General features: G+C 36.9%; 57 protein-coding genes and 1 tRNA gene (2 of these 58 cut by a window edge). 25 read left to right on the top strand and 33 right to left on the bottom strand.

What is annotated here, in order from left to right; all coding sequences use genetic code 11:
- Positions 1-312, bottom strand: the 5' portion of a protein-coding gene (locus tag HMPREF9071_RS08990) for a hypothetical protein (protein WP_253908272.1). 177 nt of this gene lie to the left of the window's left edge; only the first 312 of its 489 coding nucleotides appear in the window; its start codon is at positions 310-312; the stop codon falls past the left edge of the window.
- Between the two features lie 217 nt (positions 313-529).
- On the opposite strand from HMPREF9071_RS08990, the gene tyrS reads away from it, so the two are divergent.
- The 7 genes from tyrS (at position 530) to HMPREF9071_RS08955 (ending at position 6,178) form a co-directional block, all read left to right on the top strand.
- Positions 530-1,828, top strand: a complete 1,299-nt coding sequence (tyrS, locus tag HMPREF9071_RS08985) for a tyrosine--tRNA ligase (RefSeq protein ID WP_009746312.1) — start codon at positions 530-532, stop codon at positions 1,826-1,828.
- A gap of 34 nt (positions 1,829-1,862) precedes the next feature.
- Positions 1,863-2,636 carry a threonine/serine exporter ThrE family protein gene (locus HMPREF9071_RS08980; protein ID WP_009746311.1) on the top strand — a complete coding sequence of 258 codons (774 nt, stop codon included), beginning with the start codon at positions 1,863-1,865 and terminating at the stop codon, positions 2,634-2,636.
- Positions 2,623-3,189 (top strand): threonine/serine exporter family protein, encoded by a 567-nt coding sequence (locus HMPREF9071_RS08975; protein ID WP_009746310.1) that lies wholly within the window; start codon positions 2,623-2,625, stop codon positions 3,187-3,189. The genes HMPREF9071_RS08980 and HMPREF9071_RS08975 overlap by 14 nt, the downstream gene beginning before the upstream one ends.
- 127 nt (positions 3,190-3,316) lie before the next feature.
- Complete coding sequence (locus HMPREF9071_RS08970) at positions 3,317-3,721, top strand: DUF3127 domain-containing protein (protein ID WP_009746309.1); 405 nt, start codon at positions 3,317-3,319, stop codon at positions 3,719-3,721.
- 33 nt (positions 3,722-3,754) lie between these two features.
- The gene (locus HMPREF9071_RS08965) at positions 3,755-4,954 is read left to right on the top strand and encodes an acetate/propionate family kinase (RefSeq protein ID WP_009746308.1); all 1,200 of its coding nucleotides are present in this window, start codon (positions 3,755-3,757) and stop codon (positions 4,952-4,954) included.
- Between the two features lie 20 nt (positions 4,955-4,974).
- The gene (locus HMPREF9071_RS08960; protein WP_009746307.1) at positions 4,975-5,457 is read left to right on the top strand and encodes a DUF4878 domain-containing protein; all 483 of its coding nucleotides are present in this window, start codon (positions 4,975-4,977) and stop codon (positions 5,455-5,457) included.
- Positions 5,458-5,491: 34 nt separating this feature from the next.
- Positions 5,492-6,178, top strand: a complete 687-nt coding sequence (locus HMPREF9071_RS08955; RefSeq protein ID WP_009746306.1) for a YiiX/YebB-like N1pC/P60 family cysteine hydrolase — start codon at positions 5,492-5,494, stop codon at positions 6,176-6,178.
- A 43-nt stretch (positions 6,179-6,221) separates the two neighbouring features.
- Here HMPREF9071_RS08955 and HMPREF9071_RS08950 read toward each other — a convergent pair whose 3' ends face one another.
- Positions 6,222-6,851: a hypothetical protein gene (locus HMPREF9071_RS08950; protein ID WP_009746305.1), complete on the bottom strand. Its 630-nt coding sequence runs from the start codon at positions 6,849-6,851 to the stop codon at positions 6,222-6,224.
- A gap of 236 nt (positions 6,852-7,087) precedes the next feature.
- Between HMPREF9071_RS08950 and rseP the strand changes: the two genes are divergently transcribed.
- Positions 7,088-8,410 carry an RIP metalloprotease RseP gene (rseP, locus tag HMPREF9071_RS08945; protein ID WP_009746304.1) on the top strand — a complete coding sequence of 441 codons (1,323 nt, stop codon included), beginning with the start codon at positions 7,088-7,090 and terminating at the stop codon, positions 8,408-8,410.
- Here the strand turns inward: rseP and HMPREF9071_RS08940 are convergent.
- From HMPREF9071_RS08940 to HMPREF9071_RS08905, 8 genes are all read right to left on the bottom strand, one after another.
- Positions 8,407-9,324: a DUF6427 family protein gene (locus HMPREF9071_RS08940; RefSeq protein ID WP_009746303.1), complete on the bottom strand. Its 918-nt coding sequence runs from the start codon at positions 9,322-9,324 to the stop codon at positions 8,407-8,409. The two genes, rseP and HMPREF9071_RS08940, sit on opposite strands and share 4 nt — an antisense overlap.
- The gene (locus HMPREF9071_RS08935; protein ID WP_117601744.1) at positions 9,325-9,735 is read right to left on the bottom strand and encodes a hypothetical protein; all 411 of its coding nucleotides are present in this window, start codon (positions 9,733-9,735) and stop codon (positions 9,325-9,327) included.
- 23 nt (positions 9,736-9,758) lie between these two features.
- Positions 9,759-10,310, bottom strand: coding sequence for a gliding motility lipoprotein GldD (gldD, locus tag HMPREF9071_RS08930; protein WP_009746301.1), 552 nt, complete (start codon positions 10,308-10,310; stop codon positions 9,759-9,761).
- Entirely contained in the window at positions 10,307-11,605 is a 1,299-nt protein-coding gene (gene gldE / locus HMPREF9071_RS08925) for a gliding motility-associated protein GldE (RefSeq protein ID WP_009746300.1), read from the bottom strand. Before gldE ends, gldD begins: the two co-directional genes overlap by 4 nt.
- Before the next feature lie 111 nt (positions 11,606-11,716).
- The gene (locus HMPREF9071_RS08920) at positions 11,717-12,073 is read right to left on the bottom strand and encodes a single-stranded DNA-binding protein (RefSeq protein WP_162859676.1); all 357 of its coding nucleotides are present in this window, start codon (positions 12,071-12,073) and stop codon (positions 11,717-11,719) included.
- 25 nt (positions 12,074-12,098) lie between these two features.
- A complete protein-coding gene (gene mutY / locus HMPREF9071_RS08915) occupies positions 12,099-13,154 on the bottom strand; it encodes an A/G-specific adenine glycosylase (protein WP_009746298.1) in 1,056 nt (351 codons plus the stop codon).
- An 11-nt stretch (positions 13,155-13,165) separates the two neighbouring features.
- A complete protein-coding gene (locus tag HMPREF9071_RS08910; protein ID WP_009746297.1) occupies positions 13,166-13,813 on the bottom strand; it encodes a phosphatidylserine decarboxylase family protein in 648 nt (215 codons plus the stop codon).
- Between the two features lie 38 nt (positions 13,814-13,851).
- On the bottom strand, positions 13,852-14,208 hold the full coding sequence (locus tag HMPREF9071_RS08905) for an SPOR domain-containing protein (RefSeq protein ID WP_009746296.1): 357 nt from the start codon (positions 14,206-14,208) through the stop codon (positions 13,852-13,854).
- 186 nt (positions 14,209-14,394) lie between these two features.
- Between HMPREF9071_RS08905 and HMPREF9071_RS08900 the strand changes: the two genes are divergently transcribed.
- The 4 genes from HMPREF9071_RS08900 to bshB1 all read left to right on the top strand — a co-directional run bounded on the left by HMPREF9071_RS08900 (position 14,395) and on the right by bshB1 (position 20,224).
- Positions 14,395-16,011 carry a CTP synthase gene (locus HMPREF9071_RS08900; RefSeq protein WP_009746295.1) on the top strand — a complete coding sequence of 539 codons (1,617 nt, stop codon included), beginning with the start codon at positions 14,395-14,397 and terminating at the stop codon, positions 16,009-16,011.
- 87 nt (positions 16,012-16,098) lie between these two features.
- Positions 16,099-17,949: a membrane protein insertase YidC gene (yidC, locus tag HMPREF9071_RS08895; protein WP_009746294.1), complete on the top strand. Its 1,851-nt coding sequence runs from the start codon at positions 16,099-16,101 to the stop codon at positions 17,947-17,949.
- Positions 17,950-18,061: 112 nt separating this feature from the next.
- A complete protein-coding gene (gene eno, locus HMPREF9071_RS08890) occupies positions 18,062-19,354 on the top strand; it encodes a phosphopyruvate hydratase (RefSeq protein WP_009746293.1) in 1,293 nt (430 codons plus the stop codon).
- Between the two features lie 150 nt (positions 19,355-19,504).
- Positions 19,505-20,224: a bacillithiol biosynthesis deacetylase BshB1 gene (gene bshB1 / locus HMPREF9071_RS08885; RefSeq protein ID WP_009746292.1), complete on the top strand. Its 720-nt coding sequence runs from the start codon at positions 19,505-19,507 to the stop codon at positions 20,222-20,224.
- Between the two features lie 456 nt (positions 20,225-20,680).
- Here the strand turns inward: bshB1 and HMPREF9071_RS08880 are convergent, their stop codons facing one another.
- Entirely contained in the window at positions 20,681-22,147 is a 1,467-nt protein-coding gene (locus HMPREF9071_RS08880; protein ID WP_009746291.1) for an MFS transporter, read from the bottom strand.
- Positions 22,148-22,310: 163 nt separating this feature from the next.
- Here HMPREF9071_RS08880 and HMPREF9071_RS08875 point away from each other — a divergent pair, with 163 nt between their 5' ends.
- Complete coding sequence (locus tag HMPREF9071_RS08875) at positions 22,311-23,654, top strand: hypothetical protein (protein WP_009746290.1); 1,344 nt, start codon at positions 22,311-22,313, stop codon at positions 23,652-23,654.
- Between the two features lie 9 nt (positions 23,655-23,663).
- Here the strand turns inward: HMPREF9071_RS08875 and HMPREF9071_RS08870 are convergent, their stop codons facing one another.
- The 5 genes from HMPREF9071_RS08870 to HMPREF9071_RS08845 all read right to left on the bottom strand — a co-directional run bounded on the left by HMPREF9071_RS08870 (position 23,664) and on the right by HMPREF9071_RS08845 (position 31,146).
- Entirely contained in the window at positions 23,664-25,118 is a 1,455-nt protein-coding gene (locus tag HMPREF9071_RS08870; RefSeq protein ID WP_009746289.1) for an MFS transporter, read from the bottom strand.
- An 89-nt stretch (positions 25,119-25,207) separates the two neighbouring features.
- Entirely contained in the window at positions 25,208-26,119 is a 912-nt protein-coding gene (locus HMPREF9071_RS08865) for a hypothetical protein (protein ID WP_040358500.1), read from the bottom strand.
- A 7-nt stretch (positions 26,120-26,126) separates the two neighbouring features.
- Positions 26,127-29,798 carry a phosphoribosylformylglycinamidine synthase gene (gene purL, locus HMPREF9071_RS08860; RefSeq protein WP_009746287.1) on the bottom strand — a complete coding sequence of 1,224 codons (3,672 nt, stop codon included), beginning with the start codon at positions 29,796-29,798 and terminating at the stop codon, positions 26,127-26,129.
- Between the two features lie 82 nt (positions 29,799-29,880).
- A complete protein-coding gene (locus tag HMPREF9071_RS08855) occupies positions 29,881-30,348 on the bottom strand; it encodes a DUF192 domain-containing protein (RefSeq protein ID WP_009746286.1) in 468 nt (155 codons plus the stop codon).
- A gap of 342 nt (positions 30,349-30,690) precedes the next feature.
- The gene (locus tag HMPREF9071_RS08845; protein WP_009746284.1) at positions 30,691-31,146 is read right to left on the bottom strand and encodes a hypothetical protein; all 456 of its coding nucleotides are present in this window, start codon (positions 31,144-31,146) and stop codon (positions 30,691-30,693) included.
- A gap of 125 nt (positions 31,147-31,271) precedes the next feature.
- Here HMPREF9071_RS08845 and HMPREF9071_RS08840 point away from each other — a divergent pair, with 125 nt between their 5' ends.
- Positions 31,272-32,510, top strand: a complete 1,239-nt coding sequence (locus tag HMPREF9071_RS08840) for a 3-deoxy-D-manno-octulosonic acid transferase (protein WP_009746283.1) — start codon at positions 31,272-31,274, stop codon at positions 32,508-32,510.
- A gap of 268 nt (positions 32,511-32,778) precedes the next feature.
- Here the strand turns inward: HMPREF9071_RS08840 and HMPREF9071_RS12030 are convergent, their stop codons facing one another.
- The 11 genes from HMPREF9071_RS12030 to rpmH form a co-directional block, all read right to left on the bottom strand.
- On the bottom strand, positions 32,779-32,931 hold the full coding sequence (locus HMPREF9071_RS12030; protein ID WP_002670441.1) for a DUF4295 domain-containing protein: 153 nt from the start codon (positions 32,929-32,931) through the stop codon (positions 32,779-32,781).
- 8 nt (positions 32,932-32,939) lie between these two features.
- On the bottom strand, positions 32,940-33,122 hold the full coding sequence (rpmG, locus tag HMPREF9071_RS08835; RefSeq protein WP_009746282.1) for a 50S ribosomal protein L33: 183 nt from the start codon (positions 33,120-33,122) through the stop codon (positions 32,940-32,942).
- A gap of 19 nt (positions 33,123-33,141) precedes the next feature.
- Positions 33,142-33,378 (bottom strand): 50S ribosomal protein L28, encoded by a 237-nt coding sequence (gene rpmB / locus HMPREF9071_RS08830; protein WP_040358085.1) that lies wholly within the window; start codon positions 33,376-33,378, stop codon positions 33,142-33,144.
- Positions 33,379-33,473: 95 nt separating this feature from the next.
- Positions 33,474-34,136, bottom strand: a complete 663-nt coding sequence (locus HMPREF9071_RS08825) for an ABC transporter ATP-binding protein (RefSeq protein ID WP_009746280.1) — start codon at positions 34,134-34,136, stop codon at positions 33,474-33,476.
- 23 nt (positions 34,137-34,159) lie between these two features.
- Complete coding sequence (locus HMPREF9071_RS08820; RefSeq protein ID WP_040358497.1) at positions 34,160-35,119, bottom strand: lytic transglycosylase domain-containing protein; 960 nt, start codon at positions 35,117-35,119, stop codon at positions 34,160-34,162.
- 362 nt (positions 35,120-35,481) lie between these two features.
- Positions 35,482-36,345, bottom strand: a complete 864-nt coding sequence (locus HMPREF9071_RS08815; RefSeq protein WP_009746278.1) for an endonuclease I family protein — start codon at positions 36,343-36,345, stop codon at positions 35,482-35,484.
- Positions 36,346-36,460: 115 nt separating this feature from the next.
- Positions 36,461-37,321 (bottom strand): endonuclease I family protein, encoded by an 861-nt coding sequence (locus tag HMPREF9071_RS08810; protein WP_009746277.1) that lies wholly within the window; start codon positions 37,319-37,321, stop codon positions 36,461-36,463.
- Between the two features lie 23 nt (positions 37,322-37,344).
- The gene (gene tilS / locus HMPREF9071_RS08805) at positions 37,345-38,664 is read right to left on the bottom strand and encodes a tRNA lysidine(34) synthetase TilS (RefSeq protein WP_009746276.1); all 1,320 of its coding nucleotides are present in this window, start codon (positions 38,662-38,664) and stop codon (positions 37,345-37,347) included.
- A gap of 49 nt (positions 38,665-38,713) precedes the next feature.
- A tRNA-Leu gene (locus HMPREF9071_RS08800) sits at positions 38,714-38,795 on the bottom strand.
- Positions 38,796-38,905: 110 nt separating this feature from the next.
- Positions 38,906-40,126 (bottom strand): aminotransferase class V-fold PLP-dependent enzyme, encoded by a 1,221-nt coding sequence (locus tag HMPREF9071_RS08795; protein WP_009746275.1) that lies wholly within the window; start codon positions 40,124-40,126, stop codon positions 38,906-38,908.
- Between the two features lie 113 nt (positions 40,127-40,239).
- On the bottom strand, positions 40,240-40,398 hold the full coding sequence (gene rpmH, locus HMPREF9071_RS12025) for a 50S ribosomal protein L34 (RefSeq protein ID WP_002669412.1): 159 nt from the start codon (positions 40,396-40,398) through the stop codon (positions 40,240-40,242).
- Between the two features lie 187 nt (positions 40,399-40,585).
- Here rpmH and rsmG point away from each other — a divergent pair, with 187 nt between their 5' ends.
- Positions 40,586-41,197: a 16S rRNA (guanine(527)-N(7))-methyltransferase RsmG gene (gene rsmG, locus HMPREF9071_RS08790; protein ID WP_009746274.1), complete on the top strand. Its 612-nt coding sequence runs from the start codon at positions 40,586-40,588 to the stop codon at positions 41,195-41,197.
- Here rsmG and HMPREF9071_RS08785 read toward each other — a convergent pair.
- The 4 genes from HMPREF9071_RS08785 to der all read right to left on the bottom strand — a co-directional run bounded on the left by HMPREF9071_RS08785 (position 41,192) and on the right by der (position 44,836).
- A complete protein-coding gene (locus HMPREF9071_RS08785; protein ID WP_009746273.1) occupies positions 41,192-41,428 on the bottom strand; it encodes a hypothetical protein in 237 nt (78 codons plus the stop codon). The genes rsmG and HMPREF9071_RS08785 overlap by 6 nt on opposite strands.
- A 165-nt stretch (positions 41,429-41,593) precedes the next feature.
- Positions 41,594-42,670 (bottom strand): hypothetical protein, encoded by a 1,077-nt coding sequence (locus tag HMPREF9071_RS08780; RefSeq protein ID WP_009746272.1) that lies wholly within the window; start codon positions 42,668-42,670, stop codon positions 41,594-41,596.
- Positions 42,671-43,285: 615 nt separating this feature from the next.
- Positions 43,286-43,501 (bottom strand): hypothetical protein, encoded by a 216-nt coding sequence (locus HMPREF9071_RS08770; RefSeq protein WP_009746270.1) that lies wholly within the window; start codon positions 43,499-43,501, stop codon positions 43,286-43,288.
- Positions 43,502-43,531: 30 nt separating this feature from the next.
- Positions 43,532-44,836, bottom strand: a complete 1,305-nt coding sequence (gene der / locus HMPREF9071_RS08765; RefSeq protein WP_009746269.1) for a ribosome biogenesis GTPase Der — start codon at positions 44,834-44,836, stop codon at positions 43,532-43,534.
- Between the two features lie 131 nt (positions 44,837-44,967).
- On the opposite strand from der, the gene HMPREF9071_RS12605 reads away from it, so the two are divergent.
- The 6 genes from HMPREF9071_RS12605 (at position 44,968) to HMPREF9071_RS08740 (ending at position 50,382) form a co-directional block, all read left to right on the top strand.
- Positions 44,968-45,096, top strand: a complete 129-nt coding sequence (locus HMPREF9071_RS12605; protein WP_009746268.1) for a hypothetical protein — start codon at positions 44,968-44,970, stop codon at positions 45,094-45,096.
- A complete protein-coding gene (locus tag HMPREF9071_RS08760; RefSeq protein WP_009746267.1) occupies positions 45,093-46,061 on the top strand; it encodes a hypothetical protein in 969 nt (322 codons plus the stop codon). Before HMPREF9071_RS12605 ends, HMPREF9071_RS08760 begins: the two co-directional genes overlap by 4 nt.
- Before the next feature lie 14 nt (positions 46,062-46,075).
- Positions 46,076-47,026, top strand: a complete 951-nt coding sequence (locus HMPREF9071_RS08755; RefSeq protein WP_040358491.1) for a hypothetical protein — start codon at positions 46,076-46,078, stop codon at positions 47,024-47,026.
- 94 nt (positions 47,027-47,120) lie between these two features.
- A complete protein-coding gene (locus HMPREF9071_RS08750) occupies positions 47,121-48,137 on the top strand; it encodes a hypothetical protein (RefSeq protein ID WP_009746265.1) in 1,017 nt (338 codons plus the stop codon).
- A 9-nt stretch (positions 48,138-48,146) separates the two neighbouring features.
- A complete protein-coding gene (locus tag HMPREF9071_RS08745; RefSeq protein WP_009746264.1) occupies positions 48,147-48,974 on the top strand; it encodes an ethanolamine utilization protein EutH in 828 nt (275 codons plus the stop codon).
- Positions 48,975-49,206: 232 nt separating this feature from the next.
- A complete protein-coding gene (locus HMPREF9071_RS08740; RefSeq protein WP_009746263.1) occupies positions 49,207-50,382 on the top strand; it encodes an alpha-hydroxy acid oxidase in 1,176 nt (391 codons plus the stop codon).
- 67 nt (positions 50,383-50,449) lie between these two features.
- On the opposite strand, the gene HMPREF9071_RS08735 is transcribed toward HMPREF9071_RS08740, so the two are convergent.
- The gene (locus HMPREF9071_RS08735; protein WP_009641799.1) at positions 50,450-51,082 is read right to left on the bottom strand and encodes a DUF417 family protein; all 633 of its coding nucleotides are present in this window, start codon (positions 51,080-51,082) and stop codon (positions 50,450-50,452) included.
- An 80-nt stretch (positions 51,083-51,162) separates the two neighbouring features.
- Positions 51,163-51,987, bottom strand: coding sequence for a helix-turn-helix domain-containing protein (locus HMPREF9071_RS08730; protein ID WP_009746262.1), 825 nt, complete (start codon positions 51,985-51,987; stop codon positions 51,163-51,165).
- A gap of 115 nt (positions 51,988-52,102) precedes the next feature.
- Here HMPREF9071_RS08730 and HMPREF9071_RS08725 point away from each other — a divergent pair, with 115 nt between their 5' ends.
- From HMPREF9071_RS08725 to HMPREF9071_RS08710, 4 genes are all read left to right on the top strand, one after another.
- On the top strand, positions 52,103-53,272 hold the full coding sequence (locus tag HMPREF9071_RS08725; RefSeq protein ID WP_009746261.1) for a DKNYY domain-containing protein: 1,170 nt from the start codon (positions 52,103-52,105) through the stop codon (positions 53,270-53,272).
- A 68-nt stretch (positions 53,273-53,340) separates the two neighbouring features.
- Positions 53,341-55,059: a DKNYY domain-containing protein gene (locus HMPREF9071_RS08720; RefSeq protein WP_009746260.1), complete on the top strand. Its 1,719-nt coding sequence runs from the start codon at positions 53,341-53,343 to the stop codon at positions 55,057-55,059.
- 64 nt (positions 55,060-55,123) lie between these two features.
- On the top strand, positions 55,124-56,809 hold the full coding sequence (locus HMPREF9071_RS08715; protein WP_009746259.1) for a DKNYY domain-containing protein: 1,686 nt from the start codon (positions 55,124-55,126) through the stop codon (positions 56,807-56,809).
- Positions 56,810-56,834: 25 nt separating this feature from the next.
- A protein-coding gene (locus HMPREF9071_RS08710) for a DKNYY domain-containing protein (protein WP_009746258.1) crosses the window boundary here: on the top strand, positions 56,835-57,671 show its 5' portion. The gene runs 777 nt beyond the window's last position; 837 of the gene's 1,614 nt are visible here — the first part of the coding sequence; it begins with the start codon at positions 56,835-56,837; its stop codon lies off the right edge, out of view.

The following is a 57,671-nucleotide window of genomic DNA, read 5'->3' as shown; positions in this document are numbered from 1 at the left end:
ATTCTCTAAGGTTTCCTTAGGTTCAACCATGATAGAGACTCCACTTTTCCTCTTAGAAATTCTATTGATTCGCTTATTTGCTTTCTGCGTGATAGGCAAAATCAATACTATATCCACTATCTCATCTTCAGTAAGGAGTTTCTTAGGAGTGCTGGGAGCTTCTACAATGGGGTCGGATACCTCTTTTAGTGAATCCTGTTTCTCTTTGGAGGACTTGGATTGGTTCTGACAGGAAATCAGCAATAGCCCTGCAAATAATGACAAGCATAATGTCTGTTTAGAGTTGAGAAAAGTAATAAATTGTATTTTCACAATTTCATAAACAAGATTATTATTGCTTATCTCCTGCAAAAATACGAATTCCTCATATTAGTTACAAATAATTATAGCGTTTTTTCTTACTTTTTTATTGCTATTTTAGTTCTATCTCTTATTTTTGCCTTTAATCACTAACTACTGAAAAATTAATCATCAATCACTAGAAATTAATCATTATTTTTTGTACCTTTGCAATTTAATTTCAATAAAAATGAAGAACTTTGTAGAAGAATTACGATGGAGAGGTATGATTCAGGATATTATGCCTGAGACTGAAGAACACTTATTAGAAGGACTACGTGCTGCCTATGTAGGGATAGACCCTACTGCGGATTCATTACATATTGGACACTTAGTAGGAGTGATGATGCTCCGTCATTTTCAAGACTGCGGTCATAAGCCTTATGCCGTCATCGGGGGAGCTACGGGTATGATAGGCGACCCTTCAGGAAAATCAGCTGAAAGAAACTTACTTACAAAAGAAACCTTAGCTCATAATATAGAGGGAATCAAAAAACAATTGGCAAAATTTCTTGATTTTGAAAGCACTGCCCCTAATCGTGCCGAACTGGTTAATAACTACGACTGGACAAAAGATGTCTCATTTCTCTCCTTCATTCGTGATATTGGTAAGCATATTACTGTAAATTATATGATGGCAAAGGATTCTGTAAAAAAGCGCTTTGACCCTAATGAGAATACTGATGGAATGTCATTCACTGAATTCTCTTATCAACTCTTACAAGGATTTGATTATCTACACTTATTTCAAGAAAAAGGAGTTACCTTACAGATGGGAGGTTCTGATCAATGGGGAAATATTACTACTGGTACAGAACTTATTCGCCGTAAAGTGAGTGGAAAGGCTTATGCTCTTACTTGCCCGCTAATTACCAAAGCGGATGGTACCAAATTTGGTAAATCAGAAGGAGGTAACGTATGGCTTGATCCTGAAAAGACCTCTCCATATAAGTTCTATCAGTATTGGATTAATACCTCGGATGTAGATGCAGAGCGTTATATCAAAATATTTACCATGCTTCCTAAAGGAGAAATAGAAACTCTCATTATGGTACATAGAGAAGCTCCTCACCAAAGAATTCTACAAAGTAAATTAGCGGAAGAACTTACTATCTTGGTTCATGGAAAAGAAGAATTAGAGAATGCTATTCGGGCTTCCCAAATTCTTTTTGGTAATACCACTTCAGAGGATCTAAAAAAATTAGACTCACAAACACTGCTTGAAATATTTGACGGGGTCCCTCAAGCGGAAATTTCTCTAACTGATCTTAAAAAGGGATTGGACATGATCGGGGCTCTTTCTGCTAAAACAGGTTTTATTAAAAGTAATTCAGAGGCAAGACGTGCTCTTGGTGAGAATTCTATCTCAGTAAATAAAGAAAAAGTAACCGAAGATTATTCTCTCTCTGAGAAAGACTTACTAAACAATCAATTTATTCTGTTACAAAGAGGTAAGAAGAACTACTTCCTCATTAGAATAAATAATTGATTACAAAATATTTTAAATTTGTAAATAGGTAACCATGAAAGAGATAGAACGTGTAGCACAACTTTTAGCTGAAGTGAACTTTATCCTTATTACAGGAGGTGCCAATACACGCAGGGTACTTAGGAATGTCAATAGAATAGCAGGAGCTTTGAATTATCATTGTGATATATTCTACTCCTACTCTGCTATCATTCTTACAGTTTATAATAAAACTACAGAAGAAAAAGAAACTATTGTAAAAAGTATTCCTCATCATGGGGTAAATTTCAATGCTATATCAGATATTAGTATTCTTTCATGGCGTGTTCTAGAGAAAAAACTCCCTATTGAAGTGATAGAAAAGGAGCTCATCCATATTAAGCAAAAATCACATTACAATATGTATGTAATGTGGTTCTTTGTATCACTTGCTGGTGGGTCATTAGCTTACATTTTTGGAGGAGATAACCATAGTAATTATTTGGAATTTGGGATTTCCTTTTTAGCAACTTTGGTAGGGTTAGCTGGAAGAAGAATTCTTCAGTTAAAAAAGTTCAATGTATTTATCTGTTGGGCATGGGCTGCATTTGTATCTGTTTGTGTGGTCAATATTTTTCGCCTTATGGTGGGTGAGGAATACAAGAATGCATTAGCAGCGTGTGTATTATGGCTTATTCCTGGAGTTCCTCTAATTAATGGTTTTATTGACTTACTTACAGGATATATAGTAGCAGGAATAGCAAAACTTTCCTATGCAATGGTACTTATTTTTATGATTTCTATTGGCTTTTATCTATCTTTATTTATCTTTGGATATGAACTTCTTTGATGCTTTTTGTCTTTTATCAGAACGTATTTTCTGGTCTATGTGGGTGTCCATAGGTTTTGCGCTCCTTTTCAATACTCCTCATAGAGCTCTATGGGCTACTGCTCTATTAGGGGCTATAGGATGGAGTACTAAGTTCCTCCTTATCAAAACAATCATTCCTGAACAAGTAGTAATAGCTTCTTTCATAGGAGCTTGTGTAGTAGGATTCCTGGGTATGTATTTTGCTCATAGAGTACACACTCCGCCTATGGTTTTTACCATTCCTGCAGTAATCAATATGATTCCTGGTAAGTCCGGCTATGAATTTATGATGGGACTTGTTAAGATTGTTACTATTACTCACGAACATGATCAGACTTTAGAAACTATCTTTGAAACTATTAAGCTTGCTATACAAACAGGCTTTATTACTTTGGGGCTTTCTTTTGGAGTTATTGCTCCTGTTCTCCTGCTAAATACTTATACTGTAAAAGGCAAAGATTTAAATAAATTCATCGCTAAAAAACTTAAGCACATTTACAAACGTGAAAGAAAAGAAAAAGCTAACAAATAATCTCATAAAATATTTTCTAAAAGAACCATTAATATTCCGTATTTTTTTAGTACCTTTGTGGCAACTTTATTTTTTGAACACTTAAAACTGGACTATTAATTTAATCATATATAAAAAAATAAACCTCATGGAAATACAAGGACGTATTAAAGTTATTACTCCTATACAGACTTTTGGAGCAAATGGCTTTCAAAAGAGAGAGCTTATTATTGTTACTGAAGAACAATATCCACAGACTATTTCCCTTGATTTCACACAAGGAAATTGCGAATTACTTAATGGCTACCAACCTGGACAAGTTGTAAAAGTAACTTTTGATATTCGTGGACGTGAATGGACAAATCCTCAAGGAGAAGTGAAGTATTTTAATTCATTAGTTGCCTGGCGTATTGTAAATGTAGAAACTGCCTCTCAGTCTATACAGGCACAGCCTACCCCTCCTCCTATGGCACCAACTACCACTGAACAAACTTTTACCCCTAAGGCACAAACAACAGGAGATGACTTAGAGGATGATGGGCTTCCTTTTTAACAAATTAATACAAATATATAAATAATAGAAACGATGAAAATACTCATTATTAACGGAGGTAGTTCCTCTTTCAAATATCAACTTATTGAAATGGATACTGAATCTGTCCTTGCTAAAGGGCTTGCCGAACGAATTGGTCTTGAACAAGGTAAAATCACCCATGAATATTGGAAAAATGGAGAAAAGTACAAGGTAAGTAAGGAAATGCATTTTGATAATCATGAAGTAGCATTTAAAGAAATGGCTGCTTACCTTACCGACAATGAAGTTGGAGTTATCAAATCTATTAATGAGGTAAAATATATCGGACACAGAGGTGTTCATGGAGGTAAATATACTACTCCAAAGCGTGTAACTCCGGAGGTAATGGAAGAACTTCGTAAAGGAATTCCTTTAGCACCTTTGCATAATCCAGCTAATATCATAGGAATTGAAGCTGCTATGAAAACATTTCCTAAAGAAACTGAGAACTTTGTTGTTTTTGATACCGCCTTCCACCAGACCATGCCTGAGAGAGCCTATCGTTATGCTATCCCTAACCATTATTATACTGAGGATAGAATTCGTGTATATGGTTTTCATGGTATTAGCCATAAGTATGTAGATGCACGCACACGCCGCCATTTTAACAACCCTCACATGAAAAACATCACCCTTCACCTTGGCAATGGTGCTAGCATGGCTGCTGTGAATGAAGAAGGTCACTGTATAGATACCTCTATGGGATTTGGTCCTGGAGATGGACTTATTATGGGTACTCGAGCTGGTAATATTGATAGTACTGTAATCTTTTTCTTAGGAGAAAAAGGTCTCTCTACTCAAGAAATCTCTAAAATACTAAATAGTGAAAGTGGGATGAAGGGGCTTATTGGCAGTCCTGATGCACGTGATTTGGAAACACTTGTTAATCAAAATGACCCTAAAGGTAATCTCTGCTTGGACATGTATGCCTACCGTGTTAAGAAATTCATTGGGGCTTATATGATTGCTCTTGGTGGAGTAGATTCCCTTATCTTCACTGCAGGTATAGGAGAGAATTCTGCTATGATTCGTAAAGCTGTTTGTGAAGGATTGGAGACTTTCGGAATTAAGATTGACCCTGACAAGAATAAGCAACTCAATCATCCAAGTGACATCGTAGAAATTCAAGCCTCTGATAGCAAGGTAAAAATAGTTATCGTTGCTACCAATGAAGAACTTCAAATTGCCCGTGATGTGCTTTCCCTTGTTTAATTTTTAATAATTTTATACACATGAAAAAAATCCTTATTACATTCCTATTATTGGGAAGTTTAATGCTTGCTTCTTGTTCTGGAAATTCTCCTAAAGCAGTTGCTGAAAAGTTCTTAAAAGCTATTAATGCTGGTGATTTTAAAGAAGCTAAAAAATATTGTGATGAGAAAACAGGAGACCTTATAGGTATGCTGGAAAGTTTCTCTAAAGGAGAAAAACCAAAGGAAAAGGATATAAAATCTTTTACCATCACCAAAGTAGAAGAGAATGGAGATACTGCAAAAGTATTCTATAAAGCCGAAGGCTCTGATAAAGAAGAATCTCTTGACCTTAAGAAAATAAAAGGGAAATGGCTCGTTTCTATCAATAAGGAACAAGGAAAAGAAAATGGAATGCACCACGAAGACGGAGATGACCATTCATCTGATGATATGGAAATTGATACTCCTGAACATGAGAATGAAGCCTCTCAAGATTCAATTCCTTCTACAGAAGAAGACTAGTTAGCTATTACTCATTCAATATTAAAATCCCAAGATGAAAAAAAGAATTAAACAGTTCTTCCTCTTCTTTGGGATTTTTTCGTTATCTATATGGGGAGGATTTCATCTATTCTTTTGGATAGATACTCAAGAAGAAAAACGGTTGGTGATAAAAAATATTGAATTTCCCCGATTAAGCACTAAAGAGGTAGAAAAACTTCAAGAAGGAGATATCATCCTTCGCCGAGGATATGGTTTTTTTAGTGATATTATTGCCGATAAGCTTAATGGAGATTCCTATGATGTTACCCACTCAGGTATTCTTTATCGTAAAGATAACCAATGGTGGGTAATTCATTCCCTTTCCTCCAATGTTAGTCCAATAGAGGGGGTACAGACACAATCCTTACAAATGTTCTTAAAATACTCCATACCTGGAAAGATACTAATTGTCCGTCTTAATAAAATAACTCCTTCCCAAGGAAGAGAAATTATAAAGCGCGCCCAATATTATTTACAAAAAAAAGTTTCTTTCGATCATTTAGGTATTATTGATGATCCTTCTGAATTGTATTGCAGTGAACTTATTTATCAGATTATAGATAATGACCTCCACTTTGTAAACTTCCCTACAGAAAAAAAAGCTAGGAAAGAAACTTTCTACAGCATGAAGACATTATACAATCCTCAATATTTCAAAATTATTATCAATACCTATCCAAAGAAAAAGGAGAGACCTTAAAAAAATCCTCTCCTTATTTATAATATTATGACTAAAAATCCTTTTATCTTAATCTTTCTAGTTCTATTTCTAGATTTTTCAAATCAGATTGTGCATCTATAAGTTTTGATTCCTTTTTAAGTATTTTAGTTCGAAATTTAAGTTCTTTTTCTGCTGACAAATTTCCTCTTGATATTTCTCTTTCAAGATTAAGCTTTTCCTTGTCATAATTGGCTTTTGCTTTATTCAGCTTAATTTTTGACTTAGCTATTTTATCTTGTATTTTTAATCGTTTTTCTGCACGCTTTTGGGCTGCTATAGCCTCTTTCTGTGCTTTTCTCTGTGCCTTTTCTTGCTGTTTTAGTTGCTTTTCTTTTAGTTTTTGCTCCTTAGCGACTTGCTGTTGAGCTCTTTTCTGTAATCTCTCTGCCTCTCTCTGTTGCCTTTCAGCTTCTTTTTGCTGTCTTTCAGCTTCCTTTTGTTGCCGCTCTTTGAGTTTTAATTCCTTTTCAGCCAATTCCTGTTCTTCTTCCCCTCTTTTAATAATCTCTTGTTGTTTTTTCTCTTCTTCTATCTTTGACTTAACCTCTTCTATTTTCTGTTCATTATTCACAGCATTTAACTTTAGAGAATCAACCTGTGCTGAGGCAAAAGAAGTTACCAGTAAGGATAAAATAATTCCAATTTTCTTCATGATATTTATATTAATTGGGTGCAAAGGTATTTTTCTTTTTAAATACGACAAAACTTTATCAGCACTTATTAAGAAAAAAATATAATATTTAACCTTATTTGTGATTTACAACATAAATATAACTTTATTTTTAGGTAGGAATTATACCCTTTACTATTAACTAATACTACAATTAACATATTTTTTTAACTTTGATATAAAATAAAAGAGTATTTTTGCACATTAATTTTTTTACAATGGAGACATTTTTCATCAGAGTAGGACAATTGTTATTAAGCCTGTCTATCATAGTGATTCTGCATGAGTTAGGGCATTTTATTCCAGCCAAATTATTTAAAACAAGAGTAGAAAAATTTTTTCTATTTTTTGATGTAAAATTTGCACTGTTCAAAAAGAAAATTGGAGAGACTATCTATGGAATAGGGTGGCTTCCTCTGGGAGGGTATGTAAAAATAGCTGGAATGATAGATGAAAGTATGGATAAGGAACAACTGGCAAAACCTGCTGAACCCTGGGAATTCAGAAGCAAACCTGCTTGGCAACGACTTATTATCATGGTGGGAGGTGTTACTGTCAATCTTATATTGGGATTCTTTATCTATGCCATGATTTTTGGTGTTTGGGGGAGAGATGAACTTCGCCCCAGTGATGTACCTCACGGATATGAAGTAAGTGATACTATGAAATCTTATGGTTTCTCAAATGGAGATATTCCTCTGAAAGTCAATGGGACTGATTTGAATGATACTTTTTCTATCAATAGGATGATTTTAGTACGTAAAGTAGAGAATATTACTGTACAGAAAGCGGATGGTAGCATTCAGACTATTAGTGTTCCAGATAGTATCGGCATGCAAGTATTTCGTAATGATAAAACTCCTCTCTCTTTTATCAAGCGTAGGACTACTGAAATTGACTCTGTTTTAGTAGATTCTCCTGCTCGAAAAGCAGGAATGGAAAAAGGTGATCATATCATAGATATTAATGGAAATAAGACTTCTTTCTTTGATCAGGTAAAAGATTATCTTATTGAAGGAGAAAATAAGATTCAGGTACTTAGAAATGGTGAGGTAAAGGATCTTACTATTATTCCTGAAAATGGGCTCTTAGGAATAATGGGAGGTCATTTCTATGATAGTAAAAGTACTCATGTGAATTACTCCTTCTTTCAAGCTATAAAAACGGGTATCAGTTATGGCTATTGGACATTACATGATTATATTGTCCAATTTAAATATATCTTCACCAAGAAGGGGGCAAGTCAAGTAGGAGGTTTTGGAGCTATGGCAAAAATGTTTGAAGCTCAATGGGATTGGTTACGCTTTTGGGAAAGTACTGCGCTAATTTCTATTATATTAGCTTTCATGAATATTTTGCCTATTCCTGCTCTTGATGGAGGACATATTGTATTCCTACTTTATGAAATAGTAACAGGTAGAAAACCTAAGGAAAAAGTATTAGAATATGCTCAAGTGATAGGAATTATTATCCTTTTTGCCTTACTTATTTATGCTAATGGAAATGATATTTATCGTTGGCTTACAGGAGGAAAGCATTAGACAAGATATGTCCCAAAAATGAGCACTGAAAGAGATAAAAACGCAAAGCTCCACAATAAGGTCTCTCTCAACCAATAGCGCCTAATCCGCCCAATAATTATAGTTAAAGAAAGTGCAGTAGGAAAGGTCAGATATATCCATCCTACTGCATTTTTTTCTGGAAAAAGAATAATCCCCAAGATACCCACGATAGCTATTTTTATGAGAAATCTTGAATAATAACGTTTGTAAGGCTTCCAAAAAGCCCAAGAAGTAATGGTAATAGTTAATAGAAGGATTCCCACCAATGGAATATACTTATATTGTAGATAGGAATCTAAAGAGAAATTAGGAACAAATTGAAAGTGGAGGAGCAATTTCTCTTCTACGTCTAAGGAGATTGCTATTGCTAAAATTAAAATAGACAAAAGCATAAAAGACACCATAGGAATTAACATATTTCTGAATCGCTTCCCTGGATAAATGAGAATATGTATCCATAGTAACAATAATGAAAGTATAGAAGGAAGAAAAAATAAACTTGCTATAAAAATAAGCATAGAAGCATTAAAAAAGACCTCTCTGCCATCTATATTTCTTAGACTAATAATCTGATAAAATAAAAATAAAATACATGTATTAGCAACTATTATTGCAGCATCCACATAAACTTCTGGAAAGAGAGAACCTAATAAAATCCAAAAGAAAGGCACCAATAAATTTCCCTCACTTAATTGATTTTTTCTAACCATTAGTGTTATTACAGAAATATCAACTAATAATAAGAAAGATATAAAAATAGTTTCTAATATATTTACCAAAGAAAAAGGCAAAGAAAGCAAGGAAAATCTGTATAAAAATATTTGCAATACTCCTATTCCATATATGGTGAATAAACGTGCTGTCTTTGTGGTATTAAGAAAGTTATAAAACATTTAGTTAGATATTGTTAGAAAATCACCATTAGTAACTACTTGATAATTAAGCATTGGATAGGGAGAATTCCCTGTTTGAGGTTGCCCATTAAGCAAACTATATCGTACTCCATTACAAGGGCAGTACATAAAATAATTATTATCTTCAAGAGTCATTTGGCTACACTCAGAAAGCGCTTGTGAAGGACAAGCGCGATCCCAGGCGTAATAACTGTTTCCCACATTTGCCACTACAACTCCTCTAAGCCCTATATTATCAATCAGCACGGCATTCCCTGGTATTTTAAGTTTATTATATTCTACCAAACGAAGATTAATAGTTCTACTGAATTTAGCCTCTTGTAGGAAAGGGTTTCGTTGTATATCATTTTTTTTACAAGCAATAAATAGCAATAAAAATAAAGCTACCATGCAAAAATATTTATTCTTCATGTTCATTTCCAGTGAGTTGTTTCCATAATCTTACGGATATCATTTTTTAAATAAATAGCTGCAGGATAGATAGAATCAAAATTAGGACGTACCTTGAAATAAATGGATCCTGTTATAAAATGCTTTGTACTATCTGTAATATAGAATTGAGATTGAGAAGCAGCATTTCCATCAACTTCATAAAACATACCATATACTTTATCCTTCTCATTTAAGTAAGGTTGTTCTATAATATTAGTAGCCTTGATAGTATGTTCGTAAGTAAAGTTCTGGGCATCACGAAGTAGGTTGGTTAAATTATCCTTAACAGGCTTATAGGTTATATATATAGTTGCTCTCATAGAAGGATAATCCAAATTCAGACTACAATTATCCTGTTTGCTCAATTTAGAATTCGTGTTTTTCTGAAAAGAAAAAGGACAATCTAATGACAAAGTATCATACTGAGGTACCCCGTACTCTAAGCGGAGAAAAGCCTTTGGTTTTGGTTGTACATCTGAATTACAACTTATTAAAAATAGCCCTATACAAATAATAATAGTTCTATAGATCATTTGATAGTAACTCTTAATTGTTTTATTCGTTTTTTATCAATATTTTCAACTGTGAAGGTATAATCCTCGAAAAGAACCACTTGCTTTTTTTCAGGAAATACCCCTATAAGCTCTAAAAGAAATCCTGCAATAGTTTCACTTTCCCCACGTACCTTTTCAAAATTCTCTTGTTTTTCTTCATTAATATTCAATATTCTGTAAAAATCCTTCAAGGAAGTTTTTCCATCAAATAAGAAATTATGCTCATCTATCTTAGAGAAAAAGGAATCATCGGCATCATACTCATCACTTATTTCTCCTACTATTTCCTCTATAATATCCTCTAAAGTGACTACTCCCAAAGTTCCTCCATATTCATCAACTACTATAGCCAGATGAATCTTTTTTTGTTGGAATTCAGCTAATAAATCATCTAACTTCTTATTTTCAGGGACGAAAAAGGCTTTTCGCTTAATTTGATTCCATTCAAAATCTTTTTCATCAAGATATGGCAACAGATCTTTTGCATAAATAATTCCTGTAATTTTATCAATATTCTCCTGATATACAGGTACTCTTGAATATCCGTTTTCTTGAATAAAAGCAAGTACTTCTTGGTAAGTCATCGTTTCATCTATGGCAGATATATCTATTCTTGGACGCATTACTGCACGAATGTCTGTATTACCAAAAGAGACAATCCCAGAAAGTATCTTGTGTTCTTCCTGAGTGGTATCCTCCTCTGAAGTAAGTTCTAACGCTTGAGAGAGCTGCCCTATAGAAATAGAAGAACTTTTGTGTATTTTATTGTTAATGAATGTAGTAAACGAGGTCATGGGAATACTTATCGGAGAAAGTAATATATCCAATCCTCTAATGATAGGAGACACCTTTCGAGCAAATAGGAGATTATTGCGATTAGCGTATATCTTAGGAAGAATCTCTCCACAGAGTAAGATTACAAAGGTCAAAATTCCTACATCAAAGATAGTTTTAAGCCATATAGGTAGGCTTCCCAAGAGAAACTCTCCTAAAGGAGCAAAGACTAAGACTATAGATATATTGATTAAGTTATTAGCTATAAGTATGGTAGCTAATAATCGTTGTGGCTTCTTAAGTAATTGAAGAACTATTCTATCTGAAGAACTTATTTTCCCTTCTTCTTGCTCTAAGTCAGTAGGAGAGATAGAAAACAATGCCACTTCTGCTCCTGAGATAAGAGCAGAACACCCTAAAAGAAAGATAAAAAAGAATGCTCGTATGAGCAAGTCTGCTGTAGGGGATGATAAAAATTGACTTATCGAGTCTGTGTCCAAAATTTAAAAATTAGTTATACAATCAAGAATGTTTAAAAAACCATTCTCTTTATTTTATTTGAAAAAGGTATTTCTCTTCAAGAAGGAGCTATTATCAAGATTAAAACCTACTTATGATACAGCTCCATTATTCTTTGATGTCAAGAATTTAACATCTATAACAATAATTTCTGTAACATAGCGAAGAGAATTATCCTGTGCTTTATATTGTCGTGTGCGCAACTTACCCTCCACATAGATAAGGTCTCCCTTCTTCACATATTTAGCAGTAGTCTCAGCTAATTTATTACTAAACACCAAATTATGCCACTGAGTATTTTCTACTTTTTCTTGCGTATTTTTATCTGTATAGGATTCATCCGTTGCTAATGATACTTGTCCTATACAAGAGTCCTTCTCAAAATAGGTTAGCTTTATATCATTACCTAACCTACCTATAAGCATTACTTTATTAAGAGTTCCATTCATAATTAAAATTTTCCTCAAAGATACGTTATCTTTCAAAAATATCCAATGTTTTTAGGAATTTTATAATCAGAATTGGCATAGGATATTCATATATAGAAGAAAAAGGAATTCCTTCTGTTAATTTTTCCTCAAGAGTAACTTTCCAAAAAAATGCATGTATATACTGATGTGTAAGCTTATGGACAAAGGTTGTTATATATTTTTCTACTTGTACCGCTTTAGGATATTTTTCTTTTATCCTCTTTATAAGTAAACTATCCTCTATAGTATTCTCCTTTAGTTCTATAAGGGGAAATTCGTATAAGCCTTGCCATATATCTTTTTCTTTTCGCTTCTCCAGAGAGGTTTGTCCTTGAGTATCTATAAGTATACAATAATGAAAATAGCGATATGTGATCTTTGTTTTAGGTAGCTTCACTGGGAGTTGATTTACTTTCTGTAGCTTATACGCCAAGCACTTACCGTTCATTACACATTGGGAACAATTAGGAGATTGAGGCTTACACTGTATAGCTCCAAAATCCATGATAGCTTGATTATATTCTCCCGCCCTTTTTTTATCTAATAAACAGGTCGCCAATTGCTTAAAATATTTTATTCCTTCCGAGGAATTAATAGGAAGTTCTATATCAAAGATGCGACTCAATACTCTATAAACATTTCCATCTACAGTTGCTTTAGGTTCATTAAAACAAATAGAAGCTATAGCACTTGCCGTATAATCTCCTACTCCTTTAAGGAGTAATAATTTATCATAAGTCATGGGGAAAACCCCTTGCAACTCATCAGTAATATACTTTGCTGCCAAATGGAGGTTTTTTGCTCTTGAATAATAGCCTAAACCTTGCCAAACTTTGAATATTTTTTCCTCAGAAGCTTCAGCAAGAGCCTGTATTGTAGGAAAATTCTTTATAAAGTTCAAATAATAAGGTAAGCCTTGTGATATGCGAGTCTGCTGTAAAATTACCTCTGAAAGCCAAACATAATAAGGATTTTTTACTCCTCTCCAAGGCAAGTCTCGCTTATGAATTCCATACCATTGAAGTAAAATTTTTGAAAAGTCAGCAAAATCCTCTCCCATAGATATGCTTATTATATTTCAGCTATTACATCTATTCCGCCTTTCACCTTCTGACCAAGAGTTACTTTAATTTTGGCAGAGAGAGGTAAATAGATATCCACTCGAGAACCGAACTTAATAAATCCAGCATCAGCACCTTGCACTACTATATTTCCTTCTTTGGCATAATTAACAATACGTTTGGCAAGAGCTCCTGCTATTTGTCGGTACATAATCTTTCCAAATCGCTCACTTTCAATAACTATAGTTGTTCTCTCGTTCTCCTCAGAGGCTTTAGGATGCCAAGCTACTAAGTACTTACCTGGATGATATTTACTATATACAACCTTTCCACTGATTGGATAACGAGTAACATGTACATTTAAGGGGGACATAAAAACAGATACCATGCGCCTCTTATCTTTAAAATATTCCTTCTCCTCAACCTCCTCAATAACCACTACTTTTCCATCTACTGAGGAAATAATATGATCAAGACTCAAGGGTGTATTGCGCTTAGGATTCCTAAAAAATTGCAGAATTAACAGGAAAAACATGAGGACTATAATTTCTAAAACAATAGATAAATCTATAGATACAAGAGCATCTATTAGGAAAAATAATCCCATTGTTATTACTGCACTTATAAAAATAATTTTTGTACCTTCTTTATGGAACATATCTTTTAATCTTTATCATTAAAAATGCTGCTAACTCTTTAATAAGGGGCTATAACAAAGGCTGCTGGATAGCTTCCCTTTACTTTAGTTAATGCTTTTTCTGCTTCTAATCGTGTACGAAACATTCCTATTCTTACCTTATAATTGGGTGTTTCAAAAGTTAATGAGCAAGGATAACTAAACTTTGAAGCGGCTCTCTTAATCTGTTCATTTGCCTCAGAGATATTACCATTATATATCTGAATCTGATAAGTTTTCTCTTGCTTAGCAAATTCCTTTTTTACCTCCATAAGGTCTTTAATTTGTTGGCTTTGATTAATTTTCAATTGTTGTGAAAAAGTATATTGACTGAAAAAGAAGAATCCTACAGCCATTAAAAAATAAAATCTTTTCATTGTCTTAATAATTTAGGGGCAAATGTACAACTTTTTTTGAAAAATAAATATTTTTATTTCCTTTACTTCTTCGTTTGAGAGATAATATACTATAGATTAGTTAAATATGCTTTTTTAAATCAACCATAAAGAAATTGCTTTATTCACAAAATATGCTTACTTTTGCCCTATGTTTACAAGACTCTCATGAACACTACCAAGTATATTTTTGTAACAGGAGGAGTTACCTCCTCTTTAGGAAAGGGAATCATTGCTGCTTCGCTTGCTAAACTCTTACAAGCCAGAGGATATAGGGTTACTATCCAAAAATTAGATCCTTATATTAATATAGATCCTGGAACTCTTAACCCTTATGAGCATGGAGAGTGCTATGTTACTGAGGATGGTGCCGAAACAGACCTAGACTTGGGGCATTATGAACGTTTCCTTAATGTATATACCTCACAAGCCAATAATGTAACTACAGGGCGCATCTATCAAAGTGTTATAGAGAAGGAGCGCCGAGGCGAATTCTTAGGAAAAACTGTACAAGTAATCCCTCACATCACCAATGAGATAAAGTACCGTATTCAGCTTCTTGGAAAGAGTGGGGAGTATGATATTGTTATTACTGAAATTGGAGGTACTGTAGGAGATATAGAATCTCTCCCCTATATAGAAGCTGTTCGACAATTACAATGGGAATTAGGAGATAATAATGTTATTGTGATACATTTAACTTTAGTCCCATTCTTAGCTGCAGCAGGAGAATTAAAGACAAAACCTACCCAGCATAGTGTAAAAACACTTATGGAGAGTGGACTCAAAGCAGATGTATTAGTCTGTCGTACAGATAGAGATCTTCCTGATGAATTACGAGGGAAATTGGCTCTCTTCTGCAATGTAAAGAAGGAAGCTGTCATTCAATCTATTGATGTTCCCACCATCTATGATGTTCCTAATCTAATGCTTTTAGAAGGATTAGACAGTGTAGTTCTTAAGAAATTGTCCTTATCCGATGCCACTGCACCTGACCTTACTAAGTGGAATACTTTTCTCCAACGTCACAAGAACCCCAAGCATCGTGTACGGATAGGTCTGGTAGGTAAGTATGTGGAGTTACCTGACGCTTACAAATCCATTTTAGAAGCCTTCATACATGCAGGAGCAGAAAATGAAGTAAAAGTGGAAGTTTCCATGATTCACTCTGAATATTTAGATGATGGCAATTTATCCGATAAGCTTAGTGGACTTGATGGAGTACTTGTTGCTCCTGGTTTTGGAGAGAGAGGTTTAGAAGGGAAAATCAAGGCTATTCAATATGTGCGAGAACATAATATCCCTTTTCTAGGAATATGTTTAGGTATGCAAATGGCTGTAATTGAGTTTGCTCGTCATGTTGCTGGTTTTGAGAATGCTAATACTGCAGAAGTAAATCCTGATACCTTGTATAAGGTGATTGATCTTATGCAAGAACAAAAGAATATAACTCAAAAAGGAGGAACTATGCGCCTTGGTGCTTGGGATTGTATACTCTCCAAGGGAAGTAAGATATATGAAGTATATAAGCAAGAACTCATATCCGAACGCCATCGCCATCGGTATGAATTCAATAATGAATATCGTAAACCTTTAGAAGAAGCGGGGTTGCTCTGTTCTGGTATTAATCCTATCACTGGTTTAGTAGAAGTAATAGAACTCCCTTCACATCCCTGGTTTATAGGGGTACAGTATCACCCTGAATACAAAAGTACCGTAGCACGACCTCATCCTCTTTTTGTTGCTTTTGTTCGTGCTGCTTTAAAATATAAATTAGAAAAATAAATTTATTGAATATTCTAAAATTGTTTGTATCTTTGCCCTCCAAAGAAGTTACTCATAATTTTTAAGTATATAATAGAAAATCAATCTATGGAAGAAAAGCGTACGAATATTTATTCACTTATAGGTATGATGCTTATGTTTATTATACTTATGTACTATATGTATAATCATCAACCTACAAAACCTAATACTCAAACATCCACTAAAGAAACTACACAGGTTCAAAAGACATCTACTGATAATGTGCCTACAGCTACCATTCCTACAGATTCTTTAGAACTGAGTAAGTACCAAGAACAGTTAGGCGCTTTTGGTTATTCAGCAGTACTTCCTTCTGCTAAAGAAGGAAGCTATACCGAAATAGAAAATGAACTCTTAAAACTGAAAGTAAGTAATAAAGGAGGGCAAATCATAGAACTCCTTGTAAAGAATCAAAAGACATACCAAGGGAAACCTGTATATCTGGTCAAAGATAATAATGCTTCTTTCTCTATAGAACTTGCTACCAATGATAATCGTACTTTACATACGAAGGACTTATACTTTGAGCCTTCTCTTTCAGGAAATACTCTCTCCATGAAACTTAAAGTATCAGCTACCCAATACCTTGAATATACCTATATGCTCCATCCTAATGAATATTTGCTTGACTTTAGTATTCATAGTGTAGGATTAAGCAATGTTCTTAATACTGGAAAAGTTCCTGTTCTCTCTTGGAATCTCACTGCTCGCCGTATGGAAAAGAGCGTTACTTATGAAGATAGATATGTTCAAGCTATTGTACAATATGAAGATAACAGAGATGATAAACTCAGCGCTGGAGGAGAAGATTCTGAAGAATTCAAGCAAATACATTGGATAGATTTCAAGCAACATTTATTTAGTTCTTTTCTTATTACGGATAAACCTTTTGCCACAGGGAAACTTTCTTCTAAGAACTTAGCAAATTCAGAGGGAGAAAATGTTCGAAAAACGAAGGATTTCTCTGCTGTATTCCCTATTGCTTATAACTCTGGAGAGATTAGTGAATCTTTGCACTTCTATTACGGTCCTTCAGATTATCATTTATTAAAGAAATATGATAAAGAATATGAACTTACCAAGGCGATTCCTCTTGGTTGGGGGATCTTTGGTTGGATTAACAAATGGTTTGTTATTCCTGTATTTGACTTTTTAAGTAAATTTATGTCCATGGGATTGGCAATCATTGTGCTAACAATTATTGTGCGCATACTACTTTCTCCTGTTCAATATAAGTCATATCTATCACAAGCTAAGATGAAGGTACTTCGTCCTGAAATAGAAGAGATTAACAATAAATATAAAGGCCAAGAGAATGCTATGAAACGTCAACAGGAAACGATGGCTCTTTATAGTAAAGCAGGTGTGAATCCTCTCAGTGGCTGTATTCCTGCACTTTTGCAAATGCCTGTTTTCTTTGCTCTATTTAGTTTCTTCCCTACTGCTTTTATGCTTCGCCAAGAATCTTTCCTATGGGCAAATGACCTATCATCGTATGACTCTATTGCGCAACTCCCCTTTAGTATACCTTTTTATGGAAATCACGTTAGCTTATTTCCTATTTTAGCCTCTGTAACTCTACTCATATATATGCTTATGACAGCAGGGCAAACACAACAACCACAACAGGAAGGGATGCCTAATATGAAGTTTATGATGTATATCTCTCCTCTTATGATGCTATTCTTTTTCAATAACTATGCTAGTGGATTGAGTCTGTATTATTTTATATCTAACCTTATCACTATCTTTATAATGCTGGCTATCAAGTACTGGATTATTGATGATAAACGTATTCATGCCAAAATACAGGAGAACAAACAAAAACCTCGTAAGGAAAGTAAGTTCCAACGAAAGATGCGTGAAATGATGGAACAAGCCGAGGCGCAGCGTAATGCACAAAATAAAAAGAAATAAGGACTTTAAGGGTCAGTAGTCAGTTCACACTGATTACTGACCTTTTCCCTATTATCTAAAAAGCCTTACTATGGGCTTAATATAAATATTAACCATTTTAAATATTAACAACATGAGTATCATTTTAGATGTACATGCCCGACAAATCCTCGATTCAAGAGGTAATCCTACCGTTGAGGTAGATGTAGTAACCGATAGTGGCGCCAAAGGACGTGCTGCTGTTCCTTCTGGAGCCTCTACAGGAGAATATGAGGCCGTAGAACTACGTGATGGAGGTAAGGAATATTTAGGTAAAGGTGTACAAAAAGCTGTAGAAAATGTGAATGACATTATTGCCGAAGAGATTATAGGTATGAATGTCTTTGACCAAAATTTGATAGATAAGGTACTTATCGAGCTTGATGGCACTCCTAATAAATCCAAATTGGGAGCAAATGCTATTCTTGGTGTCTCTTTAGCTGTTGCTAAAGCCGCTGCTACAGAATTAGGAATTCCTTTATTCCGCTACGTAGGAGGGGTAAGTGCTAATAACCTACCTGTTCCTATGATGAATATCATTAATGCAGGCTCTCACTCTGATGCACCTATTGCTTTTCAAGAATTTATGATTATGCCTATCAAAGCAAAGTCTTTTTCTCAAGCTCTACAAATGGGATCAGAGATATTCCATAACCTTAAAAAAGTACTCCATGAACGTGGACTTAGTACAGCGGTGGGGGACGAAGGAGGATTTGCTCCTACCTTTGAAGGGACAGAAGATGCTATCGAAACTATTAAAAAAGCCGTAGAAAAAGCAGGATACAAATTCGGTGACGAGGTAAAAATAGCTCTTGACTGTGCTTCTTCTGAGTTCTATGATAATGGAATCTATGATTATACCAAGTTTGAAGGAGAAAAAGGTAAAAAGCGTACTTCCGCTGAGCAAGTAGCTTATCTTACTGAACTGGTAAACAAATATCCTATTATCTCTATTGAAGATGGAATGGATGAGAATGATTGGGATGGTTGGAAACAACTTACCCAAGCTATAGGAGATCGTGTGCAATTAGTAGGAGATGACCTTTTTGTTACCAATGTGGAAAGATTGGAAAAAGGAATCCAACTTGGAGTTGCTAACTCCATTCTTATTAAGGTAAATCAAATAGGGACTCTTACTGAAACTATTGCTGCAGTGGATATGGCACATCGTGCAGGCTATACCTCCATTATGTCCCATCGTTCAGGAGAGACAGAGGATAATACCATTGCTGATCTTGCAGTAGCTCTTAATACTCGTCAAATTAAAACAGGATCTGCTTCTCGTTCTGACCGTATGGCAAAATACAATCAACTCCTTCGTATAGAAGAAGAATTGGATGAAGTCGCTTACTACCCACAGGAACAAGCTTTCCGTGTAAAGAACTAATAATTTCATTCACCTCTTTTAAGGATAAGCATATTTTTTAGTTATAAACTTTGTCTTTAGTAAAAACTTTTCCAAATCACAAGTGTTTGGAAAAGTTTTTGTATTTTTGCTGCAATTATACAGAAATATAACTTTTAAATTAGTCATATCATGAAATTAGATATTTTAGCCTTTGGAGCACATCCTGATGATGTAGAACTTGGAGCAGCAGGTACCCTCTCCAAAGAAATAAGTCTTGGAAAAACTGTGGGAATTATTGACCTTACCCAAGGAGAGTTGGGTACTCGTGGTAGTGCAGAACTCCGTAGGAAAGAAGCCGATGAGGCTGCTCGTATCCTTGAGATAAAAGTACGTGAAAACTTATGTTTTGCCGATGGTTTCTTTGTTAATGATAAAGAGCATCAAATAGAGGTCATTAAAAAAATCCGCAAGTATCGCCCTGAAATTGTTATTTGTAACCCCTTTGATGATAGGCATATTGATCATGGCAAAGGAGGGAAGCTCGTTAGTGATGCCTGTTTCCTAAGTGGCTTGCGCCGTATCGAAACTACTGACGAAAATGGTACTCCTCAGGAGGCTTGGCGTCCCAAAGTGGTCTATCACTATATTCAATGGAAAGACTTGCGCCCCGATTTTGTGGTGGATATCACAGGCTTCTTAGGTAAAAAACTGGAAGCCGTCCTTGCTTATCGCTCTCAGTTTCTGGATGAAAATACTAAGGAACCTCAAACCCTTATCAATAGCCAAAACTTTCGTGATAGTATTACCTATCGTGCACAGGACTTAGGGCGACTTATCAATAAGGAATATGCTGAAGGATTCAATGTCGAACGTTATGTAGCCGTTAAGAATCTTAGCGACCTGATATAGTAGAGGCTTTGTTCATTAGTATTGGTGGCTAGTAACTCAAAATTTCTATTATATCTGTAAGAACCGAATTATACTTTGATGGGATAAAGGAGGCATTCTTCATATCAGTTTGAGATGAAAAGAAGAACAGATGCGGAAATCAAGTATCTACCTTTTCGATGAAGTGACTTTTGAATTAGAAGTTTGATCTTGAGAGAGAGAGGATGAATTTTTTATACGTTGGATGGTAGGACAAGAAAGCCAACGAGTAGAAATAGTTCTTTATAACATTTGTTGAAAGCAAGTGGTAGAGCGTTTTTAACTGATTTATTGCACTTGCTAATTGAATTGACTATTCATAATATTGCCTAGCTGAGCAATATTATGAACAACAAGGACCTATTCAAAGTCTTTACTAAAAAATTTAACTTATTAATGGAACTTACATGTTGTTGATTCTATTATAGAAGTAATCTTTTATTTAGCAGATTCTGTATTATCCCTAAACATATATTTATTATAAATAAATACAGAAATAGCTGTGAAGGCTCCCATAGCAACTACTACAAACCATAGCTTGTTAGGCTGATAATTATTCCATAGAAAATCAATCAACTGACTGTGAGTCATCTGGAGTTTCTCTTGTGCATATTCAAAATATTGTCTTTTACTTAATCCTTCAGGAACTGTGATATTTCGTTTTGATATTTCTATCTGTAAAAGAGAATATTTATCAGACCACTTTTCATATAAATTTCCTGTAACAAAGCCTGTAAGATAATTAGCGGCTGCTACAGGTAAGAAAGAAGTACCTTGATAAAGAGCTTCTTTTCCCTTTGGGGTAATCTGTGCAATAAAAGCTGAAATAGTAGGACCTGTTACCATTTCTCCTATAGCGAAGATAACTGTTCCAATAATAGTAAACCATACATTGTTAAAGAAAAAAGTAAGTACAACACCTACAGTTGCAATAGCTGTCCCACGAATAAGTGCATTTACTTGTTTCATTTTCATTACAATATAAGAAATGGTTACTTGAAAGAAGATAATCATTACACAATCAATATTTCCGTACCATTCGGCTTTAATTTGTCCGTTTTCAGTAAGGGTCGTTCCTAAGAAAGGTAGATTTTGGTTAATCCAATTGCTCTGTGGAGTGGAGTCCACCCAGTCCTCTATGAAATTGGGAAGGGTATAGAAGAGTTGATTATACACCAACCAATAACCTATCATAAATACAAGCAGAATAGATAAACGTTTATCCTTTAGAGCTTCTATAATATTTTTAAAAGAACCTTTTATTTCAATGAGGATAGGTATATTATATTCTCTTCGTATTTTTTTCTCCTTATAAAAGAATAAGACAACTAATAAGTTAATAAGGATTACTATAGTTGCTTGTAGAAAAATAATACGCCATCCCATAGTGGTACGTAGGTAAGAAGAAAGAGCAGGACCAAAAAAACCTCCAATATTTGCCATCATATAGAAGAGACCAAAACCCATAGTGTTTGTCTTTTCATCGGAGGAACGAGCAATAATTCCAGAGGCTACAGGTTTAAAAAAACTTCCTCCTATAGCTGCAAATAAAAACGCTAGATATACTGCCCAATAGGTGCTAACGGTTCCCATTAAGTAATAACCTGTTCCTATAATTATAAAGGCAATAATCAGAGAAAGCTTATAACCAATACGATCGGCAATCACCCCAAAGAAAAGAGGTAGAAAAAATTGAATAGCCGTTACATTAGCTAATATATTTCCTTTTTCTATATGGCTTAATCCTAATCCTCCCTCATCAGTAGAAGCAACTAAGTAGAGCCCTAAGAGAGAAAAAATACCAAACCATGCACCACGTTCCATAATTTGAAGAAAATTTACAATCCAAAAAGTAGATGAAAATGATCTAAATGTTTGTAGAAGTGAAGGTTTGCTTTCTGACATTTTTATAAAATTTTAAAAAGCGCAAAACTAATACTATTTTTGTATTTATAAAAATAAAAACTTTCTTTTAACATACTATTTAGAGTTTTATTATATGAAGGTTTTGATGATAAGATAATTATCTGTATTTTTGCACTTATAAATGATTAATAACTGCTGACGAATGGTTGATTTTGAGTATACATATCCGTTTGCCTCTGTGATAGAAGAGGGGGTGACGCACCAGAAGAACTTTATCTTTTCCCACTGTTCGGAACTGAAGGAGGACAATGCGGTGCCTTGCTTTTTCTGGGGTAATATCACCCAACCCTTTGTCGCGGCTAAGTGCTTAGCTACTTTAGCAAAGACGGTAGCTTCCCAGTTTGCTATTGCTCCTGGGGTCTTAGCAAAGCTACGAGATCCTATTATCTCGGTAGGAAACCAGCAACTGCTTTTTGAAGCATTTTCCTCCTGTAATAGTGTCTATGTACGGGTATCACTCCACAATGAGATACTTGATGGTGAATTCATAAAAAGTGGATGTACTAATATTGACTTCAATAGCCATACCGTTCGGGCTTTTAATGCAGTAACTGCTTCAGAGAAAATGATTCTTGGTGTAGGACAAAAAGAAATGCATTTTATCACCGACAAGCATAAGACTGTAGAAAAGAAAGTAACCCTCCCCAACCGCTGGATTAAGGGATTAGGAAATGTACAAGTATATTTGGCTGAGATGGAACTCGCTTATCGACTGAACAAGGCTGAAGCTATACAGCTCTTCCGCTCTTTGCCCAAACAACCTGTAAAAAATGATTATTACCTGATAAAACTTGGGGTTTCTTATGTTTTTGCTCCTAGTCCTTTAGAGGATGCTATCAAGATAGGAGGTGCTCATCGTCTGAACCTTTTGCAAGGCTTGCTGTTACTTGCTGATAGCCTTTTTATCTATCGTCATCCTAGTGAACAAACGGTGGCTTTTGTGTTGAATTTCAAGGGGGTGGATATGCTTTTCTTACTTTCAGACAATGTATATCGTAGTTTTTCTGGGGACGGACGCTATTTGGAAAACATGATAGAGGACATACCCATGGAATGGCTGGTGGGGATTAACAACTTCTTTAAGACCAATGAAGTTTTTTCCCCTACTATGGTATCTATAGAGAATGATATCAACTTAGGAACGATGAGCACCTTACAAGCATCTCTGTCCAGTATTGGGTTGTTAGGCTATAATTTATTGGATCATAATTATTTCTATCGTCGTCTGCCCTTCAAGCCAGAGCGGTTAGTTAGTCTTAATCTACGACTACAAAATGCTAAAAAACTCACTGAAAACAATGAGGTAGAAATCGTAGAACAGCGTGAGGGCTTTATCAAAGCCCATGTAAGAGGCACTGCAGGAGTTATCCATACAGTCATCATAGACGGCGATCATGCCCAATGTACCTGCAATTGGTATACCAATCACCAGACAAAACGCGGTTTGTGTAAGCATATTTTGGCAACCAAGATAATTAACCAATGAGTCAATGTGCTAATGAGCCAATTTCTTTAAGTAGCGGTTAAAGAGGTATATGGAAATAGCGGTAAGTAGTCCCAAGCTAAAGATGATATACCAATATTTATTAGGATGATAGGTATTCCATAGTAGGTTGGTAATTTCGGTGGGGCTCATCTGTAACTTCTCTTGGGCTTGTTCAAAAAATTGCTTCTTACTTAAACCTTCAGGCATGTCTATAGCACGCTGTTTCATTTCTAACTGCAACAGATAATGCTTATCAGACCACTTATCGTACATATTTCCTGTGAAAAAGCCCGTAAGATAGCTTCCTAAAGCCATAGGTAGGAAATAGGTTCCTTGGTAAAGGGCTTCCTTACCCTTAGGAGTAATCTTTGCAATAAAAGCTGAAATTGTAGGACCTACTGCTATTTCTCCTATAGCAAAAAGAGTTGTTCCCAATACCGTAAAGATAACTTGGTTAAACATAAAAGTAAGGGTAACCCCTATGGTCATCACGATGGTTCCATGAATCATAGCTGATACTTGATCCATCTTCATCACAAAGTAAGAGATAATCATTTGGGTCATGATAATCATCACACAGTCTATATTACCAAACCACTCCGCCTTAATCTGTCCGTTCTCAGTAAAAGTACTACCAAAGAGCGGAATATTACGATTGATCCAATCACTCTGGCGGGAGGAATCCACCCAATCCTCTATAAAATTAGGTAAAGTATAGAAGAGTTGGTTATAAACCGTCCAAAATCCAACCATAAGGAACAATAATATAGTCAGTTTCTTGTCCTTGAGTGCTTCTATGACATTTCGTACAGAGCCTTTTATCTCAGTTAGTAATGGAATATTATATTGTCTTTCTGTCTTAGGCTCCTTATAGAGAAAAAGAATCACTAAGAGATTAAAGAGTATTATTACAGTTGCCTGTATAAATATCACCTTCCAGCCCATAGTGGTACGTAAATAGGAAGAGACCCCTGGTCCCAATAGTCCACCTATGTTACCCACCATATAGAAAAGTCCAAAGCCTAAGGTGACATTCCCTTCATCGGTATGGCGAGCTATGATTCCTTGTACTACAGGGCGAAAGAAGCTACAACCTATCGCTGCCAAAAGAAAAGCAAAGTAAGTATCCCAATAAGAAGTAGCCATTCCCATTAAGTAATAGCCAACTCCCATAATTACACAGGAAATTAGCAAGGAGAGTTTGTAACCAATCCTGTCTGCAATCACTCCAAAGAACAAAGGCAAAAGGAATAGGATGGCCGTAATCTGAGCCATGATATTTCCCTTTTGGGTGTGGGTAAGCTCCAATCCTCCCTCATCGGTGCCCGCCACTAAATAGAGGGCAAGTAGTGAAAAGATACTAAAATAAGCCCAACGCTCGGTCAGTTGTAAGAAATTTCCTACCCAAAAAGTTGAGGAAAAAGACTTGAAAGTCTGTGAATATGATTCCCTTTTTTCAGACATTAAGTAGTGTTTATGAAAGTACAAAAATACTACTTTTTTATAATTGTAATAATAAAACTATTTTATTTTAACAATTAATATTAATTTTTTTAAAAGTTAGAGTTCTTTATCCTTTTAACTTCCTTGACTTCTTTTCTTATACTTCTATAAAAAAATGGATAGGTAAGGTAATAGAATACCCAAACAATAGGCATCATTATCCATATAGCTACATACAAATACACATGAAAACACTTAAGAAGAAGTTTCCGATGAGAACTTTGATAGATTATATTTGCCCAAATACGAAACAAGCGGTTTCCTTTCTTTTCGGAAGAAAGTAAGAAGGACTTTACTTGTACCCCTCCTTGAGTTATAATTTCTTCTTGGAGATTATTGTATATTCCTGTTTTTAAATATTTTAATAATATTTTCCCATATGAGGTAGCTCCTTCTATATCCTTTTGGGAAACTCCTGCCTTAGGAAAAATACCTAAATACTTGTCCTTCTTTCCTGTAAAGAGCCAATGGACGATAGTAATAACACTGATATGATTGTAATTACGATCTGTAAGAGCTATATTCCCTATTAAGTATGCTTTGTTTTTGTTAATCAATAGATTAATTTTTTCTTGTGCTTTTATCCACATATTGCGTGTTCCCGAAAGGGTCATAATAGGAGTCTCTTCTAAAAGTTGTTTCGCTTGTTTACTCTTAAGAAAAGAATTAATAGGTATAGAGGGGGAAAGATACCACACTTGATATGCCAATATGATAAGATCATAATTTTTCTCCAATATAGAGGAAGGAATAGGTTTTATGGGCTGAGGAATCTGCAAAAAAGATTCAGGGAAAACTCCAAAGAAAGTTTCATTTGTCCAAGGAAAGGGAAACTCCTGTTCCATCTCTATTCTATAGTAATCAACTGCAATATCTGCATCCCGTAAAGGTCTTGCAAAATTATCAATAATCTCCTTGAGTTGTCCTGATTGGGTATAATATATGACTAATATGCGTTTCATCAAAATCTTATTTCTCCATATTTTGCGCTTCAATCCACTTGCGGGCATTGATAAAAGCCTCTAACCAAGGGCTAATTGCTGTTTTTTCACTCGGATAGTACGCCCATTGCCAAGGAAAAACTGAACGCTCTATGTGAGGCATCGTTACCAAATGTCGCCCTGTTTTGTCGCATAACATAGCCGTGTTGTAATCAGAGCCATTAGGGTTGGCAGGGTACTCCTGATAAGCGTATTTACCTACGATATTATATTCGGCTTCTGCCAATGGCAAGTGAAATTTCCCTTCGCCGTGTGATATCCATACCCCTAAGGTACTACCTGCAAGGGTGGAGAGCATCACCGAGTTGTTCTCTGGAATAGTTACTGATACAAAGCCACTTTCGTGCTTGCCACTATCATTATGCCACATTTTACCGTGCTCTGCGTGCTCAGGATTGATGACTTCTAACTCCATAAACAACTGACAGCCATTGCAGATACCTACTGAAAGGGTATCGGGGCGGGCAAAGAAGTTGTCTAATGCTTTTTTAGCTTGCTCGTTGTAGAGTAGTGCTCCTGCCCAACCTTTGGCACTGCCTAACACATCGGAGTTAGAGAAACCGCCCACAGCCCCTATAAATTGTACATCTTCTAAGGTTTCACGTCCGCTGATAAGGTCGGTGGTATGCACATCTTTCACATCAAAGCCTGCTAAGTATAGGGCATTTGCCATTTCGCGCTCGGAGTTGCTACCCTTTTCGCGTATCACTGCTGCTATAGGGCGTTTGCCTGCAGGGCGTGCAGGTTTTTCGCCCGTGAAATGCGCTGGGAAAGTGTATTGCAGAGGCTGTTCGGAGTAGTTTTGATAACGCTCGGTCGCCTTGTCATTTTTCGTTTGTTGTTTGTCTAACAAATAAGAAGTGAGATACCACACATCGCGCAATTCGGGGATATTGAAATGGTACGATTTTCCGAAATGGTGAATAGTAAGTTCCTGTGAAGTAGTTACTTCGCCTATATTAGCCCATTCTAAGAAGTGTGCTTCTAAAGTAGCTTCAATGCTGCTATCGGCTTGTATGACTACCCCTGCATTTTCAGCAAAAAGGGTTTTGATAAGGTCTTCATCGGCTGAAAGTCCACTTAAATCGATGGTCGCTCCTAAGTCGTTTTCGGCAAAACACATCTCTAAAAGCGTTGTGATAAGTCCACCGCTACCAATGTCGTGTCCTGCTTGTATTTTACCTTCTTTTATCAGTGATTGTACTACGTTGAAAGCTGTTTTAAAGCCTTCGGCATCTGTTACGGTAGGGGCTTTATCGCCTATTTTATTTAATACTTGGGCAAAAGCCGAACCACCTAATTCAAAATGAGCGCCTGAGAAGTTGATATAATAAATGTTGCCTCCATTGCGTTTCAATACGGGTTCTACCACTTTTTGCACATCGGTACAATGGGCAGCTGCCGAAATAATCACTGTACCTGGGGCAATTACATCACCTCCTTCGGGGTATTTTTGTTTCATCGATAGAGAATCTTTACCGGTAGGGATATTGATGCCCAATTCAATCGCAAAATTAGAAGCTGCTTCTACGGCTTCGTACAAACGCGCGTCTTCTCCTTTATTGCGGCACGCCCACATCCAGTTGGCGGATAGCGATACACTTTGCAAACCGTCTTTTAGTGGCGCCCAAACAATGTTAGTCAGTGCTTCGGCAATGGCATTGCGACTGCCTGCGGTAGGGCTGATGAGTGCCGTAAGAGGTGAATGACCTATGCTGGTAGCGATTCCTTCTTTGCCATTGTAATCCAAAGCCATCACCCCCACGTTGTTCAAAGGGAGTTGTAGTGCGCCTGCACATTGTTGTTTGGCGACTTTGCCCCCTACGCAACGGTCTACCTTATTGGTAAGCCAGTCTTTACAAGCCACACTTTCTAATTGTAGTACTTGTACCAAATAGTTCTGCAACTGACTTGCATAGTAGTGTAACTCTTCGTAATTAGTAACGACAGTTTCATCGGTCATTATGGTTTTTGGCGAACTGCCAAAGAGCGCACTGAGGTCTAAATCCATTGGGCGGGTACCTTTCTTTTTAGATACAATGCTGAAATGCTTGTCGTTGGTAACCACACCCACCTTGTACATAGGTGCACGCTCGCGGTCGGCAATGGTTTTTAGTTTGGCAATAGCCGAATTGGGCAATACCAATCCCATACGCTCTTGAGATTCATTACCTATAATTTCTTTGTCCGATAGGGTAGGGTCGCCTACGGGCAGTTTGTCTAAGTCGATTTTACCACCGGTTTCTTCTATGAGTTCTGAGAGACAGTTGAGGTGTCCGCCAGCCCCGTGGTCGTGTATAGAAACGATAGGGTTCTCGTCCGATTCTACCATTGCGCGAATCGCATTGGCAGCGCGTTTTTGCATCTCGGGGTTAGAACGCTGTACGGCATTGAGCTCTATACCTGTACCAAAAGCGCCAGTATTGGCAGATGATACGGCAGCTCCTCCCATACCGATGCGGTAGTTTTCACCGCCTAAGATAACGATTTTATCGCCTTCCTTTGGGGTGTGTTTTATAGCTTGTGAGGCTTTGGCATACCCTACGCCTCCTGCTTGCATAATCACTTTGTCAAAGCCTAATTTGCGTCCGCCTTCTTCGTGTTCAAAGGTAAAGAGTGAACCCGTAATGAGTGGTTGCCCGAATTTATTACCAAAATCACTTGCTCCGTTAGAGGCTTTGATGAGGATATCCATTGGCGTTTGGTACAACCATTGGCGCTGAGCCATTCCTTTTTCCCAAGGGCGGTCTTCTTCTAATCGGGGGTAAGCGGTCATATACACCGCCGTACCAGCCAAAGGCAAAGAACCTTGTCCGCCCGCGAGACGGTCGCGTATTTCACCTCCCGAACCTGTAGCCGCCCCGTTGAAAGGCTCTACGGTAGTAGGGAAGTTGTGGGTTTCGGCTTTGAGTGAGAGCACTGCCTCAAAAGGTTTTACCTCGTAGAAATCGGGTTTATCGGCACTTTTGGGTGCGAATTGGTCGACAGTAGCCCCTTTGATGAAAGCCACATTGTCCTTATAAGCCGAAACAATGCTATTAGGGTGTTCTTGCGAAGTTTTTTTGATAAGTTTAAAAAGGGTAGAAGGTTTTTCCTCACCATTGATAACAAAAGTGCCGTTGAAGATTTTATGGCGACAGTGTTCGGAGTTGATTTGCGAGAAGCCAAACACTTCCGAGTCGGTGAGTTTGCGCCCCAGTTCTTTAGAAAGATTTTCTAAATAGGCGACTTCTTCGGCGCTTAGCGCAAGTCCTTCTTGCTGGTTATACGCCTCGATATCATCGATTTCGAGTGTTGTTTGCGGTTGCATATCGATAGTAAAACTCTCTTGAGTAAGACCGTTGTATCGCTCAAAGAGCATAGGGTCGAAAGGCGTATTGGGGTCGGTTACCTCGTGGAACTCCTCGATACGGGTAATCCCGTGGATGTCCATATTTTGGGTAATTTCCACCGCATTGGTACTCCAAGGGGTAATCATTGCAGCACGCGGACCAACGAAAGTGCCGCTAAGGGTAGGCTGGTTAAGTTGCTGGGCATTGCCAAACAGCCATTTCAGTTTGTTGAGGTTGGCCTCAGTAAGGGTAACTTCGGTAGCTACCACATAGATAGTGTTTTTGGGGTTTTTAAAGAAGAGAAGCATTTTTTCAATTAACAATTGACAATTAATAATTTAAGTTTCACAAATTGTTTTTTGCGTATAGGAGATCGTTCAGCTTCATCGGCTACGGCAGTTTGATTGTACAGCCCTTTCCTATATTGTTCTTTTCGAACCATCCTTGAGGCACTTCAAGAGCATAACGCACAGGTTCTGATGAGTCCACGCTTTGATGGCTGAACGGTGTCATATCGTGTGTTTCGCGGATTTCACCACTCGAGTTAATGAACGCAATTGAAAGAGGGGTAGGTGTATCTTTCATCCAAAAGCTTAACTTTTCGTCTCTTTTAAAGATAAAAAGCATACCCGTTCCTTCGGGGATATTTTCACGCCCCATATAGCCTTTTGACATCTCTCGTATGGAGCGAGCAAGCTCAACTCTTATGGGAATGATCTTGCCGTCAAGATTTGTAATAGTCAAATCCCTCTCTTCAAACTCAAGCGTGAGTGCTGAACAGGCTGTAAAAACAAGGTAGTACGATAGGATAACTCCCATCAGCAATAGCTTGGCAGATGTAAATATTTTCTTTTTCATAGGCTTCTAAAATTAAATATCTTATAAATTCGATAGTATACGACAAAAAATAATTATTTAAAAAATAATGTAAATATGTTTCGCATCGTTTTATAGCGAGGGTCGGTAGTAATATCTTTTTTGGTACACAAATGATATTTGCGTTCACTCTCTTCCGCCATTTTGCGAAAGCGACGTGCTTCTTTACCATATAAGGTAGATATTGCTTTGATTTCTAATGCTATAATGTTATTTTTTCCGTTTTTAATATCAATATAGGCCCAAAGGTATAAACTTTTTTCAATTGGCAATAAAAATAAAAAACTCCTTCTTATCCCAAAAATAAGAAGGAGTTTGCATTTTTTACATTTTTGTTTTTTCTCCCTTGTATGTGACTTTACCATCGATAGAAAGCTCTTGCATTTTAGGGTTATAAACATATTTGCCATTTTTGTAAGTACCATTGGTTTCCTGTTTTAAAATAGGATTCTGATCTTCATTTGTAATAAATAGCTCTACTTGGCTGTTATCCCCTTCTTTGGCTACAATAAAGGCACTGATTACAGCCACTTCTTCCTTCTCTTCCACAGGATTCAGGCGGGTACCTACCTCAAATACTTGGATACATTCTCCACGAAGGGCACTCCAAGTGAATCCTGCACTACCTATACAGCCGTGCTCATCTCTGTCATCTCCTACCATAGGAGTGTCCTGAGTAACTTCAGGGGCGCCTGTAGTGTTTTCTGATTGGTTGGGAGTGGTATTGTTACATGCGGTAAAAGAAACAGCAATTATAGGAAGTATAAATGTTGCTTTCATGAAACTTCATTTTGGATTAAGGCACAAAGGTAATAAATAAATATCAAAATTACCTATTTCACAAAAAATAATTTTTATTTTCATACTTATAGAAAAATATGTACATTTGTAAAATTTTTCACCTTATGAATTTTCTCTATACCCTCGCCACTCATTTAGTAGCCTACATGCTACCTTTGTTTGCTTTATTCAACCGGAAAGTAAAACTTTTTTGGAAGGGACGACAAGAAAGTTTTCATATCTTGCAAACTCATATAGGGGAGGGCGATCGAGTTATTTGGCTACATACGGCTTCCTTGGGCGAATACGAACAAGGGTTACCTATTCTCAAGCGCTTGAAAGAGCTATATCCAGAGAAAAAACTTGTGGTTACCTTCTTTTCCCCCTCTGGTTATGAGGCTAAAAAACATAGCAAAGATGCCGATGTACTCTTATACCTACCTCTTGATCTTCCTGTGCGTGTGGATCGCTTCCTAAGGCTTCTACACCCTGAGATGGTTATCTTTGTCAAATATGAGTTTTGGCAGAACTATCTCTTTGCTCTAAAAGGCCAAGGTATCCCTACTTATTTGGTTTCTGGAGTGTTTCGCAAGGAGCAATTGTTCTTTAAGAAACGAAGTTGGGGTATGCGAGCGGTGCTTCCTTGTTTTACGCACTTCTTTGTTCAGAACGAGAACGCTAAACTTCTTTTACAATCCATAGGCTTTACCAATGTTACCGTAAGTGGAGATACGCGTTTTGACCGTGTCATGGAGATTCTCTCTCGTGATAACAAGATTCCTTTCGTGGAGCAATTTCTTGCTGGAGCGCCCTGTATGGTCTTTGGTAGTTCGTGGCGGGAAGATGAGCAAGTGTATGTACCTTTTCTAAACGCTTATAAGGGGAATATGAAATTCATTATTGCTCCCCATGAGGTACATGACAAAGAAAAAATACATGTATTGAGAAACAGCTTGCGCAAATATGTGGCCATACTTTCCGAGGTAGAGGGCAAAGCTCTTTCCTCTTACGAAATACTTATTGTGGATAAAATTGGGTTACTTACCAAGATTTACAGTTATGCAGCGATTGCATACGTAGGCGGGGGCATGGGGAACAAAGGTTTGCATAATATTCTAGAACCTGCTGTATTTAGTATTCCTGTTATTATAGGGAAGAATTATGAAAAATTCAGTGAAGCTAAAGACCTTATTGAGAGAGAGGGTGTATTCTCTGTAAAGGATACAGATGAATTTACTCAAATTACTTCTTTTCTTTTCACTGATGTTATACAAAGAAAAAAAGCAGGAGTCCTCAATTATAATTATATCAATTCAAGTACTGGTGCTACAGATATTTTTATTAATTTTATAGATAAAAATTAATTCTTATAGTCTATTTTTTTAGTAAAATATAATTAATTAAGAGGATTCTTTTTTATTAATTTAAGTTGTCTTGTTTTTTTGTATCAAATTTATTACATTTTAAATAATTTTTTACTTCTTCAAACAATAAGACAAGATGTAAAGACATTTTTAAAGAGTAGAGTTTAGATACTAATTCCTATATATAGGAAAGAGACTATCCCTTTCCGGACAGTCTCTTTTTTTATGTGTTTCTTAGTATAATAGATAGAAATTTCTTTCTATTGAATTATTTCTTTTTCAAGAACTCTTCAGCTAGTTCAGGAGCCATAACTCCCTCTACGAAAGTATATGCACCTGTTTTTGGAGATTTCACCATTTTAATTACTTTGGTTAATCTTTTTGATTTTCCCTGTAAAGTTGCTACTGTTTTCTTTGCCATAGTACTATTTATTTAATTTCTTTATGAACAGTTACTCTCTTTAGAATAGGGTTGAACTTTTTAAGTTCCAATCTATCAGGAGTATTTTTTTTATTTTTAGTAGTAATATATCTTGAGGTTCCAGGCATTCCAGAATCCTTATGTTCAGTACATTCCAAGATCACTTGTATTCTATTTCCTTTTTTAGCCATTGCCGTAGTAATTTATGAGTTATTTTATAAATCCTTGTTTTTTTGCTTCTTTTAGAACCGCAGTAATTCCTTTTTTGTTAATGGTTTTAATAGCGCTTGTTGAAACACGCAAAGTAATCCATCGGTCTTCTTCAGGAATATAGAAACGTTTGGTTGTCAAATTCGCTTTAAATTTCCTTTTTGTTTTGTTCATGGCGTGAGAAACATTGTTCCCTCCCATCGCTTTCTTACCTGTCAATTCACAAACTTGTGCCATTTTATCTCTTTTTAGTTCATTATTTAATCGGGGTGCAAAATAACGAACTTTTATTGAAACTACCAAATATTTTTCGTTATTTTTTTATTTAATTCTCAAGGAATTATTTTGCCATCTTGCATGGTAAATACTTTATCTGCCATCTGGGCTAATTCTGTATTATGTGTTACAATTACAAATGTCTGTGCGAATTTATCTCGTAAATCGAAGAATAGATGATGTAGCTGTTGCGCACTTTCTGAATCTAAATTTCCACTAGGTTCATCAGCAAAAACGACGGCAGGTTGATTAATTAGAGCTCGGGCTACAGCAACACGCTGTTGTTCTCCACCTGAAAGAGCTTCTGGTTTATGTGAAATTCGGTGAGAAAGCCCTAGATAATTTAATAATTCTTCAGCCTTATGTTCTGCTTGTTTTTTTGATGTTCCTTTGATGAGAGCAGGTATACAAACATTCTCTAAAGCTGTAAATTCAGGTAATAATTGGTGAAACTGAAAGATAAACCCTATCTGCTCATTTCTAAAATAGGCTATCTTCTTTGCAGAAAGTCTTTTAATATCTATATTGTTGATAAGTAGCGTACTTTCTTCTGGATGGGTCATAGTATCCAAAGTTCCTAAAATGTGTAGCAAAGTAGTCTTTCCTGCTCCTGAAGCTCCTACAATGGAAACTACTTGTGCTTTCTCTACCTGTATATCTACACCTTTGAGTACTTCCACATTTCCAAACTTCTTGTGTATATTGATTGCTTTTATCATTAGAAAATTCTTAGCTATTTTAGTTATTTGGGAACTTTGATAATGTATGTCTTTCCAGTTTTATTCTGTAGGGAGAAGTCGCGTATCCAAGGATTTAGCAAGCGAATAGTCTTATAATTTGTTTTATAGATTTTTGCAAAATCTGCTAAGTTAGTGATAGTAGAATCCACAGTGATATATTGTACAGGTTCTAAATCATATAACTGGTTTTTCTTATAAATGAAGCCATATTTTTTAGGATTTTTCATGATTTCTTTGACTGCTAAGATACGGAAAACATAGCGACTGGTTTCATTATTAAGATATAAGTCATAATAATCGGTTACTTGTTGTTTGCTTAGTTGGGTACGAATTCCATTTTTTCCTGCATTATAAGCAGCAGCGGCAAGTGTCCAACTTCCTACCTCTTCTTTAGCCTTCTTTAAGTATAAGCAAGCTGCTTCTGTAGCCTTCTCTAAGTGATAGCGTTCATCTACAGTATCCTCCATCTCTAAATTATATTCTTTTGCTGTATTTTTCATAAATTGCCAAAATCCAGCAGCTCCCGATGGTGAGACAACATTCTGTAAACCGCTTTCAATAAGTACCAAATATTTGAAATCATTAGGAATATCATATTTGTTGAGGATAGGCTCTATGATAGGGAAATACTTATGAGCACGCTTGATAAGAAGTAATCCATTAGATTGCCAATAAACATTAACAAGTAACTCACGATCAAGTCGCTCGCGTACATCTGGAATATGCAGAGGCACAGCTTCTCCTGCAAAATCTATCTTCTTAGGCAAATCCCATGCTCGAATTTGGTAAGGTGGTAGGCTATCTCTTTCTGTAAGTGCATCTATTATAAGAGGGTCATCCTCACTAAGAGAGAGGACTTCTCCATCAGAAGGGGTAGCTACGGCATTGATAAGCAACAAAGCTATGGCTAATACTCCTATAGCACTGAATACCTTCTGACAAACAGAACATATTTTTTTCATCATTTAATAGTTTATATTTTAATACTCAAGATTATTATCTCCATCTTTTGAGACTAAATGGATTGACTGTTATTTTAGTTTGCAAAGATAATTAAAAATCCTTCTAAAAATCAAATTCTCTTCGTATTTTATTTTTTCGTCAATTCAGCCATCATGTACACATAAAGTTGCCCATATAACATTTTCTTTTTTGATGGTATCTAATTTTTTTACAATTGGAGCAAAGATAATCATTATCTGATAGTTAACAAAATATAGGAGGTATGTCTTTTAAACATATCTCCTATAAGATATTAATTTGTAAGTTTTTCTCTTTGAAAGAGTAACTCTTAATTTTTGAGTCTTAAGCTAGCTGATATGGATTATTTCCAAGTATTCTCTGCAGTATCACCTCCCCAAAGTTTAGTAGCCAAATAAGGATTATCAATGAAAGGATTACGATTGCCTTGAGCTTCTTCTATAACATTATTGCGTTGTAGTTCTAAAGGAGATACTTTATCCTCTGCATTCCATTTGAGAAATAGCTTTATACCATTGGTACTTACTGCATTCCAAGGAAGGTTGTAGTGTAAGTGCATATACATAATCATACGAGCCACATCCCCTTTGAACTCATCGGAAGGATACCAACCTCTTCCTATTTTTCTAGCTTTTCCACTTCCTTCAGTAAAAGGTAGATTTCCACGATTGGAATTTACATTAATATCACAAGCACGTAAGTGATGTAAGTCTCCTTTGGGTTTAGCCGCTTTGTTAAATAAACTCTGTGGGTAAATATGTTCTGTATTAACATGGTTTTGATAATTACGACTTTCACCTGTATATACCAATATAACATTTCCTCCATGAGAGAGATCCGCATCGGCTTTAGGTAAGTAGTTATGACGTCGCTCATACCCAAGATAAGTCCTGTGCTTGGTTATGGTAAGGGTGGCTAACTCATCTTTAAGAACTTCTCCGCTCTTAGTGAAATCCACACCTTGATAGTAAGCCTTCAACTTTAGGGGTACTGTTATATCCCCTGTATTGGGGGTAGGTTTTGGAGGTGTGGGAGGAGGGGTAGGTTTATCAGGAGTTTTAATAGAATCCTTATGATTTGGAGTAATTGGATTTTGAGGATTTTCCTGAGGATTTTTAGGTTTTTCAATCTGCATATCTGCAAAATTTTCTCCACTGCATCCTATCAAAGAGATAAGTAGGGAAGAAATAAAGAATATTTTTTTCATAGCAAAGTGTTTTTATTATAAAGTTGTTATATCCTTATGGGTAGTGCAAAGATATGAATTCTATTTTTCTAAAGCAAGAAAAAAGAGATAAGATTTAATTTTTCGCTTTAATAAGTTATTTCCAAGAATTTTCAGGAGAATAATTCTTTATTTCTCCAAATATTTTGGTAGCTAAGTATGGATTATCAATAAAAGGATTACGGTTACCTTGAGCTTGTTCTATTTCATTATTACGTTGTAGTTCCAAAGGAGATACTCTATCTTCAGCATTCCATTTGAGAAAAAGACCTATTCCCTCAGTGCTTACATGATTCCAAGGCAGGTTATAACGCAGATACATATACATAATCATACGAGCAATATCTCCTTTATATTCATCAGAAGGGTACCAGAATTTTCCTTTAGTGCTTCTGTTTGCTTCTCCTTTTCCTTCACCATAAGGGAGGTTTCCACGAGAAGAGTTCATGTTGCTATCAATATACTGTAAATGATGTAAATCGCCCAAGGGAGATTCAGGATTATTGTATTTCTTTAAGTAGCTCTGAGGATAGATATGTTCTGTATTCACATCTCCTTGAGAATTATAGCGCTTTTGAATATGGCTCTTAGGACGACTTTCACCTGTGTAGACTAGTAAAATATTCTGAGGGTTGTTAGGGTCTGCATTGGCTTTTTCTAAAAAAGGATGTCGCTCTCCATAAGCAAGGATTTTTGTATGTTTAGTAATGGTAAGGATTGCTAAATCTTCTTTTAAAGCTTCTCCATTTTTATTGAAATTAATGCTTTGATAGTAATATTTTAGTTTAGAAGGAACGGTTATCTTCTGATAGTTTATTGGAAGATGAGGAGTATAAGCTTCCTTCCTCTTTTGAATTTCTTCTATTTTTTTGTAAGGATCATTAGGATTTTCTTTAAGATTTTCACCTCCACAGGCGATAAAAGTAATAAGAGAGGATATAATTAATAATTTCTTCATAAGAGGATATTTTAGGTTAATATTTATTGTATTGTTTTTATGGAAATATCTAATATTCTTTTTGTATTCTTTGTAGCGAGAAAGCGTTCATCAGGTCGCTTGCCTATTACCCAGAGGATTTGGTCGGTATTATCTACTAAAAGCCATTGATTTTCTTTTTCATAGAGTGAATATTTCTCATCTTTAAAATATTTGCTTAAGGTTTTTTTCTTTCCATTCATCCCATAAGGATAGAAAATGTCACCTTTTTTACGTTTACGAATACATAAAGGAAACTGAATTTTTTCCTTATCAAGAAAAATGGTTCCTTTCTTAGATTTTTCTATAGCTGATATCTCCTCTAAATGAATAGTTAAAGGGTAATCAATACTTTTATCTTCTTTATGGATATAAAAGATATTAGTTGTAGTATTTTTTTCTATTGGGAGAATAAGCCATTGTCCTCTGTTTGAAAGAATACGATGAGTGTTGGAAAATATTTGTTTACCTGTGGATGCATACAAAAATCGTTCCAAGATTTCTATTCCTGTAAACCCATAAGGGGAAAGTAATTCATATAATAGAAAACTTCTGTGAGGATGATCCTTGAGTATATTAACTAAAAATATAATAGGTGTCCCTATGATAAAGCATTTTTTTCTGTACTTTTCTAATTGTTCTTCTATAAAAGAATATGTTAGTTGTAGGATATGTTGGGTCTTTTCAAGGTTTTTTAAGAAATTGGGATGTATCTGAGATAGAATAGGGGAGATATGATGCCGAATCTTATTACGGGTATAAGCATCGGAGTTATTAGAGCTATCCTCACGCCAAATAATATTATTTTCCTTAGCAAAAGCAAGAATTTCCTCTCTAGAGAATCCTAATAGTGGACGTAAGATAGTATTATTTTGTACAGGAACTCCTAAAAGGCCTTTAAGCCCTGTACCACGTGAGGTATTTATTAAAAATGTTTCCCAAGAATCATTAGCCTGATGAGCGGTAAGAATATAGTCATATCCTTTTTTTTGTCGGATTTGTTCAAACCATTCATAACGGAGAACACGGGCAGCTAATTGGGTATTGAGTGCATGTGTTTTTCCATACTCTTTTGTAGCAAATCGCTTGACCTCCAAAGGCATTGAGAGTTTCTGAGCCAAGGCTTCTACAAAATGCTGATCACCTTCACTTTCTTCTCCTCGTAATTGAAAGTTGCAATGTGCCATAAGGAAAGGGATTTGTAATTCCTTGAGCAGGTAAGCCAATACTACGCTATCAATACCACCGCTAATGGCAAGGATGATTCTTTTCTGCCACAGAAAAGGGAAATTTCGCTGGAGATGATTTTGGAAAGATGCTAACATACAGACTCTTTTATATAAAAAAACTCTCAGAACTTTTCTGAGAGTTTAGTGCGGGTGATAGGACTCGAACCTACACACCTCACGGCACCAGATCCTAAGTCTGGCGTGTCTACCAATTTCACCACACCCGCATGTGGCTTTTAAGACATGGCAAAGGTACAACTATTTTTTTAATTGACAAGTGAAAAATAAATATTTTTTTACTCAATAGAAATAGTTCATTTTGAATAAGTTAAAAATATTATAAAAGCATCTTTATTGCCTTTCTGATACCTTCAATGAGTCTATCTACTTCCTCAAGAGTGTTATAGACAGCGAAACTTGCTCGCACGGTACCTGGAATATGGTAGAAATCCATTACAGGTTGAGCACAGTGATGTCCTGTACGTACAGCAATTCCCATTTGATCAAGGAGGGTTCCTATATCATAAGGATGAGCACCATTGATATTAAAGGAGATTACTCCTGCCTTATGATCTAAATCGTTTGTACCATAGATGGTAATGCCACCTATGTTGTGAATTTGCTTGTGGGCATATCTTAGCAGGGCATGTTCATGGTCAGCAATGTTAGTCATGCCCAAGGAATGCATATAATCAATAGCTACCCCGTATGCGATACCACCACAGATATTTGGCGTTCCTGCCTCTAACTTATAAGGGAGATCAGCATAAGTAGTTTTATCAAAACAAACGGTTTTAATCATATCTCCACCACCTTTGTAGGGAGGGAGTTTCTCAAGCCATACCTCTTTTCCATAGAGAAAGCCGATACCTGTAGGGGCATACATTTTATGACCTGAAGCCACGTAGAAGTCAGCATCTAAGTCCTGTACATCTATAGTAAAGTGTGGACAACTCTGGGCACCATCAATGAGAGTTACGGCGCCTACACTATGGGCTAAAGTAATGATTTCCTTGACAGGATGTACATTGCCCAAGGCATTGGACACATGTTGACAGCTGACTACTTTGGTACGCTCTGAGAGTATTGATTTAAAATCCTCTAGAATAATCATTCCTTTTTCATCTATAGGAATAGGGCGGAGGATGGCTCCTGTACGCTCGCATAGAAACTGCCAAGGTACGATATTACTATGATGCTCTGTAGTGAGGACTAATATCTCATCATTTTTCTTTACAAAAGGAGTAAGGCAAGTAGCTACCAAATTAATCCCTTCAGTAGTGCCACTGGTGAAAATCACCTCGTAGGATTTGGCTGCATTAATATGCTTTTGGAGTTTTCTCCTTGCCTCTTCATAAGCATTAGTCGCCCCTTGGCTGAGGGTATGTACCCCACGATGGATATTCGCATTGTAGGTGGTGTAAAAATGGACAATGCTATCAATGACCTGTTGGGGCTTTTGAGAAGTTGCCCCATTGTCAAAATATACTAGAGGATTTCCGCCTATCTTTCTCTCTAAGATAGGGAAATCACGACGAATTTCTGCGATAGACTTCATAAGTGAAAAATAAATAGTGAATAGTAAAGTTGCGTAAGTGAGTATGTGAAAAACAAAAAAAGGTGCTATCTATCTTCAGACGGCACCTTACTTGTTACAGAAAGTTATAAACATTATTTCTTATGTCTTGGTTCAGAGGAAACAGTAAGTTTTTTTCTTCCTTTAGCTCTACGGCGTGCCAATACCTTACGTCCGTTTGCTGTTGCCATACGTTCTCTAAAACCGTGTTTATTTCTTCTTTTTCTCTTTGAGGGTTGAAATGTTCTTTTCATCGGATTGAATATTAATATCTTAAATTAAATGTTTACTTATTTTTAACTCTGTAAAGCTTCCATAAAAGAAAGCGCGGCAAAGGTACTATTATTTTTTGGAATGTACAAATATTTTTAAAATCTTTCTTGATAATTTGTAGGAATGGAAATATTATCCTACTTTTGGCACTCTTAATACTTTGTCCTTATGGAGTTGTTACTTAAGTATTTTCCTGAACTTACCCCTAAACAAATCGCACAATATACTGAGGCGATAAGCCTTTACAAGGATTGGAATACACGTATCAATGTGATTTCTCGCAAGGATATGGAGCATTTTGTGCTACATCATCTCTTGCATTCTTTAGGAATAGCTAAGATATGTTCTTTTGAGTCAGGAATAAAGGTCTTGGATGTAGGTACAGGCGGTGGTTTTCCTGGGATTCCACTGGCTATTCTCTACCCAGAGGTGTCTTTCCACTTGGTGGATTCCATAGGCAAAAAGATAAAGGTGGTACAGGAAGTAGCCAATGCTTTGTCTCTTACCAATGTAACCTACCAGCAGGTACGGGTGGAGACCCTTGAGGGTCAGTACGACTATATTGTAAGCCGTGCGGTTACCCAAATGGACGACTTCTACAAGCTTACCAAGCATCTGCTCAAGCCTGTAACCAATAAGGGAGATAAGAGAGGAATCCTCTATCTGAAAGGTGGAGACCTTACTGAAGAATTGGCGGCTTTTCCTTCTGCTGTTGTCTATAACCTTTCCGATGTCTTTGAAGAAGACTTTTTTGAGACCAAGAAAGTGGTATACCTATAGTAATACCCATTGCCCCTCTGTGATATAGTACTCCATCCAGTATTGGTTTTCTTTGCTTATTCCTTTTAGAATCAATGTATTGTCTGAAAAAATGATTTCTTGTATAAGGTCGAAGACTTCTCGTTGTGCTTCTTCACAAATCACTTCTGTAGGTTTGATATAAGGAGCAGGAGAAAGGAATATCTTTACCAATGGCGTCTGTTTCTCCTGACACTTTATATACACTACCATTTTCACTCGTATTCTCTTCCGAAACTTGTACATTACCAACACAGGTGGTGATGGAGTTGTAAGAAATAGACACAGCTGGTATTATAAAAAACTCCAAATTGATAAAATATGATAGTAAAGGAAGTCGTTACAATCAATATCTCGGATAGGAGCCTTTTACAAATTCTATTCCTTGGAGAAATCCAAGTTATTGAATGATTCGACTATTAACTCTATACATCGTTTGCTTGCTTCCCAATAATAATTATTTAAGCTGGGTCTCGGTCCAATTGATTCAATATAACAGATGCCGCTATTACTTTGTATAAGATATGACATGAGAAAAGCTCTGAATTGTTTTTCAGGGTATTCTAAATCTCCTTGAATGTACCATGCTTTTTCTAATTTTGGATTTAGAATATTATCAGCTACCTTTTTTTGTATTTTGCATTCAAATTCTGATATGTTTTTTAAACGTGTTTCTATGTTCGAGGCGATGCTTTCAAAATTTTCTTTGCTTGTCTTCGCATACAAATATATATTGACTACACCTATATTCTTTCCTTCGTCTTCATGCTTAAGAAGAAAACGAATAGATTGGGCGGACAAATTATCATGATTGCTGTCCTTGAACATCTTCCATGATGTTGGGAAATAAAATGTGAAATTATTTTGTTTGAAGTTGAAACTAAAGGGTTGTAAATTTTCTGCCATGTTCCAATTCGTCTTGTTTATCAAATCCCAATTATTTGTGATTTGGAGCATATCCAACATCCTTCCTTGATAATCTTCTTCAAAGCACGATGTTTTTACCATAAAATAATTGGCTCCTGAAAAATCAGGATCATAGTCCTTTAGTACAGAAAAGCGAGATATTACACTCTCACCTTTATTTGTTTTCTTTGACGTGAGAATATCAGCATAAGTTCCTGTTGAAGTCCCATTAATTTTCCTGTAGTGAAGAATGTTTTCTCCCATCAGATCAAGTTTTTTAACAAGCCAATCTGCTGCGTTCATTTCATACCAACAATGTTCATAATATACGGAGACCTCTAACATCGAACAGGTTTTGTCAACACTAACATATTGCCCGATATTATTAATGTCAAGTCCTTCTATAGGTTGCTTTTTAATCTGTACAGGTTTTACGTCCTTAGGTAGCAGAATCCAATACGCTAATTGTGATTCTGCAGCAGTGTAGTTACATTTCCAATAACGCTTAATCTGTTCTTCTTTCGAATAAGATTGTTGGATGGGAAACATTTCTTTGTTATTTATATCTTTTATAAATCGTTTCTATAATGAGAGTTTTACAATAAACAGTAGGAACCTCCTTTAACTAAACATACATCCTGTAATTAAAATTATACACCCTGTTAGATAAAGGATTCTACCCCATTTTATGAATAAGGATTTGAACTTATCTATTACTTGAATACGTTCATCATTCATAACAAAACCATTGTATTTTACATGAAAACTCATCATGAACTTAATGAGGAAATTTACAAGAGCTTCCATTATAATGATTATTAAATTTGTCATAATAATAACAAGTATAGAATTGTAGAAATCATGGCAAACATCCATCATTTCCGTACTATACTTTGCGACTAGAACTAAACTAAGCATATACATTATGCATGCACCTAAAAGGCATGCAAGATAATAGAATAGTAATTTCTTGCCATGATATTTCTTGTACATTACTATCGATAAGATATAAAATACAAGGACTAAAATGATGAACAAAATAATTCTCATATTTTTTATTCTATTTTATTTTGTTAGAGATTTTTAAAATCTCTAAGTGATCAAGAAATTTTTTAGTTTCTTCAAATGTATATTCTTCCTTTTCTAGCTCTATTTCCTCTTTTATCATTTTAAATATCTTTGTCTAAGTTCTTCAATAGTTACTTTTTTTCCCTCTTGTTGTATAGCTTCATCAATCATTGCAAAGTATTCCTTTTCACTCATCTCGGTTGGATCTTTCTTTTCAAAAACAACTTTTTTAGCATTGATTCTTTTGAAAAATTGCTCTAGTAAGGGGATGTTAACGGTTTGAATTTCAGCATGTACTATTAAAGTTTCCATAGAATTAATTTTATAAGGTTTTATAAATCATTACTTTTCCCTAAAGAAAATATCCAAAGGTACCCCTTCAAAGTTGAATTTCTCTCGGAGTTTGTTCTCCACAAAGCGGCGGTAAGGATCCTTGATATATTGGGGAAGGTTGGCAAAAAAGACAAACTGAGGCAAGTTGGTAGGTAGCTGCATACAGTACTTGATCTTGATATACTTTCCTTTGGTAGCAGGTGGGGGAGTAGCCTCGATGATTGGGAGCATATACTCGTTGAGCTCGGAGGTCTTGATACGCTGGCTACGGTTTTGATATACCTCTACCGCTTTCTCTATTGCTTTATAGATACGTTGTTTAGTTAGGGCGGAGATAAAGATAATAGGCACATCGGTAAAAGGGGCAATGATCTTGCGAATCCCTTCCTCAAAGTGCTTGGTGGTATGGGTGTCTTTCTCTACCAAATCCCATTTGTTGACCAAGATGACTACGCCTTTCTTGTTGCGCTGTGCCAGCCAAAAGATATTGGCATCTTGCCCCTCGAAGCCACGAGTGGCATCTACAAGGAGCAGACATACATCGGAGTGCTCAATGGCGCGTACCGAACGCATCACCGAGTAGAACTCCAAGTCTTCTTTGACTTTTGCTTTGCGACGAATCCCTGCCGTATCTACCAGATTGAATTCAAAGCCAAAGCGATTATAGCGGGTGTCAATCGCATCGCGGGTAGTACCAGCGATGTCGGTAACAATGTAGCGTTCCTCCCCTATAAGAGCATTGATAAAGGACGATTTCCCAGCATTGGGGCGCCCCACTACGGCAAAACGAGGGAGGGTCGTTTCCTCCTCTTTTTCCTCTTCAGGCAGTACCTTAACCACCGCATCCAAGAGTTCACCTGTGCCACTCCCATTGACACTGGAGATAGGGAAAAGCTCCTCAAAGCCCAAGGCGTAGAACTCATTGGCGTCCATGGCTCGCTTGGTATTATCCACTTTGTTCACAGCAAGGAAAGTAGGCTTTTTGCTTCGACGTAGCAACTGGGCAATTTCCTCATCGGTACTCATGATACCACTTTCCACATCGGTTAGGAAGATAATGGCATCAGCTTCTTCTATGGCGAGGTTCACTTGCTTGTCTATTTCTTTTTGGAATACGTCATCACCTCCTGCTACATAACCACCTGTATCAATCACGGAGAAATCACGTCCGTTCCAGTCGGTTTTTCCATAATGGCGGTCGCGGGTAACCCCACTGATGCTATCTACGATAGCCTCACGGCGCTGAACAAGACGGTTGAAAAAAGTGGATTTGCCTACATTAGGGCGTCCAACAATGGCTACAATGGCACTCATTAGTTATATTTTGGGACAAAGGTAGTCAAAAAAATAAACATAGCAATAAAGTCGTAAGAAATTCTGCTTTTTTAAAAGGAATTTACTATATTTGTTGCGCTATAGGGATAGTGTTTTTAAAGTTTAATTATATGAAAAAGAGGATTCTCTTTTTCTTTGCCCTTTGCTCTTATATGATGCTTACTCAAGGCGATAGTCTTACTATTACCCTTTCTATAATTACCGATATTCGATTGCTTAGTTATCCTTTACCTTTATGAAAACAAAAATACTTTTATTACTAGCTTTCTTTTCTTTAGGAGGCTTTATACAGGCTCAAAATAACCAACTTGAAGGTTTCTACCAAGGGCGTAAGTGGGGGCTTTTCTTGCTCTCTGATAAGAAGTTCTTACTATGGAATCCCTTGGCAGGGGTAAAGGGAGACTACCAAGTACAAAAAGATGGGATGATATGGTTGCAACCTCAGAAGGAACCGCTTTTTCTGGTCTATGCGCGTAATGATAAGGACTTATCCAAGGATAAAATACGGGTGGAGCTAGTGAATTTTCAGCTGGGAAAGAACTATATTCACTTGGAGAGGGGCGGATATTACTCTGTTTTCAACGAAGATAATGATTTGGTACATACTTTTGATAGAAAAGAGGTAGGGAAATCTATTACTTTTATAGGGGAAAGCCTCTTTGAAGAATATAATAAGAAGTTTGTAGGCATAAAAAATGCTTACGAAGTAGGTATGAATCCAGCTTATAATGATTATATCATTTTCTGTCATAGTTATTCTCTATATCAGAGGGAAAGTATAGCTGCTTTTATGAATAAAGATGGAATGGAGATACTTCTTTTAATGAACGAAGAAGAAACCTTAGAAAAGAATAAAGAAGCACTTGCAAAAATACGCTCTAATATAGAAAAAACACCATTAAAGGAAATAAAAAACTATATTTATATCAGGAAAAAAAATGAAAATGAAAAAGAAATGTTGAAGGTGGTACAATCTCAATTAGGGATAGAGGATTCCAATACTATCTTTAGAGAAAAATATGAAAGAGAGGGTACTTCTCCCTATGAATATATGGGGAAAATTACTTATGATAAAGAAAAAAATATATATAAAGAGGCGGAACGAGATCGGACATATCACAAATATAATCTTATAGATACAAAAAAATCAGAAATAGATATGAAAAAACTAAAAATAAAAATCTCACCATTGTTTCCTGAATAATGACTAAAATGCTTATGAAAACAAAAACACTTTTATTACTGACTTTCTTTTTCGTAACCAATAACCTTCTGTCTCAAGATAGGAAACTAATAGAAAGCTACAAACAGCCCGAATCGGGCATTATGCTTTTCCCGAATAAGACTTTTGCCGCTTGGACTTATATGACAGTTATTCGTGGCTATTACCAAAAGATACCCGATGGGGTCTACTTATTAAAGCCTCAGCGGGAACCTTTGTTCTTAGTATATGGATATCACAATGATTCCATTGGGAAGGATAAGGTGCGTATCCGCTTTACCAATTTTGAAGAAGGGAAGAGCTATATTCAGTATGAGAGTGGAAAGACCTATAGTGTGTTCAATGATCACCCTAACTGTTTTTCTCACGAGTATATACATACCTTTGACAGGAAGGAGGTAGGTAGTACGCTTACTCTTATACATCATATAGGATACTATGATGAAGAGGTGTCTTATTTATTTGAGGGAGAGGGGATTAAGAATACATTGCAATTTGACTTGGGAGCGTATAATGATTTCTTGATTTACTATGATAGACTTAGTCGTGAGAAGGCAAATGTAGTGCTCGTACCTATGGAGTTAGAAGGGGAAAAAGGGGCTTTTTTCCATAGAGGGAAATGGCCAGAGGAGGAACTAAAAATGGTTAAGGAAAGATTGAAGAAAGTACCTAAAGAGGATCTCAAAAGGTTTTTTGTTCCTAAAGAAAAATCAAAAGATATAAGTCAGAAGTCTATCTCTTTCCTTTATGCAGAGAACATAGAGCCTCCTACGGCACTCATTGTTCTAAAGAAAGATGGGAGAGTAGTGGCGGGTAGTTATACTTCAAAGCCTTTTGAAGATGATGAAGTTAGGCTATACTTGCAGGTCAAGACACAGGGGAGCATCACAGACCCTAAGCAGCTCAAGGTAGCGCCTAAAACTATCTTTGTCTCCGAGTGTGAATGACCTTCCCAAAGAAGAGAAATAATGGCTAATTAGCCAATCTTCAAAGGAATCGTAATTGCAAGCAGTTGAAAGATGAAATTTTAAAACTGATATCATGAAAACAAAAATACTCTTATTGCTGGCTTTCTCTTTTATAGGAAGCCTTGTATATGCCCAAGAAAAAGATATTTCAGGCAATTACAGAGGGCGTGGAGGGGGCATTATGCTCTTGCCTAACAAAATATTTGTCCTTTGGGGCTATATGACAGCTGTACCAGGGAGTTATGAGGTTCAAAAGGACGGTATCATCCTCTTCAAACCGAAAAAGGAACCACTATTTGTTGTGTATGGGCAGCGGAATGACTCTATTGGGAAAGACAAAGTCCGTATTCGTTTTGCTAATTTTGAAGATGGGAAAAACTATATCCGATTTGAGAAAGGAAAAACATATTCAGTTTTCAATGATAACCCCAATTGTCTTTCTTCTCGCTATGTACATACGTTCTCAAGAGAAGAGGTAGGGAATTCTTTTTCTCTGATTACAGATCTGAAAACGTTCGGGTTTGCTCAACTTTTTGGTGAACTAAAGAATACCTATCAGATTGACTTACAGGATAATAATGACTTTCTTATTTCTTTTCAGAAACTTTCAGAATACCAGATAGATGGGGCAGGCGCTTTGGTAACCAAAGAGGGCTATGAGTGTTTGCTCTTTTTTAACCAAGCTGATGTAGAGAGCAGTAAGCAACTTATACGGGAACTCAAAAAAGGAATTGATAAAATCCCTATGAAAGAGCTAAGAAAGGTGCTTTTTGCTAAGGAGAAGTCGGGAGACCAAGGGGATAAGGAGCTTAAAGACTTCCTTAGTATCTCCAACTTGGAAGAACCTAAGGCGTTTTTTATGAAGATAAAAGGGGGTAGTGTGAAGCCCGATCCTATTAATCGGGATTTTTTAGCGTATGATAAAGGTAAAAATATCTATAAGGATACCCTAAATAATATTGAGTATTATAGGTTTGACTTTGTACAACCCAAGTGTTATCAGACAGACCTTAAAAAGCTCAAGGTGGAGCCTAAAACCATTTTTGTATCTGAATGTGAAAAACCTTCTAAAAGAAGGATATATCAATAATAACCGCTTATGGATGAAATAGTTATCAATAGAATCATTGTCTTCCTGTTTTTTGCCATTTCAGTAGGACTTACATATCTGATTATCAGAAAAAGCAATCGTAAGTCTAAGGATAAAGACAAAGGGAAAGCGGGCTGCCTCACTGCCTTTTTTATCTGGGTGCCTATCTCCCTATTGGTGGGGCTTACCCCCTTTATGTTACTTTTAGGGACAAGTACCGTGAAACAACTCTATCAGCTGGCTTCTGATAGTGACTTTAAGCCCTATACCGCTCAGGTGGTAAGGTATGAGGATACCTATACGAGTGAGGAAAGAGATTCAGATGGACGCACAAGATATGTAGAAATGGGTACGCCTGTGGTTACGTTTACTGTAGAGTCAGGGCAGGAATTAGAGCGAGCACTGCCTTTTGCCACTAATGTAGGGGGGGATTCTTCCTACGACATTCGCTATAAAGCCTCCACAGATGAGATCATTGTTACAGATGTATATATTGTAGTGAAAATCATAGCACTAATTATATTTTTTGTCATTGCAGTTTTCGCCTATTGGGGAATTTACGGCTATCTTACCGACCGACCTATGAAGAACTATGGCAACTATTTAGCCCAAGGGTTGCTCTATGGGGTCATTCTCACTATGACTATGGGGCTATGTGCGGGACTTATCTATGGAGTGCTTACCAAGGAATTACCCCTATGGGTACAAGTGCTGTGTATATTTTTCGCTTTGTCACTTGTGATGGTAATTGTAAGGATTTTCCGCTCTATGTTCCGCTCCGAGGTCAAGGATCCTCTCAAGCGAAGACGGAAGACTACCTATCGTAAAGATTATTAGCTTCTACCCCAAAATCTTACTGATGTGAATTACATATTCGTCTACAGGTATTCAGTGACTTTAACTTGTATCCTATCATAAAGAATGGGGAATCTTTCTTCCATATATAAAAAAAATAAGAAATAAATATGACATATACTAAAATAAATTCTTACATTTGCCACCGAAAAGGAGAAGATACTTTTTTACTGAATTTATTTCTAATAAAAACAATATAATAAAAATTTATAGAATGAGAGATTTAACAAAAATGACTGATATTGAGGACTTGCGTGTAGTTTGTAAGCACAATGTACCTAAGATGTTCTATGAATATGTGGATACAGGATCCTGGACACAAGCCACCTATCGTGAGAATGAAACAGACTTTAATCCTATCAAATTTCGTCAAAGGATATTGGTGGATATGGATAACCGTACTCTTGAAACTACCCTGTTGGGACAAAAAGTGAAATTCCCTGCTATGACCGCTCCTGTGGGCTTTATGGGAATGATGTGGGCTGATGGGGAGATTCACATGGCCAAAGCCGCTCAGAAGTTCGGTATTCCTTTTACCCTTTCTACTATGTCCATCTGTTCTATTGAGGATTTGGTAGAGGCAGGTGTAGAACCCTTCTGGTTCCAGCTCTATGTGATGCGTGACCGTGCGTTTATGAAAGACCTTATTCGCCGTGCTAAGGAAGCCAAATGTTCTGCTCTTATGGTAACTGTGGATTTGCAAGTGCTCGGAAACCGCCACCGTGATATTAAGAATGGACTTTCTACCCCTCCAAAATTTACCATTCCTAATCTACTTAATCTTTCTACTAAAATTCCTTGGGGCTTGCGTTATGTATTTGGTAGTCGTCGTTGGACGTTCCGCAACATTGCAGGACATGCCAAGAACGTATCCGACCTTTCTTCACTCTCTTCTTGGACAAAAGAACAGTTTGACCCAAGCCTTAGCTGGAAGGATATAGCTGAGATTAAGGAACTTTGGGGAGGACCTATTATCCTTAAGGGAATCATGACCCCCGAAGATGCGCAAGAAGCGGTAAAATACGGAGCTGATGCCATTATCGTCTCCAACCACGGAGGTCGCCAGATGGACGATACTATCTCCACTATCAAAGCCTTACCCGATATCGTAAGTGCTGTAGGTAGCCAAACAGAGGTATGGATAGACTCTGGTTTCTATACAGGACAGAACATGCTCAAGGCATGGGCTTTGGGTGCTAAGGGTATCATGCTCGGTCGTGCTCCCGTATATGGTCTTGGAGCCTATGGAGAAGAGGGGGTAACTCGTGCTCTACAAATCCTCTATGACGAAATGGATACCACTATGGCTTTCTCTGGTCATCGCAATATCCAAGACGTAGATAAGAGTATCCTTGTAGAGGGAACTTATCCACTACCTACCAGAAAATAACATCATGATATAAATAAGAATAGCCCTAAACCGAGTGGTTTGGGGCTGTTTATTTCTTAATGGTTCTTTATTTGTTCTTTGCTAATAGGCGTCTTGCTGCATCAGAAGCGGCAATAAGTCCGCCAGCCGACATGATAATGTCTTTCAGTACCAAGCGTCCTGCTCCTGATAGGTAAGGGAAGCCGTGGTTAGGGGTAGGCATATCACCCCCTAAGTTAGGTACATACACCTCTGGGGTAGTGATAAGAAACGAAAGGGTAACGATAGACATACCAAAAGTAAGTAATCCCCCGATAAGTCCTATTTTAGGAGACCAAATACCCAAAAGCGTAAGCAAACCAATTAGGCAGATGAACGCTCCTAAGCCATAAGAGAAAGTATAGGTGTTGTTTTGCTTATGCCATTCTATATTGGCAGCTACCATTTTCCCCTCAGGGTTTTTGTGCAATTTGTATTCTGCTACTTCTTTACCTTTGTTAGCCTCACCTGTAACACCGTTCTCATCGATAGCGGTTTTACCAGAGTTGGCATAGAAGAAACTCATAAAAGGGCTATTGGTAACAAAGGGAACAATCCCATCAGCTTCGTATTGACATACTTTGAGGCCTCCAATCCACGCCATTACGATAAAAATCGCAATGCGAATAAAGTTGATAAACTGTGACTGTAATCCAGCCAATTTTTCTAATAATTGTTGCATATGACTATGTATTATTTTCAGGATGCAAAAATACAAAGCATTTTCCAAATAAGAATGGACTTTTTTGCCACAAACATAGATTATTTTGCCACTATCGAAATTCCTACACTCTCCCTAAATTGCTTTGGGGAAACCCCTACTTCCTTCTTGAAATAACGGCTGAAGTAGAAAGCATCCTCAAAGCAGAGTTCAAAGGCGATTTCCTTGACCGACTTATGGGTGAGGTGCAGTAGCTTTTTGGCCTCCAAAACCAAGCGCTCCCTTAGCAGCGCCGAAGGGGTCTTCCCATAATACTGCTTGATACGCTTGGAGAAAGCACTGATTGAAAGGTGATAGGCCTCAGCATAGAAGCTGATATCCTTTTCCTTGAGAAAGTTGGCCTCCAAAAGCTCTTGGAAATTGGCCACGGGGTTTTGCAAAGGATTTTCTTCTTTCAAGTGGCTCAAAAAATGCTGCTTTTCTCGGCTTCCGATGGCCAAGATTAGTTGCAAGTAGCTCTTAAGCACTGCAATTTGGTAAGGATTGGAGTCTGAAGCAATGGCTTGCATTTTTTTCAAGAGACGCTCCAATTCTCCAAAAACCGCCTGAGAGACCTCAAAGTGGGGTTGTTGGTATATATTGTTGAATAATAAGCCGTTGCAAGCCACTTCCTTCTTGTGGTACTCTATACAATAGAAATCCCCATGGAAGGCAATAAAGTCCATTTTGGGTGCGGTTTCTTTCCATTGAAAATACTGATAGGGGGAGAGGAACAGCAGGGAATAGCCTTGGGAAGTATAGTCGTTGAAGTCGACACTAAAGAGGCTATCCCCCTGTAAGAGAAAGATATAATATAGGGTCGTGTGTGCTCCTTGGGCAAAATCCTCAGGGGTAGCATTGTTGATATGAATATTCTGGTAAGTCATAAATAATCAGCTATCAGGGTACAAAATTAAGAAAAAATGAGTATATTTGCAATCTAATAAGCCAATTAGCCAATGAGTCAATTAGCTAATAACCAACTCAAAACTCAAAACTATCATGAACCGTCTTTTACTTTGTACTTTGTTACTCGTCGCTTGCAAGCAGAAGCCTGTGGAGCAAAAAGATTACCCAGAGGGTTTGACAACTCATATAGTGTCCATAACTGACCCAGATGACTATAAAGGCTATTTCTCTGACCAATATGGTAATAGCTATAGTGAAGAATATGTTGTCTATGAGGATTATGTGCTCTATCAGGGCAAGAAAGCCACACTGCGCCTTAGCCCTGATATGGCTACTTTCAAGGGGAAAGGAGACGGGTTTGCCATGGACAAAAACGGCATCTATTACCGTGGCTATTTCTTCCCAATGGATACCACAGGTTTTAAAATAGTTGGGGTAAAGGATATTCCTCTAAGTGAGGAAAATACGCCTATTTGGAAAACCAATAAGAAAGTGTTCTTAGGTACGCAACCTATGGATGTAGCCCACCCAGAATCCTTTGAAATGGCGTATGATTATCGTGCTCCATGCTATTATTTCAAGGACAAGGAGTTTTTGTATTTCTGTGAGAAAAAGATAGAAGGTTCTGATAGCCAATATATAAGATTATCTGGTATTACCTATGCAGTAGCGGATAAAAACCATACTTATTACAAGGATAAAATCCTCACTTATAAGGGAGAGCCTGTAGAGCTCGTGACAGAGGATTTTTTCAAGACCTCTCGGTATGTACTTGCTTTAACATTGGACGTTGGGGGAGATGACGCTCCTTATTGGAAGGAAGTATCCTATATGGATGTGGCTACCATTAAGGGACTTTTTATTGATAGCCTTTCAGGCGCTTCTTCAGATTATCTTATGGACAAAAACCATGTGTTCTTTAGAGAAAAAGTACTCCCTATCAAAAAAAGAGATTTTGACAGGATACAAACTTTTGGAACCTATTCTTATATCTCCGATGGTAAGACTATTTATCATGGGAGCGACCCTACACCCTATGATGCTCATACTTTTGGGATAGTGCCAGAGTACCCTGGAGATCTTGTTTATGACAAAGATGGTATTTACATGAATAAAGAAAAACTCCCTTTCAAATATACCACTCCGCTCGTATGGGGAAAAAATGCTTTCTTAGAAGGCGAGAAGGTTATCTATGAGCAACAAACCTATGATATCAGTAAACGATGGCAATGGATGACCGATGAACCAACAACTAATGAATAGTGACTAATGACAAGTGACCACTTACTTGTCATTATCTAAAACCCTATAACTCAAAACTCAAAACTCTTATGAATCGTCTCTTACTTCTTACTTTCTTACTCGTTGCTTGTAAGCAAAAGCCTGTGGAGCAACTCCCTACTACAGCCGAAAAGGAGGCTGTGGTACAAGATACTATAGCTGTATCTGATATCCATCGCACGGATTCCCTATGGCATTCCTTTAAGAAATATAAGCGCCCCTATGTGGAGGGCTATATCATCAATAAGGATTATGTCATCTACCAAGAAAAAGATACCCGCAAGATCATAAAACCTGATATGGCGAGCTTTGCAATCCTCAATGTATCGGGATTGGCAGATGACATAATCCTGATTTTTGCCAAAGACAAAAATGGGATCTATTACCAAGGAGATTTTATAAAGATAGATACCACAGGCTTTAGAGTAGTGGGCGTTATAAGCCATCATGACAAGCCGTCTGACTATTGGGAAGAACCTATTTGGCGAACTCATAAGAAGGCTTTTAGGGGAACAAAACCGATTGCTATCTCCGATCCTGCGACCTTTGAGTCGGTTTCCACTTGTTATTTCAAGGACAAAAACTATCTATACTATTATGACCGAAAGGTAGAGGGGGCTGATGTGGCTACCCTTCAGAAGGAACGGGCAGAGGGGAAATTTGTCTCCGACAAGGACAATACCTATTACCAAGGGAAGCCCTTTATCTACAAAGGAGAGCGGGTACAGCAGGTATCGAATAATATATACAAAACCACTACCCATGTATTGCGCTATAATGGAGGAGATGATGATAAGGAAAAGGAGAAGGCGAAGGATTATTTTGTGGAACTCCCTGATTATTTTGATATTCCTACCTTAAAAGGGCTGAATGATCTCTATTTGATAGATAAAAACCACCTCTATTATGATGAAAATACCTATCCGTTAAGGGACAAAGACCTTAGAGTGCCTATTCCCAAGGAAAATTTGAGTAAAATAAAGCTATTTGAGGTTTTGGTAACCGATGGAAACAAGCTCTACGAAGGGAGAGAACCAATCTCTGGCTATGATGTGGCTACTTTTGGGATTGTCCCAGGGCATTATTACTATCAGTATGATAAGAATGGGGTGTATCATTGGCGTAAAAAGCTGCCTTTCCACTATACAAACCGCCCTGAGTATGGGAAAAACTTTTTCTATATGGATAATCAGCTCCTATTTATCTATGAGGATCAGGCTTATTATAAGACTTATGACGATAGCCTCTATGTACCTCATCTCAGCCCCCAGCAGTTGGCGCTGCTAAAAGAAGGAAATACACCTCTAAGAGAATTATTCCCTTCTCAAGACGATAAGCAAAAGAATAAAGAAATAGACACCACAGGCTTTGAGGAGCTTTCCTATTTCTTTTGGAGGCATAACGGACAGATTTATCATTTGATTTATAAGGAGTGGTATGATAGTGACCAACATGATTGGAAGAGCGAACGTAGATATGTAGTAGTAAAGGGCTATGACAATGCCTCGCTAAAGGTAGTTCCCAATGGTTTCTTAGCCGATAAAGATTATTGGTATGATGGTACTACAAGGCTGTTCCCAAGCAAGGACGTGGAGCTTTTGGCTATCTATGAGGGCTATGAGAAAGGCTGGGGTATGGATCCCGCCCCTAGTCCTAATTTCTATCTCTTTAAGAATGCCCAGGGGTATTGGTTGGCCGAATTAGACGGAGAGGGGGCAATGTGTCCATTGACCAATGAGCAAGCCAATAAATTATTAAACCAACAATAGCAACTCAAAACTCAAAACTCAAAACTCAAAACTCGAAACTCAAAATTCAAAACTCAAAACTATCATGAATCGTCTCTTACTTTTTACGTTATTACTCGTTGCTTGCAAGCAAAAGCCTGTGGAGCAACTCCCTACTACAGCCGAAAAGGAGGTAGTGGTACAAGATACCATACTTGTATCCGATATCCATCGCACGGATTCCCTATGGCATTCCTTTAAGAAATATAAGCGCCCCTATGTGGAGGGCTATATCATCAATCAGGATTATGTCATCTACCAAGAAAAAGATACCCGCAAGATCATAAAACCTGATATGGCGAGTTTCGCGCGCCTTGATGTATCGGTATTAGCCAAAGACAAAAATGGGATCTATTACCAAGGGGATTTAATAAAGATAGATATCACAGGCTTTAGCGTAGTGGGCTTTATAAGTCACTATGACAAGCCGTCTGACTATTGGGAAGAACCTATTTGGCGAACTTATAAGCAGGCTTTTAGGGGAACAAAACCGATTGCTATCTCTGATCCTGCGACCTTTGAGTCGGTTTCCACTTGTTATTTCAAGGACAAAAACTATCTATACTATTATGACCGAAAGGTAGAGGGGGCTGATGTGGCTACTCTTCAGAAGGATTTGGCAAATGGGGAATTTGTCTCCGACAAGAACAACACCTATTACCATGGAAAACCCTTTATCTATAAGGGGGAGCGGGTACAGCTGGTATCGAATAATATATACAAAACCACTACCCATGTATTGCGCTATAATGGAGGAGATGATGATGAGGAAAAGGCGGAGGATTATTTTGTGGAACTCCCTGATTATTTTGATATTCCTACCTTACGAAGGCTGAATGATTTCTATTTGATAGATAAAAATCATCTCTATTATGATGAAAATAGCTATCCATTAGAAAATAAAGACCTTAGAGTGCCTATACCCAAGGAGAATTTGAGTAAAATAAAGCTGTTTAAAGTTTTTGTAACTGATGGGGACAAGCTCTACAGAGGAAAAGAGCTGCTCTCTGGCTATGATGTGGCTACTTTTGGGATTGTCCCAGGGCATTATTACTATCAGTATGATAAGAATGGGGTGTATAAATGGGGTGAAAAGCTGCCTTTCCACTATACAAACCGCCCTGAGTATGGGAAAAACTTTTTCTATATGGATAATCAGAACCTATTTGTCTATGAGGATCAGGCTTATTATAAGACTTATGAAGATAGCCTCTATGTACCTCACCTCAGCCCCCAGCAGTTAGCGTTGCTCAAAGAAGGAAACACACCCCTAAGGGAATTATTCCCTTCCCAAGACGATAAACAAAAGAATAAAGAAATAGACACCACAGGCTTTGAGCAGCTTTCCTATCCCTTTTGGAGACACCAAGGGCAAGTTTATCATCTGCTCTATAAGGAGTGGTATGATAATAACCAACATGATTGGAGGAGCGAACATAGATATGTAGTAGTAAAGGGTTATGACAACGCCTCGCTAAAGGTAGTTCCCAATGGTTTCTTAGCCGATAAAGATTATTGGTATGATGGTACTACAAGGTTGTTCCCAAGCAAGGACGTGGAGCTTTTGGCTATCTATGAGGGCTATGAGAAAGGCTGGGGTATGGATCCCGCCCCTACTCCTAATTTCTACCTCTTTAAGAATGCCCAGGGGTATTGGTTGGCCGAATTAAGCGGAGAGGGGGCAATGTGTCCATTGACCAATGAGCAAGCCAGTAAATTATTAAACCAATAATAGCAACTCGAAACTCGAAACTATTATGAAGATATTTTATATTTTCCTCTTCTGTATAGGAATATACTCAGCAGTAGCTCAAGAAGATACTGATACAGTTTATATAAAACCTGCTCAGACTAAAGAAGGGCTCAAAGCAGAGGTACAGCTTATCTATAACCAAGGGTATCTTATCAATGATAATTATGTAATTTATCAAGAAGAACAGTCAAGAGAAATAATCCATCCAGATATGGAGACTTTCCAATTGGATGATTGGAATAATTATCTTATAGGGGATAAAAATATTGTTGCCAAGGACAAAAATGGTGTCTATTTTGAAGGAAAGTTTTTCCCTTCTGATTCTGGGTGTTATTTGATTGCTGTCATGGATAAGCCTATTGCTCAGGGGGAGTACTTCCCCTCAGGCAAAGATTGTATTTGGAGAACCAATTATAAAGTATATTTCAATACAGAAGAAATCCCAGAGGCAGACCCTCAGACTTTCAAAAGTCTGAGATATTTTAATGATTTATATCATAGGGATAAGAATTATCTATACTACCGTGGCAAAAGAGTAGAAGGAGCCGATGTTCAAAGTATTCGCCCCTCGTATTCTCTTTCAGAGGTTGTCGCTGATAAGAATAATACTTATTACAAGGGGAAAGTCTTCACCTACAAAGGAGAAAGTCTAACACAGCTGACAAGTAATATCTTTAAAACACCTCATTATGCACTTATATTCAAAAATAATAAGAATACTCATAAGGATGAATTTGTAGAACTTCCTGCTTATGTGGATGTATATTCTCTTAAGGGATTATCCGAAACTTATGCGATGGATAAGAAAAACATCTATTATGCCCAAACTTATAAGGCAGAT

The sequence above is a fragment of the Capnocytophaga sp. oral taxon 338 str. F0234 genome (assembly GCF_000192225.1).
GTDB lineage: Bacteria > Bacteroidota > Bacteroidia > Flavobacteriales > Flavobacteriaceae > Capnocytophaga.
The sequence above is the reverse complement of the archived record's forward strand: the minus strand, read 5'-3'. Positions and strand labels throughout refer to the sequence as shown.

Excerpts from the sequence above, each read along its gene's own strand:
- tyrS (WP_009746312.1), top strand. The coding sequence starts at position 530 with ATGAAGAACTTTGTAGAAGAATTACGATGGAGAGGTATGATTCAGGAT.
- HMPREF9071_RS08980 (WP_009746311.1), top strand. The coding sequence starts at position 1,863 with ATGAAAGAGATAGAACGTGTAGCACAACTTTTAGCTGAAGTGAACTTT.
- HMPREF9071_RS08975 (WP_009746310.1), top strand. The coding sequence starts at position 2,623 with ATGAACTTCTTTGATGCTTTTTGTCTTTTATCAGAACGTATTTTCTGG.
- HMPREF9071_RS08970 (WP_009746309.1), top strand. The coding sequence starts at position 3,317 with ATGGAAATACAAGGACGTATTAAAGTTATTACTCCTATACAGACTTTT.
- HMPREF9071_RS08965 (WP_009746308.1), top strand. The coding sequence starts at position 3,755 with ATGAAAATACTCATTATTAACGGAGGTAGTTCCTCTTTCAAATATCAA.
- HMPREF9071_RS08960 (WP_009746307.1), top strand. The coding sequence starts at position 4,975 with ATGAAAAAAATCCTTATTACATTCCTATTATTGGGAAGTTTAATGCTT.
- HMPREF9071_RS08955 (WP_009746306.1), top strand. The coding sequence starts at position 5,492 with ATGAAAAAAAGAATTAAACAGTTCTTCCTCTTCTTTGGGATTTTTTCG.
- HMPREF9071_RS08950 (WP_009746305.1), bottom strand. The coding sequence starts at position 6,851 with ATGAAGAAAATTGGAATTATTTTATCCTTACTGGTAACTTCTTTTGCC.
- rseP (WP_009746304.1), top strand. The coding sequence starts at position 7,088 with ATGGAGACATTTTTCATCAGAGTAGGACAATTGTTATTAAGCCTGTCT.
- HMPREF9071_RS08940 (WP_009746303.1), bottom strand. The coding sequence starts at position 9,324 with ATGTTTTATAACTTTCTTAATACCACAAAGACAGCACGTTTATTCACC.
- HMPREF9071_RS08935 (WP_117601744.1), bottom strand. The coding sequence starts at position 9,735 with ATGGTAGCTTTATTTTTATTGCTATTTATTGCTTGTAAAAAAAATGAT.
- gldD (WP_009746301.1), bottom strand. The coding sequence starts at position 10,310 with ATGATCTATAGAACTATTATTATTTGTATAGGGCTATTTTTAATAAGT.
- HMPREF9071_RS08920 (WP_162859676.1), bottom strand. The coding sequence starts at position 12,073 with ATGAATGGAACTCTTAATAAAGTAATGCTTATAGGTAGGTTAGGTAAT.
- mutY (WP_009746298.1), bottom strand. The coding sequence starts at position 13,154 with ATGGGAGAGGATTTTGCTGACTTTTCAAAAATTTTACTTCAATGGTAT.
- HMPREF9071_RS08910 (WP_009746297.1), bottom strand. The coding sequence starts at position 13,813 with ATGTTCCATAAAGAAGGTACAAAAATTATTTTTATAAGTGCAGTAATA.
- HMPREF9071_RS08905 (WP_009746296.1), bottom strand. The coding sequence starts at position 14,208 with ATGAAAAGATTTTATTTTTTAATGGCTGTAGGATTCTTCTTTTTCAGT.
- HMPREF9071_RS08900 (WP_009746295.1), top strand. The coding sequence starts at position 14,395 with ATGAACACTACCAAGTATATTTTTGTAACAGGAGGAGTTACCTCCTCT.
- yidC (WP_009746294.1), top strand. The coding sequence starts at position 16,099 with ATGGAAGAAAAGCGTACGAATATTTATTCACTTATAGGTATGATGCTT.
- eno (WP_009746293.1), top strand. The coding sequence starts at position 18,062 with ATGAGTATCATTTTAGATGTACATGCCCGACAAATCCTCGATTCAAGA.
- bshB1 (WP_009746292.1), top strand. The coding sequence starts at position 19,505 with ATGAAATTAGATATTTTAGCCTTTGGAGCACATCCTGATGATGTAGAA.
- HMPREF9071_RS08880 (WP_009746291.1), bottom strand. The coding sequence starts at position 22,147 with ATGTCAGAAAGCAAACCTTCACTTCTACAAACATTTAGATCATTTTCA.
- HMPREF9071_RS08875 (WP_009746290.1), top strand. The coding sequence starts at position 22,311 with ATGGTTGATTTTGAGTATACATATCCGTTTGCCTCTGTGATAGAAGAG.
- HMPREF9071_RS08870 (WP_009746289.1), bottom strand. The coding sequence starts at position 25,118 with ATGTCTGAAAAAAGGGAATCATATTCACAGACTTTCAAGTCTTTTTCC.
- HMPREF9071_RS08865 (WP_040358500.1), bottom strand. The coding sequence starts at position 26,119 with ATGAAACGCATATTAGTCATATATTATACCCAATCAGGACAACTCAAG.
- purL (WP_009746287.1), bottom strand. The coding sequence starts at position 29,798 with ATGCTTCTCTTCTTTAAAAACCCCAAAAACACTATCTATGTGGTAGCT.
- HMPREF9071_RS08855 (WP_009746286.1), bottom strand. The coding sequence starts at position 30,348 with ATGAAAAAGAAAATATTTACATCTGCCAAGCTATTGCTGATGGGAGTT.
- HMPREF9071_RS08845 (WP_009746284.1), bottom strand. The coding sequence starts at position 31,146 with ATGAAAGCAACATTTATACTTCCTATAATTGCTGTTTCTTTTACCGCA.
- HMPREF9071_RS08840 (WP_009746283.1), top strand. The coding sequence starts at position 31,272 with ATGAATTTTCTCTATACCCTCGCCACTCATTTAGTAGCCTACATGCTA.
- HMPREF9071_RS12030 (WP_002670441.1), bottom strand. The coding sequence starts at position 32,931 with ATGGCAAAGAAAACAGTAGCAACTTTACAGGGAAAATCAAAAAGATTA.
- rpmG (WP_009746282.1), bottom strand. The coding sequence starts at position 33,122 with ATGGCTAAAAAAGGAAATAGAATACAAGTGATCTTGGAATGTACTGAA.
- rpmB (WP_040358085.1), bottom strand. The coding sequence starts at position 33,378 with ATGGCACAAGTTTGTGAATTGACAGGTAAGAAAGCGATGGGAGGGAAC.
- HMPREF9071_RS08825 (WP_009746280.1), bottom strand. The coding sequence starts at position 34,136 with ATGATAAAAGCAATCAATATACACAAGAAGTTTGGAAATGTGGAAGTA.
- HMPREF9071_RS08820 (WP_040358497.1), bottom strand. The coding sequence starts at position 35,119 with ATGAAAAAAATATGTTCTGTTTGTCAGAAGGTATTCAGTGCTATAGGA.
- HMPREF9071_RS08815 (WP_009746278.1), bottom strand. The coding sequence starts at position 36,345 with ATGAAAAAAATATTCTTTATTTCTTCCCTACTTATCTCTTTGATAGGA.
- HMPREF9071_RS08810 (WP_009746277.1), bottom strand. The coding sequence starts at position 37,321 with ATGAAGAAATTATTAATTATATCCTCTCTTATTACTTTTATCGCCTGT.
- tilS (WP_009746276.1), bottom strand. The coding sequence starts at position 38,664 with ATGTTAGCATCTTTCCAAAATCATCTCCAGCGAAATTTCCCTTTTCTG.
- HMPREF9071_RS08795 (WP_009746275.1), bottom strand. The coding sequence starts at position 40,126 with ATGAAGTCTATCGCAGAAATTCGTCGTGATTTCCCTATCTTAGAGAGA.
- rpmH (WP_002669412.1), bottom strand. The coding sequence starts at position 40,398 with ATGAAAAGAACATTTCAACCCTCAAAGAGAAAAAGAAGAAATAAACAC.
- rsmG (WP_009746274.1), top strand. The coding sequence starts at position 40,586 with ATGGAGTTGTTACTTAAGTATTTTCCTGAACTTACCCCTAAACAAATC.
- HMPREF9071_RS08785 (WP_009746273.1), bottom strand. The coding sequence starts at position 41,428 with ATGGTAGTGTATATAAAGTGTCAGGAGAAACAGACGCCATTGGTAAAG.
- HMPREF9071_RS08780 (WP_009746272.1), bottom strand. The coding sequence starts at position 42,670 with ATGTTTCCCATCCAACAATCTTATTCGAAAGAAGAACAGATTAAGCGT.
- HMPREF9071_RS08770 (WP_009746270.1), bottom strand. The coding sequence starts at position 43,501 with ATGGAAACTTTAATAGTACATGCTGAAATTCAAACCGTTAACATCCCC.
- der (WP_009746269.1), bottom strand. The coding sequence starts at position 44,836 with ATGAGTGCCATTGTAGCCATTGTTGGACGCCCTAATGTAGGCAAATCC.
- HMPREF9071_RS12605 (WP_009746268.1), top strand. The coding sequence starts at position 44,968 with ATGAAAAAGAGGATTCTCTTTTTCTTTGCCCTTTGCTCTTATATGATG.
- HMPREF9071_RS08760 (WP_009746267.1), top strand. The coding sequence starts at position 45,093 with ATGAAAACAAAAATACTTTTATTACTAGCTTTCTTTTCTTTAGGAGGC.
- HMPREF9071_RS08755 (WP_040358491.1), top strand. The coding sequence starts at position 46,076 with ATGAAAACAAAAACACTTTTATTACTGACTTTCTTTTTCGTAACCAAT.
- HMPREF9071_RS08750 (WP_009746265.1), top strand. The coding sequence starts at position 47,121 with ATGAAAACAAAAATACTCTTATTGCTGGCTTTCTCTTTTATAGGAAGC.
- HMPREF9071_RS08745 (WP_009746264.1), top strand. The coding sequence starts at position 48,147 with ATGGATGAAATAGTTATCAATAGAATCATTGTCTTCCTGTTTTTTGCC.
- HMPREF9071_RS08740 (WP_009746263.1), top strand. The coding sequence starts at position 49,207 with ATGAGAGATTTAACAAAAATGACTGATATTGAGGACTTGCGTGTAGTT.
- HMPREF9071_RS08735 (WP_009641799.1), bottom strand. The coding sequence starts at position 51,082 with ATGCAACAATTATTAGAAAAATTGGCTGGATTACAGTCACAGTTTATC.
- HMPREF9071_RS08730 (WP_009746262.1), bottom strand. The coding sequence starts at position 51,987 with ATGACTTACCAGAATATTCATATCAACAATGCTACCCCTGAGGATTTT.
- HMPREF9071_RS08725 (WP_009746261.1), top strand. The coding sequence starts at position 52,103 with ATGAACCGTCTTTTACTTTGTACTTTGTTACTCGTCGCTTGCAAGCAG.
- HMPREF9071_RS08720 (WP_009746260.1), top strand. The coding sequence starts at position 53,341 with ATGAATCGTCTCTTACTTCTTACTTTCTTACTCGTTGCTTGTAAGCAA.
- HMPREF9071_RS08715 (WP_009746259.1), top strand. The coding sequence starts at position 55,124 with ATGAATCGTCTCTTACTTTTTACGTTATTACTCGTTGCTTGCAAGCAA.